Genomic DNA, 55,973 nt, shown 5'->3' with positions numbered 1-55,973 from the left:
ACTTCCTGATTGCTGACACGCCAGTCGATATAGGCACCCTTCGGGAAACGCTTCTGAAGCCTGAAGCTGGTGGCTTCTGCACTTTCGAGGGATGGGTGCGGCAGACGAACGACGGAAGGCTCGTTTCCGCTATCGAGTATGAGGCGTTTGCCCCTTTGGCCACATCTGAAGGACCGACCATTCTCGACGAGGCGCAAGCGCATTTCAACATTACGGCAACTTGCGCGATGCACAGGACCGGCTATCTGCTTGTCGGTGATCTCGCCGTATGGATCGGTGTTGCCGCTCCCCATCGTAATGCCGTCTTCAAGGCTTGTCGTTACATCATTGATGAGATCAAGCGCCGCGTGCCGGTCTGGAAACGCGAGCATTATGTCGATGGGCAGGTTGAATGGGTGGCGTATCATCAGGCGGTTGACGGGACAGGTCAGCAGGGTCCGTCCGATGGCGCGGGGAAGTGGGACTCGTGACTCCCTTGTTTCATATACGGAGAGTGACGAGCCTCGATCGTTCTGCAGAAAAGGCCGACCTGAATATTGCCGATGAGGTGCCGGTCAAACTCATTTTCAGCGGAATTTTTCCATACGGCGTGATGATGCTGACGCCAGATCATCTGACGGATTTCGCATTTGGCTACTGTCTAACAGAACGTATTATCGAGAGGGCCGAACAGATACGATCGGTCGTGGTGTCGGATGGCGAGGATGGTCCGATGCTTGATGTCACGATTTCGGGTGACTGCCTTTCGGAGTTGTTGCGGCGCAGGCCCCGTGCCCAGACTGGGCATTCGAGCTGCGGCATCTGTGGCAGTGACGATGTGCCGTCTGTGGATGTGACCGGTCAGACACCTTTTCCGCTCAATCCCACGATTTCGGCGGCTGCGATCCATCGTGCGCTTCATGATCTCGATCACTGGCAGGAACTGAACGCTGCGACACGCATGGTCCACGGAGCCGCCTGGGCGAACAGAGAGGGTGAGATTCTTCTGATCCGGGAAGATATCGGCCGCCACAATGCGCTCGACAAGCTGATCGGTGCCCGCATGCGTAACGACACACTTTCGGAAGATGGAATCTGTCTGCTGACCAGCCGCTATTCGTATGAAATGGCGCTCAAGACAGTGCGTGCGGGTATGACCACCGTGGTTGCTGTGTCGGCGCCGACAGATCGGGCTTTCCGGCTGGCGGAGAAGATGAACCAGACGCTAATCGCGATCGCACGGCATGACAGGCAGTTCGTCTTCTGTGGCGGGGCACGCCTGACAGGGCGATGACAGCATCAATGGGGAAATCTGTTGTGTCGGATTGGCGCGTGGTTGCCCCCAAGTGCTGGCGCGGCAAGATGAATGCTCGTCACCCTCCTGTCGCGTCATACCGAAGCCAGAACGCGTACATTGCAAAGCATCGTCGAGAACGTAGTCGTGTCCGAAAACGTGATGACACCAGTGGCACCGGACCTCGCGATCCATCATTGGAGAGGAGCATGATATGTTCTTGAAGCAACTACAGTATCTGCGTGAAATTGAACGCTATAAAAGCTTCTCGAAAGCAGCCAATGCATGTGGCGTGTCGCAGCCCGCTTTATCGCGCGCCATTCGTCAGCTTGAGGATGAGTTGGGCGTTGTCATCATCGACCGCAAGAAAAAGGTCTTCGGCGTCACGAATGAAGGCGCGCGCGTCCTTAAATGGGCACATGATATACTGAAAGGCATCAGCGAACTGCGCAATGAGGTCGCGGTCACGAGGCAGGCGATCGCCGGACACGTAAAGATCGGTGTCATCCCGACTGCTGTGCATATTGTCCCGCTCCTGCTGGAAGCCGTGCAGGCGCGATGTGGCGATTTTGCGAGTGAGGTAAATGTTCTTCCTAACAGAACACTCATCGACAAGCTGGTCAGCAAGGAACTCGATATCGGAATTATGTATTACGACCAGTGTCCTCAGGCGAAAGCCTTCGAGGTTCGCACCCTCTATACTGAACAACAGGTGCTAGCGGCATCCCACACATTTGAATTGCCTGAAGGAGAAGACATCAGTTGGGACGCCGCATCCAGATTGCCGCTTGCGCTTCTCACTAAGGAAATGCGCTGTCGTCAACTCGTGGATGTCGGATTTCGGACTGCCGGAGTTGAACCAACGATACGTCGGGAAACGAATTCACTGGAATTGATTCACGCTGAAGTTATGGAAGGAAAGGTCGCAACCATTCTGCCGATCCTGTCTTTTCCGCTGCGCGTGCCGCCACCGGGAAGGCTTAAGATGCTCAGGCTATCGGGCTTTTCTCCAGGCGCAGTCGGTATCGTGCGTCTGAGCGAACAGACTACCTCTGAATTTGCATCAGACGTTTGGGATATTGCCCTGAATACAAGCTTTCAGGACAATATAGACGCGTTGTGCAAGCCTAGCCCTGTTCCGCCTCCGGCCTAAGGAATTATGTAAGGATTGAATGGCCAAAAAGAGGCGAGTGTCGGCTGTCGGCTCTGTGTCCTTTTAGCCGACGGGCGGTTGTGGTAGGAAACGAGACGGTCGGCTTCTGGATTTGAATAATCAGAAGCAGACGTCTGCTCATCGGGAATGACTTATTCACCATCCTTGTTCAGTGGGCAGAACGAACAGTTCTGCAACGTTCATCCGAGAGGGTGCTTTCAGTGCAAACAGGATACTGTCAGCAATGTCTTCGCCTTCAAGAAATGTCATGGAAGCCGCTAGATCATCCATCTGTTTGCGGAAGGCGGCATCCGTAATCTGCTCGTACAGTTCCGACTTCACGGCACCGGGCTGGATGCAGGTCACGCGAATATTGTGCTTTGGTCCGACCTCCATCCTGAGCCCATCCGAGAACGCCGTGACAGCGGCCTTGGTGGCGCAGTAAACGGCCAGACCGGTAAAGACTTTCCGGCCCGCAATCGAGGACATGTTGAAGATATGGCCCGAATGCTGTGCGATCATCTGTGGAAGAACCGCCGCCGTTGCATTAAGGACACCTGATATATTCACGTCCACCATCTGCTTCCACTCGTCCACTTTCAGGCTGTCAATGCTGGACAAGGGCATCAGGCCCGCATTGTTAACCAGCATATCAATCCTGCCGAACCGGGTGATAAGGGTATCTGCGGCGGCTTTGCATGACGCTGGATCCGTCACGTCGGTTGGAAGGGCAACAGCTTTTCCACCTGCCTTGGTGATTTCCGTCACTAGTGCGTCGAGACGGTCCTTGCGCCGTGCCGCCAGACCAACAACAACGCCTTCTGTCGCAAGTTTGCGTCCTGTTGCAGCTCCAATTCCACTGGAGGCTCCGGTAACAAGAGCCACTTTGCCTTTGATACTCATGATCATCTCCGTGTATTACGTCTAAAAACGCTCGGAAAAACATGTAACAACTACGGAAGTTGGCTTCGCTCGCTCTCTTGCTAAAACCATTGTGATTTTGCGCTATTGTGAAGTGATCAGATAACCTCATGACAAGCCTGAAAGGTAAATTGGATGCTTCCCTCGCATCGTTCTTCGCTGCGTGCCGCCAGTTATGCCTTGGAAGGCCGTATTCCGGGTCGGAAAATCGGGCAAAGTCACGGGGAGGCATGGAAAGAGGCCGAGGCGCAGATATTCCGCCGACAGCAACAGGAAGATGAGGTGCTGGTCCCGGCCGTTGCTGAGCCTTTGCTGGTCTGGGTCATCTCGGGAGAAGCTCAGATCGAGGAATGCGAACTGACAGGTGAATGGACGAAAACTGAGGTCAGAAGAGGATCATTCTTCCTGACACAGACCGATGCGCCTTATCTCATGCGCTGGCAGGCTCGTCCGGAACGTTCCTTTGAAGTCATGCATCTCTATCTGGGGCTTGCTTTGGTGAACCGGGCCGCCCGATCTCTTGGACTTAATCCATCACGGCTCCGCATGCGTGACATTTCTGGTGTTCAGGATGCGTTTATATCCGGAGTTCTGACCGGTTTGACGGCTGAGATACAGACGATTCATTCGGCCAGTTCTTTATTCGTGAACGGGCTTCTGGAGAGTCTGACCGTCCACCTTCTGCGTCATTATGCAGAGACACATTCTGCTCTCACGCCCAGACTTGTACAGCTACCAGCGTGGAAACTCCGCAAAGCACTTGATCATATGGAGGTACATCTCGCCGAATCATTCGACTTGGATTTTCTGGCCGGTCTGTGTGGGATGAGCCGGTTTCATTTCAGCCGATCATTTCACAACACCATGGGGCAAAGCCCGTCACGCTGGTTTGTACGGCGGCGTGTCGAACAGGCAAAGGAACTTCTGTGCCAGAGCGACAAATCCATCATCGAGATCGCTCTGACCATTGGTTACGAAAGCCCGAGCCATTTTGCGCAGGTGTTTCGCAGGGAAGCCGGCGTCAGTCCACGCGATTACAGAAAGTTGTGACGTCATCTATCTGATTTCCGCAACTATTCGCGGTTAATCTCAATCACCATCTTTGTTCCGCTGGACCGAATGCGCATACTGATCGCCCCATGTCTTGAGCGCTTGAATGACCGGCTTCAACGTCTTTCCCAGATCGGTCAGAGCATATTCCACATGCGGCGGAACCTCGGGAAAAACAGTCCGTGAAATCAACCCATCTGCCTCCAATTCCCGAAGCTGATTGGTCAGCATCCGCTGCGTGACATTAGGCAGACGCTTGCGCAGTTCGCCGAACCGCAGCACGCCGTCCGCGAACAGGTGATACAGGATCAGCGCCTTCCACTTGCCCCCAAACAGTTCGAGCGTGGCTTCCACCGTGCAGCCGGGGCTGCAGGCCAGCGTGGTGTGACGGATGCGGGGCATGGTATCATTCCTGACACTAGTGGCGGTTTATGTGCGTTCTTGCGCACACCAGAGGGTGGGTCAATGTTTACATGCAGGCCGGACGGATGGCCTGCATTTGTGAACAAGGTTGATCATGTCTTCGTCTTCTTTATTTGAACCTGTGCGGCTGGGCGACCTGTCGCTGGAAAACCGAATCTTCCTGCCGCCACTGACACGCTGCCGCAGTACCCAGCCCGGGGACATCGCCAACGCGCTGATGGCCGAGTATTACGCGCAGCGCACGCAGGCGGGTTTTCTGATCACCGAAGGCACGCAGATCGAACCGCGTGGACAGGGCTACGCCTGGACGCCGGGCATCTACTCACCTGAACAGATCGCGGGCTGGAAACTTGTCACCGATGCGGTGCACGCAAAGCGGCGGCCCATCTTCGCGCAGTTGTGGCATGTGGGCCGCGTGTCCCATCGGGCATTGCAGCTCGGTCATGAGGCGCCGATCGCCCCGTCCGCTGTGGCGGCAACAGGGGTGAACGTATTTATCCCCATGGGACAGGGTACGGGAAAGCTGGTGCCACCCGATATGCCACGCGCACTGTCCATTCCAGAAATCCATGAACTGGTAGACCTATACGCACAGGCGGCGCGTAACGCACTGTCCGCCGGGTTCGATGGGGTGGAGATACACGCGGCCAATGGCTACCTGATCAACCAGTTTATCTCCGAACGCGCTAATTTCCGCACCGATGCCTATGGCGGCAGCCTGTCCAACCGCCTGCGCTTCCTGCGTGAGGTGGTCGAGGCCGTTTCCGCCGTCGTCACGCCCGACAGGATGGGCGTGCGGTTTTCGCCGCTGTTTGGTACGACCACGGAAGAGCGCGTCTATCTCGGCCTGCTGGAGGATAATCCGGCGGAAACCTACACGGCCGCCGTCCGTGTGCTGGCGGACGCGGGCATCGCCTATGTCTCGCTTGCCGAAGCCGACTGGGACAATGCGCCCGAAATGCCGGACACCTTCCGCGCGAGCGTGCGCGATATCTTTGGCGGCTGCATCCTGTGCGCGGGCCGTTACGACCTGCACAAAGCGCAGCATGTGCTGGCGCATGGCTGGGCGGACATGATCGGCTTTGGCCGAAAGTTCATCGTCAATCCTGATTTGCCCGTGCGGCTGGAACATAACTGGCCGCTCAATCCGCTGGATCCGGCGACGATGTATGGCGGCAGCGCGCATGGCTACACCGACTACCCTTTCCATAATCAATAAACAGGGAAACGGACCAATGAGTTTTTACCAGACTCTCAACCCGACCACGGAAACCGTGGAACGTACGTTCGAACTTCACACCGCCGCGCAGATGAAGGCGATTGTCGACCGCGCGGACCATGTGTGGAAGACCGACTGGAAAAAGCGCGATATCGCCGAGCGCAAGGTCATCATGTCAAAGGCCGCCGATCTGCTGCGCCGCGACCGTGTGGCCCATGCGCGCCTGATCGCGACCGAAATGGGCAAGGCGCTGCCTGATGCGCTGGAGGAAATCGACATCACCGCCGATATCCTGTCCTTCTACGCCGAGGGCGCGGCAGAATTCCTTGCCCCTACGCATCTGAAGGTCAAGGAAGGCCATGCAAAGATCATCAACCAGCCTCTGGGCGTGATCTACTGCATCGAGCCCTGGAACTTCCCCTATTACCAGCTCGCCCGCGTGGCTGGGCCGAACCTGATGGCGGGCAACGTGGTCATCGCCAAGCACGCGCCCAACGTGCCGCAATGCGCGCTGGCGTTTGAAAAGCTGTTCCACGATGCGGGCGCGCCTGTGGGCGTCTATACCAACATCTTCCTTGATAACGACCAGTCCGCTGAACTGATCAAGGATTTCCGCATCCGTGGCGTCGCCCTGACGGGCAGCGAACGTGCGGGCCAGACGGTCGCGGCCGAAGCGGGTGCGGCGCTGAAGAAGGATACGATGGAACTGGGTGGCAGCGACGCCTTCATCGTGCTGGATGATGCGGACCTTGAACTGGCGGTCAAATGGGCGACATGGGGCCGGTTCGCCAATAACGGGCAGGTCTGCACGGCGGCCAAGCGGATGATCGTGCATGAAAAGGTCTACGACGCCTTCCTCGCGGGGCTGAAGAAAGCGATCACGCAGTTCCGCATCGGCGACCCGCTGACTGAGGGCACCACCCATGGCCCGATGAGCAGCAAAAAGGCACTCGATACCGCACTTGCGCAGACTGACGAAGCCGTTAAGGCAGGGGCAACTCTGGTGGCTGGAGGCAAGCGGATGGACCGCAAGGGCTTCTTCATGGAGCCAACGATCCTGACCCATGTGTCAAAGGACAATCCGATCTTCTATCAGGAGATTTTCGGTCCCGTCGCGGTCGTGCACAAGGTCGCATCAGAACAGGAAGCTATCAAACTGGCCAATGATTCACCCTATGGCCTTGGCGGTTCTGTGTTCTCGGGTGATCTTGGTCGGGCTGAAAAAGTGGCGGAACAGGTCGAAACCGGTATGATGTTCATCAACACCGCGACGGCCGCAGCCCCCGAACTGCCCTTTGGCGGGATCAAGAACTCTGGCTTTGGCCGCGAACTGTCCTTCCTGGGTATTGAGGAGTTCATCAACCGCAAGCTGATCCGTGTTGCCTGAAGATTAGGCGAACGCTGCTTTCTGTCCCGGATAAAATCCTGTCCGGGGCAGAGCGGCCCTGCTCAAAAAGGCAAATGCCAGACATAAGGGTGAACGCGGCCCACCCGCTCGGGGTTGATCGGCGCTTCAGTGCTTTGGCGGAACAATGGCCAGTTGCTCCCGGACACTCGGACGCTCCTGCACCCTCGCGAACCAGGCTAAAAGCGCCTCGTATTCCAGCGGGATCGGCAATTTTACGGCTGTGGCGAATATAAAACCGCCGATGACTGCAATATCCGCCATCGAGAAAGTCTCACCAGCTATGAAGGACTGTTTCCTCAGCACGCCATCGAGGTAATGCATCCCACGCAGAGCCTTATCGCGCTGGCGAAGTCCCCACTCCCGGTTCTGGTAGAGTTCCACATCGGGACCGAGGCCAGGTGTGGCATGATGAAAATAGACGCTGATAGCGTCCAGAATCTCGATCTCGGCGCGTTTTGTCATCATCTGGATCATGCCTTTCTCAAGCGGCGTTCGACCGGTCAGTGTGGGTTCTCCGGCGAGCGCATCAAGATAGACCGTGATCGCCGTACATTCAGCGAGGCAAATTCCATCGTCCAGTTCGAGAACTGGCAACGTTCCGGAATAATTTTTGGCGAGGAAAGCAGATGTCTTGTGTTCGCCTTTCCACAAATTGACCGGCACGAATTCGACCTCGGACTGAAGATTCTTTTCTGCCAGAGCAATACGAACACGGGCTGGATAGGGCCCTGTGGGCCAGTCGTAAATTTTCATTGAAGCAGCCTTATTGGCATCGAAAGCGAAAATGTCAGGTGTGGTCCAGACACTCTCCCGGTTCCTTTCGGGACAGTGATTATCCGGTGGCGCTTCCCTACGACGTTGACTGAAACGTCTTCCGCCCTTCGGCATCCAATGCCGCGAAATCATCGTCGGAGAGGGTGATGCTGGCGGCCGCGACATTCTGCTCCAGATGGGCGACCTTCGAGGTCCCGGGGATTGGCAGCATCACCGGGCTGCGTTTCAGAACCCATGCCAGCGCGATCTGGCTGGGATGAGCATCATATTTCCCTGCCATAGCGTCCAGGATTGAGCCCGGCTTCGCGAGGTCGCCGGCGGCAAGCGGAAACCAGGGGATAAACCCGATGTTCTGCTCAGTGCAGTAATCGAGCACGTCCTCGCTGGTGCGATCGACGAGATTGTAGCGGTTCTGGACGGTTGCCACATCAAAGAACTTCGAGGCGGCCTTGATGTTTTCGACGGAGACCTCGCTCAATCCTGCATGACGGATCAGTTTCTGATCAATGAAGGATCTGACTGCATCGAACTGCTCATCCGCCGGGACTTTGGGGTCAATGCGGTGCAATTGCCACAGATCAATCTGTTCGACGCTGAGATTGCGCAGGCTCTTGTGCACCTGCTGAAGTAGATATTCCGGCCGCCCGACCGGCTTCCAGATGTCTGGCCCCGAACGGGTCAGACCAGCTTTCGTGGCAATCATGAGCCCATTGGGATAGGGATGCAGGGCTTCCTTGATCAGCCATTCCGAGACATCCGGCCCGTATGCGTCGGCCGTGTCGATGAAGTTGATGCCGAGTTCGGGAAGACGTCGCAGCGTACGGATGACTTCGTCATGATCGGTGGGCGGCCCCCATATCCCTTTGCCTGTGATGCGCATCGCTCCGAAACCGAGCCGATAAATGGTAAGATCGCGGCCAATCGTGAAAGTACCGGAGTTCGCAGCATTTTCGAATGAATGGGTCATGGCTCCCGTTCCTTTTCATCAGGATGGTTGGAGATCAATCATTCCGTCAGGCCGCGAAGCCGCCATCGATGTTGTATGCAGCGCCAGTGATGATGCCAGCCTCTGGTCCGGCAAGATACGCCACCAGTCCCGCAATCTCTGCGCCTGTGGCATGGCGTTTGATCGCCATGAAGTCGTGCATCACGTCCTTCAGCGGCCCATCGGCGGGGTTCATGTCGGTATCGGTGGGACCGGGCTGGACGACATTGACGGTGATGTTGCGCGCCCCGAAATCACGCGCCAGTCCCTTGACCATGCCTTTCAGTGCCGCCTTGCTGGCGCTGTAGGCTGCAAGGCCACTCATCGGCATCCGGTCTGCATTGGCCGAGCCGATGAAGATGATGCGGCCCCCGTCGGGCATGGTCCGCGCGGCAGCAACCGCCGCGTGATAAGGCGCGAGAGTATTGATGTGGAAAAGCCGGTCGATGTTGTCCGGCGGCATGTCCAACGGGTCACCCGCGCCGAGAATTCCGGAATTGACGACCAGCACGTCCAGAGGGCCGAGTGAGGCGATCAGCGCAATGAGAGCATCCCGGTCGCCACTGTCGGCGCGCAGGGCCTTGCTTCCGGTCTCGGCCGCCAATGCCTGGGCGTCGTCAGGCGAGGATAAATACGTGAAAACGACTTTCGCGCCATCCGTTGTGAAGCGACGCACGATGGCGCCTCCAATCCCGCGACTGCCGCCAAGCACGAGAACGGATTTACCATGAAAGTTGGTCATGATCGTGTTTCCCTCAACGCCAGAATTTCCGCCAGTCTGTCAAACGCTGGCTGGTAGATGTGTGTCGGCATCCGGGCCTCCATGCTGGCTGCGTGTTCGGCAGCCGCCTCAAACTGGCCGCGCCAGCGGATAAACGTGCGATCGCCATCCGTTATGGGCAGAAGCGTGATGGTCGAGCGGTAGTTCCGGAGCGGCAGAGCCGATTCAATGATCGAGAACGTCACCGCATGATCCACGTCGGACAGCGCCAGAAGCTGTTCGCGGATGATACCGACATCGCCCATTTCAACACGGCGGATCGCGCCGACACGGTCGCCGGGGTAATTGCCTTCGATCACGCAGCTTTTCACGCCTGGCAACCAGCGACCAAGGGAGCCAAAATCACGGATCAGTCCCCAGACAGACGAAGCGGGAGCATTGATGACGCTGCTGGCCATAACGTGTATCATAGGGGCTCTCCCAGTTGTGACTGTCTGGCTTTCATAGCGACTGGCCGCCCGTGACTTCGATGCGCTGGCCGTTCACCCAGTGCATGTCGTCAGACAGAAGGCCATGCACCGCCGCACCGATGTCGTCGGGTTGACCGACGCGCCCCAGGGGCGTGATCTCTGCGAGGCTCTTGTTGATCGTGGCATCGTCACGGACCAGACCACCGCCGAAATCCGATGCGACCGCGCCGGGGGCGACCGCATTGACGGTAATGCTCCGCGCGCCCAGTTCCTTCGCCATATAGAGCGAAATAACTTCGGTTGCAGCTTTCATGGCGGAGTAGGGACCATGATCCGGCAGGTAGAAGCGTGTTGCAGCGGAGGTAATGTTGAGAATGCGCCCACCGTTCCGGATCAGAGGCAGAAGGGCTACCGTCAGCAGGTACGGGCCCTTGAAGTGGATGTTGTACTGATTGTCGAGCTGTTCGGACGTCGCGGCATCGAAACGGGTGTGGATGATGTTGCCGGCGTTCTGGACAACATAATTCAGTCCCCGCTGCGCGAACTCGTTTATGAGAAGGGTTTTGACCTGCTCTGCAAAATCCCTGAACGACGCATGGTTCGCGATGTCCAGCTGCAGCATGCGCAGCTTTGCATCCTTCTGGCTGAGGGCGATTTCAGCAGCCTTCGCCTCGCCTTCATTAGCGTGATAGGTGCCGATCACGTTGATGCCGGTGGCCGTCAGATGCTTCGCGATACTGTAGCCGATGCCGCGATTGGCGCCCGTGACGAGGGCGATTTTTGATGTGCTCATGATCGGATTCCTTGACGAGGCATGGCGTCGTGTTCCGAAAACACCATTTCCATATCGACCGATCCATAATGGGAGCATGGAGCGGGGTCAAGAATTTGTGGACCGGCTGATATGGAATTCTTCTACCGAGGCCGGCTGACCTTGCCTCTGCCAGCCCGTTAGCGTTTTTTGGGCCTTTTTGCTGTTTTCGGCTTCACCGCGTTGATATCCCACAATGTGAGAAGAGACGTGACGGCCGCATCTAGAGTGTCGGAAGTCATCCCGTCCCGGGCTTCACATGTTATACCGTGGAAAAAAGTCGTGAGAATATCGGGTAGGACATCTGCCGCCGGAGATGCTTTCAATTCGCCATTGGCAATGGCGCGCTCTACGCAGGCTCTGATGCCAGTACGCGTGCGCTGTCGTTCTGCCGCGAGAAGAGCCTGGACAGATTCGTTTTCGGGGGAGCAGTTGCTGGCGCCGGATACGACCAGACATCCGGTCGGATGTGCGCGGGTACACTGCATCCGCGCCGAACCGCGCAGCGTCCGTTCGATGGCTTCACGCGGCGACAGGCTCTCGTCCCATAAAGGGGCCATGACCTGCCCGTAGGTCGCCAGATAATGCTGCACGACTTCGCGGAACAGGGCTTCCTTCGAGCCGAATGCGGCATAGAAACTCGCAGGCGAAATATCGCCCATGCTGGCCTTGAGCTGGGTCAGTGAGGTCGGTTCATAGCCCTGCGCCCAGAAGAGCGCCGTGGCGGCGTCAATCGCCTTGTCGCGGTCAAACTCACGGGGACGCCCTGTCCGCGCCATGGCATCGTTCCTTCCGAAAGACTTCGATATTAATCGATCCAGAAGTAATTGCCAAGGCTGTCGCCTCTCTATATGTGTATCAACCGGTCCATATATGAGCGCCCCATGATCCCGACCATCACATTGCCTACGAAAAAAACCGATGAGCGCTTGCCGGTCGCTGGCCTGCTCGCGCTGGCTATGACTGGTTTCATCTGCATCATGACAGAAACTCTTCCGGCCGGTCTGCTACCGGAGATCGGGACCGGCCTGCATATTTCCCCAGCTCTCGCCGGGCAGATGGTGACGGTCTATGCCGTAGGCTCTCTGAGTGCGGCGATTCCGTTGACCCTTGCCACGCAGCGATGGCGGCGCAGGAGAGTCCTGCTACTGGCGATCATCGGCTTCGTAGTGTTCAATTCCATCACTGCGTTTTCCACGCATTACGGTACGATCCTCGTGGCCCGGTACGGAGCAGGCGTGGCGGCGGGTCTCGCCTGGGCGTTGCTGGCCGGTTATGCGCGCCGGATGGTGACGCGCGCCCAGCAGGGGCGTGCTCTGGCGATTGCCATGGTGGGCACGCCGATCGCGCTCTCGCTGGGGGTTCCCGCCGGGACATGGCTGGGCGCCATCGTCGGATGGCGTCTGGCTTTCTGGATCATGTCGGGCCTGACCGTGCTGCTGATCGCGTGGGTTTTGGCGAAAGTCCCTGATTTTCCGGGTGCCGCGCATCACGAGCGTCTGCCGTTGCGGCATGTTCTGGACATGCCGGGCGTGCGGTCTGTTCTGGGCGTCGTGATGACCTGGATGCTCGCGCACAATGTTCTCTACACCTACATCGTGCCGTTCGTGACGCCAGCCGGGTTGGCGGGACAGGCGGATCGCATTCTGCTACTTTTCGGGGTCGCCGCGCTTGCCGGTATCTGGCTGACCAGCCGCACGGTCGACCATGCCCTGCGCCTGTCCGTCCTGCTCAGTCTCGCCATATTCGTCGTCGTGGCAGGGGCTTTCGCTCTTGGATCAGCGTCGCCTGCGGTGATCGTGATCGGCGTCACGATATGGGGGCTGACATTCGGCGGTGCCGCCACATTGCTCCAGACTGCGCTTGCTGATGCGGCCGGCGATGGCATGGACGTTGCGTTGTCAATGAATGTCGTCGCTTGGAATAGTGCCATAGCCGGTGGCGGCCTTCTGGGCGGTGTGTTGCTTGCAACTTGGGGCACTATGTCGTTCCCCTGGACTGTAATGGTGCTCGCTACCGCTGGCTTCCTAATTGCATGGCAAGCCCGGTCTCACGGATTTCGACCTGGCCATCGGCTCGGGCATGGGGGCGAGAGCTAAGAATTCAATGGGGACGGGTTGTGGAGTTACCCCGCGGTTTTGGTAAGGGTAACCTGTTTATGCCAACGATGGTTTGTGTCAGAGGGTTTTCACTCATTACTCGATTATGTTCGACATGAAGGCATCAGCAGCCTGTCCGTTCGTATACCGCTGAGTAGGCAGTCGGATAGGTGGGGGTAAGAGGCTAATGTCTGCTTCCCGACTTAGATATTTGGAAACGGACAGTCTCCATCAAGCCTGGTACATTTACTACTCAGCGTTGAGCGGTCCGTCGCCGTTATAGCTACTCGATAGTTAGGGTAGGATTCATTCTTTGAGATAGAAGATGAAGCTTGCTGCGATGTGGATTGCAGACATGAATGTATGACCGCAGCGGTCGTATCTGGTCGCAACACGTCGCCAGTCTTTCAGCTTTGCGAACATGTTTTCGATCAGATGGCGCTTTTTATACAGATGTCAGTTGTAAGGCGGCTTTGATTTTCGGTTCTTTTTTCGGCGGAATACAGGCAGTGATATTGCGTTTTGCAAGCGATAACCTGATCCGATTGCTGTCATAGCCCCGGTCTCCGATGACTTCTTCTGTCTCATCGGGAAAGTATGCCAGCAGAACGTCTGCTCCTTTGAAGTCACTGACCTGACCCGCTGTCAGATGCAGCCGGACTACGCGGCCCTCGCCGTCACACACGGCATGGATTTTGAGTTCAGTCCGCCTTTTGTCCGTCCGATATGGCGGGGAAAAGCCCCTTTTTAAGAGCAGAAACGCTACCGTTCTGTGTGCTTTGAGGTGCGTTGCGTCGATCATCAGATGTTTTGAACAGCCAGTCTGCTCCGTCAGGACGACGAAGATCCGGTCAAAGACACCAGGCGACTCCATCGTGTGAAGCGGTTGTATAAAGTCTTGTGCGGACCATACTCTTTCGGGGCATCTTTTCCACTGCAGGCCGTTGAGGATCATGTAAACAATCCCGCTCAGAACACGACGGTCATCCACACGTGGAACCCTATGTGCCAGTGGGGAAAACGGCCTGAGCCTAATGCGGTAGATTTACTGCATCGTTGGCGCAATGAGATAAATATGAGACTAAGTGGACGCAGAAAAAAGTCTGTCAAAACGATCTGTTAGACCTGCATTGTTCTCAAATTGCGTATTCCACAATTTGAGAGGAAATCCTATTCTGGAAACCATCAATTTCTTTTTAAAACAAACGATTAGTCCGCATCAAGAGCGGCTTTTTGGCGTTCTCCCACGCTAACTGGAATTATATGGATCAAATCAGATCGTGCCCGGTAGGTTTCGATTGGAGAGATTCCCTATACACATATCGAGAAATGCCGAAACCCGTAGTGGCAGACGTTGGCCGGTTACGGTGAAAAGCCCATAGACTAACGGTGCGCATTCATCATCCAAACCCAGATAAGCCAGCGGTTTACCATCAAGGGCGTTCTGATTACGCGGTCTGGCATTGCCCAGTCCAAACCCCACTCCTCGCGCGGCCAGACTGCGGATGACATCCATGCTCGGGTAATGTCCTGCGATGCGCGGGGCAATACCGGCGGAAGAAAAGAGTTGAAGAAAATAATCGCGTGAGAAGGGAAGGTCGAGCAGTAGAAAAGGTTCGTCCGCAAGGTCTTCCAATCGAACACGCCCTGTTGTCGCCAGAGGATGATCGACCGAAGTGAACACGTAAGGCGGTAAAGCTGAGAGTGGCTGAAAACTGATCGCCTGTGGCATCGGCATGTTGTAGCCGATCATGACCGAGACTTCTCCGTCACGAAGTTTCTCTGTCAGTTCCTCGTGATGTCCGGCAATGACACGTAGTCGTGCCTCGGGGTGGGTGGCCGAAAAACTCTGAATTAGATCGGGCGCCAACAAGGGAAAGAGCGTGGTCATGCAGCCAACGGCAACTTCTCCCTGAACACGTCCCAGCATACCGTTGAGTGATCCGCCAAGTTCCTGTGCATGGAGGAGAAGCGTGCGGGCTTCCTGTAACACCATGCGACCTTCCGGGGTGAGGGAGAGTCCCTGCGCGTGATGGCGGATGAAAAGCGAGATGCCGAACACGTTTTCCAGATGGGCAATCGCAGCCGAGATCGCGGGTTGGGAGATGGGAATCTGGCGTGACGCTTGCACGATGGACCCGCTCTCAGCTGTGGCGACGAAATATTCGATCTGTCGCAGGGAGAACTTCACTCTGGGCAACTCCTCGTGGATGGCGGAGAGGGTCCGCTGTCTGGGAGATAGTGCCGTATCAGGCGTCATGGTGAAATGGATATTTCACAACCGGAATGTTGGCTTATGCCTCGACCATCGGATTTTGATCTGTATCTGGGTTCACCAAAAAATCTTGAAAGAACAGTCAACGGCTTTACCGAGCTTTCTTCGCGCTTCCTCGTAGCCACGTCAGCTATGAGCCAACATATCTACAATTCGCTCTACGAAACGCACGCCTGTATTCAACTCTTCCGGCAAAATGAATTCATCCGCCTTATGGGCACGGTCGATGGAACCGGGGCCGCAGACCACGACGGGCATATCCAGATAATCGTGGAACAGGCCGCCTTCCGTGCCAAAACCGATACGTGAGGGCTCATTGTCGCCTGTAATCCGCATGATTTCATGTAGGAAGGGAGATTGGTCGGGCGTATGCAGACCGGGATAGGTGTTGAGGGTTTCGATTTCGATGCGGGCATGAGAGTGCTGCGCGCAAAGATGATCCGCTTCCTGTTGCAGTCGATCCAATACGGGTTGGGGGCTGACGCCCGGCAAAAGACGCATCTCGAACTGGACTTCGCACAGATCCGGCACAATGTTCAGCGCCACGCCGCCCCGGATCAGCCCGACCTGCAAGGTGCTGAACGGCACTTCATAACTTTCGTCGTGAGCGCCTGTATCTTTCAATTCTTCCTGTAAAGTCTCAATAACTTTCACCATATCCGCGGCCAGTCCGATGGCATTGCAGCCACGCGAAGGATTGGCCGAATGGGCGGCCAGACCATGACAGGTGATACGCGCGGCCAGCTTGCCCTTGTGCCCAGAAACGGCGTGCAGGCCGGTCGGTTCTCCAATGATGCAGCCTCGAGCCTGAAACCCGTTGGCGGCCAGATCGCGCAGCAGCGAGTGCACACCCACACATCCGATTTCCTCGTCATGGGAAATGGCCAGATGCAAGGGAGCGCGAAGAGATGATCGGCTAGCATGGCGGGCCGCCATCAACATGCAGGCAAGAAACCCCTTCATGTCGCTGCTGCCGCGTCCGTACAGTTTCCCATCGCGTTCAGTCAGGACAAAGGGATCGGTCGTCCAAGGTTGTCCTTCCACCGGTACCACGTCGCTGTGGGCCGACAGCACAATGCCATCCGGTGTGTCCGGGCCGATGCTGGCAAAGAGATTGAATCGGCCGGCTTCTTTGCCCGGTACGCGGTGACATCGTGCGCCGAGGGAGCGAAGAAATGTTTCGATCCAGTCGATCAGTTCCGCATTTTCCGTGCGGCAGAGCGTGCGGAACGCAATCAACCGTTCCAGAATCTCACGAACGGAGAGATCGTGAAAGCCTGCGGTCATGTTGCCTCCGCGAGGATCATGTCGGAGGCCTTGTCCCCGATCATCATTGTCGGCGCATTGGTGTTGCCGCTGATGAGAGTAGGCATGATGGACGTATCGGCCACACGCAGTCCTTTCAGTCCGTGCACTTTCAGTTCCGGTGTGACCACGCTGGCCGTATCCGATCCCATGCGGCAGGTGCCGGAAGGATGGAACACGGTGCTGGCGGAGGCGCGGAGATAGTCCATGAGCTGGGCATCCGTCTGGAGGTCCGCTGCAGGAGCCATCTCCTTGCCACGGATGGCGTCGAACGGAGAGGCGCGCAGGATGCGGCGTGCAAGCTTCACGCCTTCCAGAAGCACGAGTGCATCCCGCTCGTCAGAAAGGAAATTGAAATCGATTTCGGGGTTGCGACTGCCGTCGCGAGTCAGACGGATGCTGCCCCGGCTTTGAGGACGCAGCACGCAGGTATGAAGCGCAAACCCGTGGCCCCACTCGAACAGGCGGCCCCGATGGCTGCGATAGCCCGGTACGAAGTGGAACTGCACATCCGGCACGCCTTCGGCGTAACGGGTTGAGGCGAAACCGCCAGCCTCCACGTAATTGGTGGTCAGCCAGCCTTTGCCTCGGAGCAGGAATTGCAAGGGTGCAGGCAGGACAGAGCCGAGTGAGGAGCGCGAGAACCCGAGCGTCGTGGGTGAGTCCGAGCGGACAGTCACCAATCCGTCGATATGGTCTTGCAGATTGCGGCCCACTTCCGGCAGATCCGCAACAACGGGCACGCCGGATTGCAGGAGTTCTTTCGCGTTGCCGATACCCGATGACATCAGAAGATGCGGAGAACCGATGGCGCCAGCTGAAAGGATCGTCTCGCGATGCGCACGCAGAACGTGGAATTGTCCGTTCTGCTCCACGGTGACGCCCTGCACCTCCCGGCTATCGGTCACAAGCGAGACCACGCGGCATCCCGTCAGCACATGCAGGTTCGGGCGTGATCGCACGGGGGCGACAAAGGCGCGGTAGGCGCTGAGGCGTTTGCCGTCCTTCTGCGTCACGTCATAGACGCCCACGCCGTCCAGCCGCGCTCCGTTGAAGTCGGTGTTTTCCTTCAGTCCCACTTCTTCGGCGGCTTTGATGAACAGCCGCGACACGTTCAGCGGGTCACGCGGTTGATCCACCACCAGTTCGCCACCCGTGCCATGAAAATGTGGGTCTTGATGCAGGCGGTTGTCTTCCTCGCGCATGAAATATTTCAGAACGGAGTCATAGCCCCAGCCGGTGCAGCCCATCGCCTCCCAGCCGTCATAATCCGAACGCGCGCCACGGATGTAGATCATGCTGTTCATGGAGGAAGAGCCGCCAAGCATCCGGCCGCGGGGCACATGAATGTGACGGTTATCGAGATGCGTCTGCGGCGTGGAGTAATACTGGTAGGTGTATTTTCGGCTTTTATAGAGCGAGATGGTGCCGGCCGGCACATGGATGCGAGGCGTATTGTCGGGACCGCCGGCTTCCAGCAGCGCCACGCGCAGATTGCTGCGCGCGCTCAGGCGGTTTGCGAGCACACAGCCCGCCGCACCACCCCCCACGATGATGAAGTCGAACTCGGTGGGAAAATCGTTCTGGGCACTCATCAGTCTGCGCTCCCCATGACGGGCTGAGTGTGACGTTCGTTGCGCATCATCCAGACGTAGAACACCGTCACGAAGATCAGTCCCACGATCCATGAGATGTCGGCACCGCCCAGCATGGTGGCGACAGGTCCGGTGTAGAGACCATTCGAGACGAAGGGGATCTGGATGAGAATACCGAAGACATAGGCGATCAGTGCGGGCCAGCAGTAGCGGCCATAGATGCCGCCATCGGCGCGAAAGAAGGAGGCAACGTCATATTCGCCGTGCCGGATCAGATAGAAATCGGCAAGGTTGATCGCAGTCCACGGTACCATCACGTAGAGCAGAAGAAGGATGAAGTTCGTGTATTCTTCCATGAAGTTCGCTTCCGCACCAAGCGCGATCAGAAGCGAAAGCCCGGCCAGCACGATGGCTGTGCCTGCCCGCCCGACATGCGTGGCCTTCCACGAAGGAATGATGGTCTGCACAACCGTGATGGCCGAAAGTGCGCCGCAATAGAGGTTCATCGCGTTGGTGGAGGCGATGCCCAGAGACAGCACGGGGATGATGAACAGGGCCAGCGGGCCGACCTGCGTCGTCAGTGTCGCCACCACGTCGCCCCCTCCCGCAATCACACCCAGTAATGCGCCAAGGATCATGGGAAAGAGCGAGCCGAGCACACAGCCCCAATAGCTGGCCATGAAGGCTTGGCGGTTGCCTGTGCCCGGTGGCAGATAGCGCGAATAATCCGAGACATAGGGGGCATAGGCGATCTGCCAGAGTGCCGCGGTTGAGAGGCCGCCGAGGAAGCCCGAGATGGTGAACGTGCCATGTGACAGCGTCTCGGAAGACACACCGTTCACGCACAGGATCCACACGAAGCACAGCGCCAGTGCGATACCTGAAACGACGGTCATCAGCTTTGTATAGGCATGGATCAGGTCATGGCCGTAGATCGTGGCGATCAGACTGACGAGCCCCAGCAGAATGACGCAGGCTTTTTCGGGCAGGAAGGTCGCGACCGTGTGCAGCGACTGGCCGCCCAGCACGAGGTTGGAGGCGAAGAAGCCCACATACATCACCACCACCAGGCAGATGACGGCCATCGCCCCCATGGAGCCGAACTGTCCACGGGTCTGCACCATCTGTGGCACGCCCAGTTGCGGCCCCTGTGCTGCGTGCAGCGCCATGAACAGACCGCCGATCATGTTGCCCAGCACGGCCGAGAGCATGGCGGGCCAGAACGGCAGGCCGAACACGGTGGTGGCCAGCGCGCCGGTGATGATGGTCAACATCATGATGTTGGAGCCGAACCACACGGTGAACAGGTCACGCGCCCGCCCGTGCCGCTGGTCGAGTGGGATCTGATAGATGGTGTGGGCCTCGGGGCCTTTGGCCGTCACAGCGTCGGTCATGGGGCGGTTCCTTCCTCTGGCGTCAGACGGCGGGAGCGTGCCGTAGAGGTTTTTGTGTCGGAATCGTAATAATATGGACTGAGGAAACCCCGCCTGTGCCAGAGGCTGGCGGGGCTGTGGTCAGATCACTCGCGTTCGGCGATGACATCGACCTCAATCAGCCATTCCGGACGGGCAAGGGCCACGATCACAAGACCGGTAAACACTGGGAAGACACCCTTGAGGCGGCGTCCCAGCACGCGATAGGTGGCCTCACGGTGACGGATATCCGTGAGATAGACCGTGACCTTGCAGATATCGGTGAGCTTGCCGCCTGCTTCTGTCAGAAGAAGCTCGATATTGTCCATCACCTTCTCGGCCTGCGCGATCGGATCGCCCACGCCCACATTCTCACGTGTGTCGAGATCCTGCGGCACCTGTCCGCGCAGATAGATTGTGTTGCGCGTGATGACGGCCTGACAGAGATCGTTGTCGAGCGACTGCTCGGGGTAGGTGTCCTTCGTGTTGAAGGGACGGAGGCGGGTGTGGGCCATGATCTGTGTCTCCCTGTGTGGGCTGGTGCGGTCCGGTGGTTCTGTGCACCGGAGCGGATTGGTCCTGCGCGAACGGGGACGGGGTGGAGCTTATGGAAACGTGGAGCGGCTTCCGGTCTCCATCCCGCATGATCCTGTTGCGAGTGTGGAACGAATTAGGCTTTCAGAAAAAGAAATTATTTCTGACGTTCTGCTTCGGTAATTCTGATGGCCTTGTGAAACCGGACGGTCTTCAGCGATAGCCAAAAGTCAGGCCGGTCACGCGGCCCTCCTCACTTCTCTCCATGCGATGGGCGATAGGCCATGTAGCTGCGCTGCTTGGCGATGTGGTCCGCGACATATTTCGCGTCATGCCACACACCCCAGATGAAGGAGGAACCCCGGCGCGTCTGCCAAGGCAGACCAAGGAAATACACGCCCGGTTCGGAAGAGACACCACGCTGATGGCGTGGACGACCGTTTTCGTCCAATGCTTCCACTTTCAGCCAGTTGTAATCCACACCGAAACCTGTGGCCCAGATGATGGTGCTGATGCCCGCTTTTTTCAGATCGAGTTCAAGTAGTGGATGCTTCACACACTCGGGATTGGGAAGGAAATCGCGGGCAGACGGCTCTTCGGGAAGATCCAGGCCGTTACGGGTGACATAGGCATCCGCTTCCCCGAGAAGAGAGAGATAGTTGGCGTCACCCTTGGCGATGTTTTCGGCGAGATCCGGGGCGAAGGTCAGCTTGCCGTCCTCGTAGGTTTCGGTGCGCCCAAGAAGGGTCATGCCGTCTGCGGCAAGGCGACGGAAATCGACGGTGTGTCCGCCATTGGCACCACTGACGGCGATGGTCGTGTGTTCCACGCCCGGTGTGGCTTCCGCATCCCATTTGTTGAGAACGCCAAGCCACCATACGAAGTCACGCCCACGATAGCTGCGGGGCGGACGGTCGTGGGGGCCGACCGAGAGATAGACTTTCCGGCCATTGCGCATCAGTTCTTCAGCAATCTGTGCGCCAGAGGAACCCGCACCGATGACAAGGACTGAGCCCTCTGGAAGCTGCTCCGGATTGCGGTAACTGGCTGAGTGGATCTGGGTGAAATCCGCTTTGTCCGGCACGACGGAGGGAATGACCGGGATCTGGAAAGGACCGGTGGCAGCCACGACACATTCGGCTTCGATCGGTCCTTCGGAGGTTTCGATCTGAAAGCCGGTCTGTCCCTGTTTGCGGCGCACATCCTTGACCTCAACACCACACCGGATGGGGGCTTCGATCTTTTGTGCGTAGGCAGCGAGATAATCGGCGACCCTCTCCTTGGGCACGAAATCGTCCGGACCGTCTTTGGGAAAAGTCAGGCCAGGAAAACGGTCATGCCATGCCGGTCCATTCGCGACGAGGGAATCCCAGCGGCAACTGCGCCAGCGTTCTGCCACCCTGTTGCGTTCCAGCACGATATGCGGAATGCCGTAACTGTGCAGGTGTTCGCTCATGGCGATCCCGGCCTGTCCGGCTCCCACCACGAGGACTTCGGTTTTCTCGACAGGCATGGCTGTCTCCTTTTTCATGGCCGCAGCCGAACGCGATTAAATGATTCTTTATCGAAACGATTTGGCGTGAGAGCCACTCATTCCGAGTGACGTGTTTTCAGGTGGAGCCGAGTCTATTCGTCGCCGGGAACGCCGTAAGACGGAGCAGCTTCGGGATTGAGGCAGCGGGTGACGTAGTCGTGCATCTGCGGCTTCCAGACGGACCACAATGTCGCCAGTCGCGTGATGGGATCGTCTTCCCAATCCACCCGCAGATCGGCCAGCGGCCACGCTTCGCGATCGACCACCAACATTCCGGCAGAGCGCACGGGACCGGCTTCTCCTCCTGCTGCGACACCGGCCTGCATGGCCATCACCACCCGTTGACCGAGTTCCATGTCCGGGCCCGACTGTTCGAAACTGCGCACAATGGTTTCGGGCACATCCGCAGAGGCGAGCAGGTTGCCAGCGGACACGACGTTGACGCCCTGGAAGTCCGCGTTGGTGCCAAGAGATTTCTCACCCGACCACAGGGCTGTCCGGCCTTCACGGTCGATCAGGGTCATCTGGCGATAAGATGGAAACGTGCAGGTGCGGACGATGATGTCTCGCGCCTCTGGAGCGGACGCGCCGGCTTCCATAAGGTCGAGCGCCCAAGGGCCAAGACGCGGGTCGGTCACATTCTGCGTGGTGACGGCCCCCACGCCTGCCCGTGCGAACGCGCAACGGGCCGCCACGGCTGGTGAGGAGGAGGAAACGGCGACCGCAAACTGGCCACTGCGAGAACAACGCGCAACGAGGGAAAAGGTCATGGCTTCGATGTCTCTCCGCAGGAAAACCCTTTCAGTCAGGAAAGGAATTCTGACTGTCTGAAGAGGCTAACATCGTTGTTCTGATACCGTAATATGGACTTTCTGGGGTTTTGGTTCTGTTTTCCTGATGATGAATGTGGCTATGGATCAGAGAAACCGGCACCGCAGAGTAAGATCGGATTCTTGCGACAGCAGGAGAGCACCGATCCTTTGGTCTCACGATTGGTTTGCAAAGGTCGCGCCCTTTGGCGAGATAAAGACAACGTTCTTGTCTTACTGCCGTCAGTTCGTTGATCGATGGTTATTTGTGATTTCATCGATAAACACATTTATCAGACGGTTGTTTTTATCTATATTTCTAAAAGCGACATAGTGTTGGGATGAAAACGTGTAGATGTTGTGCTTTATCGCGCGCATCTGCTTGGTTTTCACGTAAGGGCGGGCGGATTGTTCCGGCAGGAACCCGATGAAACGCCCGGAGAGGATCATCATCAGTTGCGCTTCCATGTGCACGATGCTGCCGCTGGCGCGCGGATGGCGTATGCGCTGAAGATCTTCGAGTTTCCGATAGGATCTGACCGAAAACCGGGCCTGATCGATCATGTCTTTTGAAATATCCGCATCCTTCATGGTGAAGAAAGGATGCTGGTTGCCGCAGTAAAGTCCGTGTGGTTCCTCGCAAAGCTCCACATAGTGCACGCCGGGCGCATGTCGGGCGAAGGGGCCGATCACGACGTCGCGTGTTCCCTCCGCCACCTGAAGCTCCAGATCCTGAGGCACGCCCAGCCGGAGATCGATATAGATATTGGGGATCTGATCGACGACGCGCGCCAGAACATGTTGGAGCGCCATCTGCGGACTATTGATGATCCCGCCAATCGTCCCGATACGAAGCCGTCCGCCAAGTTCGGTTGGAGCCTGACTGATCCGTGACTGAAAAGCGTCGATGCTTTCAAAAAGATCCTGAATGGCCTCGACCGTCTCTTCTCCAAGAGGCGTCAGACGAAAGCCTTTGCGGCCCCGAAGACACAGCGCTCCACCCAGCCGTTGTTCCAGTGCGGCCAAGTGAGTGCTCAACGTGGACTGGCTGAGGTTCAAAACGATTTGTGCTGCGGCAAAGCTGCCTGTTTCCGCGAGCGTCGCAAACACACGCAGAAGCCGCAGATCGATGTTGTCGAACCGGCGCATCCGCGTCGCGCCCGGCACAGCCTGTTTTTTCTGGCTCATCATGGGCGCGACTGTAGATTAAGTGCGTCTAGGAGTCATGACTCCTGAAATATAGGATGCGTCCGATAAAATTAAGCAGCAGTTGCGCAGCAAGGATCGGGGTTATTTTGGCGGGATCGTAATCGGGTGCGACTTCCACCAGATCAATCCCGGCCACACGTCCTCGCGCGGCGAGGGCGGCGAGCAGTTCCAGTATTTCATAATACAGGAAGCCACCGTGGCTCGGTGTGCCGGTTCCGGGAGCGATGGAGGGATCGAAGGCGTCGATGTCGATGGAAAGATAATAGTTTACACCGGCAGGGATACGCTCAAGCAGGGCGTCCAGCCCCAGTTTGCGGACCTGTCGCACGCTGAGGATGTCGGAGCCGAATTCCCGCGCGTCCGCATAACCCTCGCGGGCCGTTGAAGAGACGTTGCGGATGCCGATCTGTGTCATGCCGGTGATGTAGGGTTGCTCGGCAGCGCGACGCATCGGGTTGCCATGACCGTGGCGGACTCCTTGCCGCTCATCCACGAAATCGAGATGGGCGTCGATCTGGATAAGATGCATGGGCGGCTGGTCATCGAACGCCCGGATGCAGGGAATGTTGATCGAATGATCGCCTCCCAGCACGACGGGGAGCGCACCGGCGGCGAGAATGGCGCGCACGCCGGCTTCGATGTTGGCGTGACTCCGTTCCGTATCGGTGTGCACGATGTCGGCGTCACCGATATCGACAATGCGCCCTCCGGTTCCATCGAGATAGACCCGGTCATCTTCGTGATCGTAAGCTCCCGCATGGCCGAAGGCGAAGAGCGTGGATGCTTCGCGGATGCTGCGGGGGCCAAAGCGCGTGCCGCTCCGCCACTGTGTGCCGCAGTCGAAAGGCGCCCCCATGATGGCGACGTCCGCATCGATAGCTGACCAATCTGTCTGGATCGGATATTTCCCAAAGCTGCAGATACCGACAAAAGGTAGGTCGAGGCGTCCGCTGTCGTAGCTGTTTTTCATGCTTTTTCTCCTGCCGCGATGGCGCAAAGCAATTCGAACATCATGGTGGCGCCCGCAAGCGACGTGATTCCGCCCACATCGAACGGTGGTGACACCTCCACGACATCCGCACCGATAATGTCGAGTCCGTTGAGACCCCGGATCATTTTCTGGGTCTCGCGTGTCAGGAAGCCCCCCGCTTCAGGCGTGCCCGTGCCGGGCGCCACGGACGGATCGAGGCAATCGATATCGAACGATACATAGACAGGCCCATCGCCCACACGCTCACGAATGGCGCGCACGATGCCGTCCGGGCCCAGATCCATGGCTTCGTCCATGAGGATGAGCCGGAACCCGGCTTCGCGGGCGAAATCGTAATCTGTGGGGGAATACAGCGAACCGCGCAGGCCGATTTGGAGAGTTCGGTTCCCGTCGATCAGACCTTCTTCCACAGCGCGACGAAACGGCGTGCCGTGCGTGTAGCGGTTCTTGCCGAAATAGGCGTCCCCCGTGTCGGTGTGGCTGTCGAAATGGATCAGCCCGACGGGGCGATCCGCCGCAAGACCCCGCAGGATGGGCAGGCTGACCAGATGATCGCCGCCCGCTGTGATGGGGATCGCACCTGCGGCGGCAATCGCCGCGTAATGCGCGGTGATCATATCGAGGCATTCCGTCACATTGAACGGATTGACCGGGCAGTCCCCGATATCGGCGACATTCAAGACCTCATAAGGCGCGATACCATTCGCGTTCACCTGTCGCATCAGTGAGGAGGCATTGCGCAGTTCGCGTGGGCCATGACGCGCACCGGAACGGTTGGTCGTGCCTCCGTCATACGGAATGCCGGTGAAGACGACGTCGTATCCTTCAGGTCCGTTGGCCAGAGGCAGCCGCATGAAGGTCGGCACGCCCGCGAAGCGGGGCACCTGACTGGCGTCGATGACATGAGTTTCACCGTGATGGGTCATAGTCCGAACTCCTTGCGAATGGCGTCCGCTAGCAGGCGTGTGTGGTCGTCCATCAGCCACTGGCCTTTTTCGGCGGTTGATCCCTGCGCCTTGGCCAGTACACCTGATGGGGGCACGAAATCCGCACGCAGCGGCCAGCGGTCATAGGGGGGGAACGTGGCGGGGCCGTCATCGGGGGTCTTGCTCATATCGACCAGATCGGCCCGCACGAGCAGCATCAGCGAGGTTTCCAGCAGGCTTGCGTGTTCGAGTTCCGTGCCGGGGAAACCTTCGGGGAACAGGCGATCGAGCGTCGCGCGTTCAACGAAGTCCCAGTATTCGAGACGCATGGCGGTCAGGCCTTCGATCCCGTCGCGCCGGATGTCGCGCATGGCCAGATCGAGACCTTCGACGGCAGGCCACGCATTTTCGAAATGACCATTGACCAGAACGATCCGCCGGATACCGTGATGCGCCAGCCGACACACGATGTCGCGGATGACCAACGTAAGTGTGTGGGCATCCAGCCCGATGGTGCCGGGGAAATGCTCTCCCCCGCCCGAGCGGGGTTGTGATTTGTAGCCATAGGGCAGCGTCGGCGCGACCAGCCCGCCCACCTTTTCGGCCACGCGCTCGGCGACGGCCGTGGGAAGGATCTGATCGACATTCAGCGGCAGATGTGGGCCGTGCTGCTCCGTGGCGCCGATCGGCAGAAACACCACGGGATTTTCAGCAACACGGGCTGCGAATTCAGGCCAGCTGAGTTCGGCAAGTTTGACGGTTCTGGACATGATGGACTGAAGCCTCCGAATGGAAAGCGGGTCAGTGCATGGCGGCGCCGCCATCCACGTTGAGGCACTGGCCGGTGATGAAGGATGCGTCTGCAGACGCGAGGAAGAGGGCGGCCCGCGCAATTTCGTCAGGCTGTCCGATGCGCCGCAGCGGATTGGAAAGATCCTGCGCCTGCGTGGTGGCATCCTGCTGTGCGAAGTTCAGCAGCGGCGTATCGACCGGCCCCGGTGCGATGGCGTTCACCCGGATGCGTGGTGCCAGTTCGCGCGCCCATGAGCGCGTCATGGACAGCAGCGCGCCCTTGGTGGCGCAATAGGCCGAGGCTCCCGCGCGCCCCAGATAGGCCAGTTCGGACGCGATGTTGAGAATGCAGCCTCCCTCGCTCATGAAGGGCAGGGCGTTTTGCGTCACGAGAAACGGCGCGCGCAGATTGACCGCCAATGTAAGATCGAGCGCTTCGCAGGTCAGATCGTGGAGTGTTTCCTCGATCATCACACCTGCGCAGTTGACCACCACGTCAATGCGTTGTTTCAGACGATGGGCGGCTTCCTTGACGCCGTTTCGTATCGCCTGGGCATCGGCCAGATCGACCTTAAGACCCTCCAGACCTGTGGCGGGAGCATTGCGGTCCAGTCCGATCACGGTGGCGCCGGATTCCTGCCAAGCCCGTGCGATGGCAAGGCCGATGCCGGAAGAGGCGCCTGTCACAAGAACATGCGGGCATGAGGAGTGTGCGTTCATCGAGACCTACAGAGGATGCTCGCCACGATCGATCTGGATCGTCTGGCCGGTGATGCTGGCAGCGAGAGGAGAGGCAAGGAACAGATAGGTGTCGGCCACATCGGTGGCTTCCATGAGACCGGGCAATGCCTGCGCGTCCATGATGGTGCTCAGGCAGTTGGCTTCGCTCTCGCCCGTGCGCGCGGCCATTGTCGCCAGAGACCGCATGGCGGCTTCCGTGCGGACCCAGCCGGGGGCCACGGCATTGACGCGGATGCCCTGCGCCCCGAGTTCCAGCGCCCAGGTTTTCGTCAGGCCGATAATGGCATGTTTGGAGGCGACATAGGCCCCGAACAGCGGTTCCGCCACACGTCCCCAGATCGACGCCGTGTTGATGATGGCGGCCCCTGTCGGCATGAGTGGGCGCACCAGCCGTGTGACGTGGTAGGTGCCGACGACGTTGGTGTGGATGATCCGCTCGAACAGGGTGATGGTTTCGTTGTCCTGATTGTCCAGCGGTGTCAGTCGTTCCAGTCCGGCGTTGTTGATCAGGACATCAACCGGCCCATGCTCGTGCAGACATGCCGCCACAGCCGATGGATTGCCGATATCGGCCACCACACCACGGGCGTTGAGAGAGACGGCGACATCGAGGATCGCGTCATCATCGGCAAGGAGGGTCAGAGAAGCGCCAGACCTAGCGAACGCCTGCGCCACACCAAGACCGATCCCTCGGCTTGCGCCGGTGATGAAGACGGATTTCTTTGAGAAATCCATCATGACACTAAAGACTTGTTTATCTCGCGTCCTCGGAGGAGGTGCAGGATCTCGGTGCGGAGATGGAAAAACTGTTCGCTGTCCCGCACATCTTCGTTTCTCTCGGGACCGATCAGGGTGGTGACGTCCACATCCGCGATGACACGCGCCGGACGCGGTCCGAACACGATAATCCGATCGGCAAGGAATACAGCTTCCTCGACATCGTGCGTGACGAAGATCGTGGTTTTTCCAGAGTTCTTCTGGATTTTTCGAAGCTCGAATTGCAGGTCTTCGCGCAGGTTGGCATCCAGCGCGCCGAAGGGTTCGTCCATCAGCAGCACGTCCGGGTCGGCGGCGAGGGTGCGGGCGATGGCCACGCGCTGCCGCATGCCGCCAGAGATACGCGAAGGATAGCTTGTGGCAAAATCGCTCAGTCCGACCAGTTTGAGGAAATGTTCCGCGCGTTCCTTTTTCTGAGTAGCCGAAAGGTCTCTGCGGAAACGCATGCCGAATTCGATGTTCTTGCGAACCGTCAGCCACGGAAAGGAGGAATAGGACTGAAACACCATGCCGCGTCGGATGTCCGGCTCCCCCACAGGTGTCCCTTGCAAAAGGATCTCACCCGAACTTGGGGTATCGAGGCCACCGATCATGCGCATGAGCGTGGTCTTGCCGCACCCCGATGGGCCGAGGAACACCGTGAACTGACCGGCGGGAATGGCAAGATTGAACGGCTGCTGCACGACCGGCACGTCCCCGAAGTATTTCGTGACATTCTGGAACCGCAGATAGGAGGAAGGCTGTTCCATGTTCACTGATACCTGAAGAGCTTGCGGTGCAGCAGGCGCAGGCACTGGTCGGTCACAAGACCGATCAGACCGATCATGATGACGCCCGCCATGACCTGATCCGTTTTCATGAAGCGTCGTGCAGTCCAGATGACGAAACCAAGCCCGCTGTCGGAAGCCACGATTTCCGCAATGATGACATAGGTCCAGCACCAACCGAGGCTGATGCGCATGCTGTCCATGAGCTGCGGCAGCATGGCCGGAAGGGCTACGGGCAGGAGCGTCTCGCGCGGGCGCGCGCCCAACGTATAGGCCGTTTCGAAATATTCGTTGGGGATACGCTTCATGTCGGCCGCGATCATGAGAACGAGCTGAAAGAACGTGCCTAGCCACAACAGGAAAATCTTGGTCGTTTCCCCCACGCCGAACCAGATGATGGCCAATGGCACCAGCGCTGGCACGGGCAGATAGCGGATGAAGTCGATCATCGGTTCCAGCGTGGCCCCGATGATGCGGTATCCGCTCATCAGGATGCCCAGCGGCACGGCCAGAAGCGCCGAGAGGAGAAAGGCCAGCCAGACGCGCCGGACGGAAACCACCGTGTTGGGCAGCATTGCGCCGTCCGTGCACATGTGGACAAAGGTCTGCGCGACCTTAAGAGGTGTGGGCAGGAAGACGGGTGCCACCACACGCAGCGACGCCAGCAACTGCCATCCTCCGAGAAAAGCCGCCGCTCCCAGCAATGCGGCCAGCAGGACGGCGCTGTGTGGAATTGGCTCCCGGAAGCGGAACAGGCTGCGAGGGCCTTTCCGGGAGGTGGGAGAGGCGGTTGCGGTCATGGAGCGGGGATCGCAGCAATCAGGCTGCTGTCGATGGAATGGGCCGGGTCGAGACGAACGGATGCGGCTCCGTTCTCAAGGTTGAGGTTCATGAGAGTGGCGAATATCTCCGTAATCTTCCCGGGTTTTTCGGGCGTGCCCATATAAGCCTTGGACTGAGCCAGATCCGTGTATTCAAGGCTGCCCACGACACTTTTCTTGAAGTCATCGGGGGAAAGATCGAAATGCGGAGCAGCCACTTTCGCGAAGTTTTCCGGGTTGGACTTGTAATAGGCCACGGCTTTGTAAAGACAGGTCAGGAAGCGTTTGTATTTATCGGGATTGGCCTTCAGATCGTCGTTGCGCGCCACGAGGACGTCCACGATGTAATCGGGATAATCCGCCGATGAGACCAGTTCCTTCGGATTGCGGTCGGACGAGACGGTCAGAATCTGCTGAAGAAACGGCTGATAGGTCACGACTGCCGCAATGCTTGGGTCTGCAAACACTGCCACGCTGTCGGAGGTCAGGATTTCCTTCATCTTGAGATCGGCCAGCGTCATGCCGTGCTTGTGCAGTTCCATCTGGAGCAGCAGGCGGCCTGGAATGTTGCTCTCTGATGCAACGGTCTTGCCCTTGAGTTCGCCCACGTCGTGGATGGAGCCGTCCACGATCACGCCATCGCCGCCAAGGCTGCGGTCGATGGAGCCGATGATGATGCCCGGTGTGGTCTCGTCACGCGGCCGGCCCTGATATTCGTTGAGAGCGCGCATCTCCATCTCGATGGAACCGTGCGCCATGGCGGCCATGACATCGGACCGTTCATCGGAGAATTTCAGATCGACGGACAGATGGGCATCCTTGAAATAACCGAGATCCTGAGCGACCACGACGGGCGCGAACCCCGTCCAGACCGGTGCCATGATACGGATCGTGTCGTCGGCATATGCGGCCGTCGTCGCGCAGCCAAGACTGAGTGCAACCGCGAGCACCTTGAGTGACTTCATTACGCACCCCCACCTCATAACGTTACCGAAACATATTAGAGGCGCGATTGCTTTGTGTGTATCAAAATGTTCCGAACATTATATCGATAAATCTGGGTGTATCGCCCGCGATATAGAGCGGCGGAAACGCCTGAACATCGTCGCTCAAGATATGGGGTTTTTAGAGCCACCTTGAGTGCGGCTTTGAGTCGCTTCCACGAAGCGACCCAGACTGCTTCTCACGATTTCTTTGCGGTCACTCTGTGGAACGCGGCTTTAATCTGGTTTCTCGCTCATCAGTTCGTCCCGATACCGATCCAGACTTGTGGCAAAGGCCGGGTCCATCACGGGTGGCTTCTGTTTGAGGGCTTCCAGCGCGTCGATAATGGTCTCCATCACGACCAGCCGGGCGTACCATTTGTGGTTGGAAGGGACGACAAACCAAGGGGCATAAGGACGTGATGTGTGGCCGACCGCCTCTTCATACGCGCACTGATACTTGTCCCAGAACTGACGCTCCTTCACGTCGGACGTGGAAAACTTCCAGCGCTTTTCCTTGTCGTCGAGCCGTGCCAGCAGCCGCTCGCGCTGTTCCTCACGTGAGATGTTGAGAAAGAACTTGAGGACCACCGTGCCCTGACGGGCGAGATAATGCTCGAAATGACGGATGTCCTCGAAGCGTCCCTGCCAGAAGGCATCCGTGTTGATTGCTCCCGGAAGGTGTTCGCGTTCCAGCATTTCCGGATGGACGCGCGTGATCAGGACATCTTCGTACTGGCTGCGGTTGAAGATGCCGATCCGTCCGGCGGAGGGGGCCACGATGTGGACGCGCCACAAAAACCCGTGCAGCAGTTCCTGCGGACCGGGCTGTTTGAACGAAGAGACGCTCACGCCCGCGGGATTTACACCCGACATGACGTGCTTAATCGTGCCATCCTTGCCGGCCGTGTCCATCCCCTGAAGTACGATGAGCATGGAGGTCGTGCCGTTGGCGTAGAGCAGTTCCTGAAGCTCGGACAGCCGTTTGCGCGACAGCTTGAGCAACGCCTTGCCCTGCGCCTTGTCCAGCCCCAGTCCGCCATCGTCTTCCGGGTCATGATCCGCGATGTGAAACGGCTTGGTGCCGTCCACACGGTAGCGGGCGGGAAGGGCTGCGAGGATATTGCGCGAGAGTTTGTGCGTGTCGTGTCCGGTCATGGGGGAAGCATCCCCCATATGGTGCGATCAGTCCATGTCGCGCCGGACGGCAAGGCCACCCGCGGCCTGACACACCGGCATCATCTCGATGCGGTTGATGTTCACATGCGCGGGCAGACCGATGATCCACGCCACCGTCTCGGCAACGTCCTCGGGCAGGAGAGGGTGTGTGCCACGATAGACGTCTTCGGCCTTTTCGTCGCTGCGCAGGCGCACATTGCTAAACTCGCTACCGCCGCAAAGTCCGGGCTCGATATTGGTGGCGCGCACATGGGTGCCGAGCAGGTCGGTGCGCAGGTTGCGCATGAACTGCGACACGAACGCCTTGGTGCCGCCATAGACGTTGCCGCCTGCATAGGGATAGGTGCCGGCTGTGCTGCCAATGGAGAGGATGTGGCCGTGGTCGCGCTCCACCATGCCGGGCAGAAGGGCGCGGGTGATCTCCACGACACCGGAGATGTTGGTGGCGATCATGCTTTCCCAGTCATTGATCTCGGCGTCCTGCGCGGGTCCGATCCCAAGGGCGAGTCCGGCGTTGTTCACCAGCACGTCCACGCGCCGCCACTCCTCGGGCAGACTGTGGGGAAGGGCGCGAAGTGCTTTACGGTCGGTCATATCAAGTGTGAGAGGGTGGAACTGCTCTCCCAACTCCGCGTGAAGTTCCTCCAGCCGCGCGGTACGCCGGCCCGTGCCGATCACGCGGTGACCGTCTTTGACCAGCCGCCGGGCAATCGCTGCGCCAAATCCTGCCGTAGCGCCCGTCACCAGAACCGTCTCGACCATGATGCGTCCTTTCCAGATTGATGCCGTCATTAGCGGCAGCGCGTGCCTGTGTTGTCAAACGGGAAGGGGCACACCATATCTGGAGCATGTCTCATGCATCCATTGACACGATTACGCCGAGCGACGGGACTGAAAGTCTGACGGGACACCTTCTCATCGCCATGCCATCTCTTGCCGAATCCGGGTTCGACCGGAGCGTTATTTATGTGTGTGCCCATTCGGCCGATGACGGCGCCATGGGCATTGTCGTCAACCGCCGGCTTTCACAGCCGCCGTTGGAAGACCTGTTCTCGCAACTCGATATTGCGCCTACACCGCCGCGTCGCCGGATCGGCATGTGCGCGGGTGGGCCGGTGGAAATGGGGCGCGGACTGGTGCTGCATTCCTCGGACTGGAATGGCGATGGCACGTTGGCCATCGACGGGGACGTGTCGCTGAGCGCCAGTCTGGATGTGCTGCGTGACATTGCTTCGGGCGAGGGACCGCGTGACGCCCTGCTGGCACTCGGGCATGCCGGATGGGCGGCGGGACAGCTTGAGGAAGAACTGACCCGTCATTCCGCGTGGCTGGTGGCGCCCGCCACGCGCGAGATCGTTTTCGGCACGGATCACGCGACCAAATGGCGCAAGGCTCTGGCCGCCATCAATATCGATCCGTTGCGGCTGGCGTCCTTTACAGGCAACGCCTGACCCGCTTTCGTGATCTCTGTGCGGCCACTGCAACCCTGCTGACCGGCGCGGGGTTGCAACCCGTTGCAAAGTCGAGATGTTCTCTCTCGGGGCGTTGCGCGCCGATCCAAGATAGAGAGTCGATCATGACGAATATACCTTTTCCTGAAACGAGCCGTTCTTCGCACGATGACGCGGTGGTGTGCGTCTGGTCACTTGAGGCGCAGCTTGGCGAGGGACCGGTATGGAGTGCCGCTGACGACGCTTTCTACTTCGTGGATATCCTCGGACACGCCCTGCATCGCTATCGCCCATCCGATGGGGAGCGACGGTCATGGACCGCGCCGCGACGCCCCTGTTTTCTCGTGCCGGCGCAGGACGGCGGTCTGATCTGCGGCATGGAGGACGGGCTTTATCTCTTCGATCCCAAAGAAGGCCGCAAGCATCTTATCATGCCGATTGAGGCGGATCGTCCGGGCACGCGGCTGAACGACGCGCATATCGACGGGATGGGGCGTCTGTGGTTCGGGACCATGGACGACGCGGAGAAAAATCCGATCGGCTCCCTCTACAGTCTCGATCGGACGCTTTCGCTGCGGCGGCATCACAACGGTTACACGATCAGCAACGGGCCGGTGGTCTCGCCGGATGGTCAGACGCTCTATCATTGCGATTCCGCTGAAGGCACGATCTATGCCTTCGATCTTGACGGGGATGGAGCGCTGCATAATCGCCGGGTCTTCGCCCGGATCGAGGCGGAAGGTCAGGCACCGGACGGACTGGCGATGGATGAGGCCGGGACCGTATGGGCTGGTGTGTGGGGTGGCGGACGGCTGGAGCGCTTCCGCGCGGATGGCACGCGACTTGACCCGGTCATGCTTCCCGCCCGCAATGTGACCAAAGCGGCCTTCGGGGGCTCGGATCGTCGCACCCTGTTCATCACGACGGCCTGCAAGGGGCTGTCGGAGGCCGAGATTGCCCGCCAGCCACTCAATGGGGGCGTGTTCTGCCTGCGGGTGGACACACCCGGCCTTGAGCAGGGTGTGATGATCCTGCCGGAGTTGACCCCCGACGTCGAAAATTGACCGGTTGATGTGGCTGCAGGGGGCGCTCACGCAAGTTTCGCGTGCAATCCCGGCCGCTGCGCTCTATTGACTGCGGACAACAGGGGTCCGCTGCAGGTTTGATAGGCTGTCAGTGGCGGATCTGCATGCAGGAAAAGAGTCAGGCCCGCCACACGATGGATATTCGTAACATCGCCATTATCGCGCACGTCGATCATGGCAAGACCACACTCGTCGATGAACTGCTCAAGCAGTCCGGCTCGTTCCATGAGCACCAGCAGGTGGCGGAACGCGCGATGGACAGCAACGATCTCGAGCGTGAGCGCGGCATCACCATTCTGGCCAAGTGCACCTCGGTCGTGTGGAAAAACACCCGCATCAACATCATCGATACACCGGGTCACGCCGACTTCGGTGGTGAGGTCGAGCGTATCCTGAGCATGGTGGACGGCGCGATCGTGCTGGTGGACGCCGCTGAGGGCGCGCTGCCGCAGACGAAGTTCGTCGTGGGCAAGGCTCTGGCGCGTGGCCTCAAGCCGATTGTGGTGGTGAACAAGATCGACCGTGGCGATGCCCGCCCGGACGAAGTTCACAACGAGATTTTCGACCTGTTCGCCTCACTCGGCGCGAATGACGAGCAGCTCGACTTCCCGATGCTCTACGCTTCGGGCCGTCAGGGCTGGGCGGACACGGAGCTGGACGGACCGCGCAAGGATCTCTCCCCGCTGTTCGATCTGGTGCTGCGTCATGTGCCGGCCCCGAATCTGGACAAGGACAAGCCGTTCGCGATGGTTGCGACCATCCTCGAGTCCGACAACTTCCTTGGCCGCGTGCTGACGGGGCGTGTCGAGCAGGGACGCGCGAAGGTTAATATGCCGGTCCGCGTCCTGCGTGAGGATGGCAGCGTGGTTGAGACGGGTCGTCTGACCAAGCTGCTGTGCTTCCGTGGTCTCGACCGTGTGCCGGTGGACGAGGTTGAAGCTGGCGACATCGTGGCTGTGGCCGGTCTGTCGGAGGCCACCATCCCTGACACCATCGCGTCTCCGGAAGTGACGGCACCGCTGCCGGCTATTCCGGTCGATCCGCCGACGCTGTCCATGACGTTCCGTATCAATGACGGCCCGCTGGGCGGCCGCGAGGGCAAGAAGGTCACGTCGCGTCAGATCCGTGACCGTCTGTTCAAGGAAACGGAAAGCAACATCGCCATTCGCGTGAGCGAAAGCCCCGAGAGCGAGGCGTTCGAAGTCGCGGGCCGTGGCGAGCTTCAGCTTGGCGTGCTGATCGAGACCATGCGTCGTGAAGGCTTTGAGCTGACCATCGGTCGTCCCCGTGTGCTGTTCCGCACGAACGAGGAGACGGGCGAGCGCGAAGAGCCGTACGAAGAGGTGCTGATCGATGTGGACGAGCCGTATTCGGGCGTCGTGGTCGAGAAGATGTCGCTCCGTAAGGGGCAGATGCAGGACATGCGGCCTTCGGGCGGTGACAAGGTGCGTCTGACCTTCATCATCCCGTCACGCGGCCTGATTGGTTATCATGGTGAGTTCCTGACCGACACGCGCGGCACGGGCATCATGAACCGTCTGTTCGCAGGCTATCAGCCCTATGCCGGTGTGATCGAGGGCCGTCGCAACGGTTCGCTGATCTCCTCGGAAGACGGTGTGACCACGCAGTATTCGCTGTTCTCGTTGCAGGATCGCGGCACGCTGTTCGTGAATGCAGGTGAGAAAGTCTATATCGGCATGATCATCGGCGAGCATTCGCGTGAGAATGATCTCGAAGTGAATGCGGTTCGTGAAAAGAAGCTCACCAACATCCGTGCCGCTGGCAAGGATGAGGCTCTGCTTCTGATCCCGCCGCGCAAGATGAGCCTTGAGCAGGCGATTGCCTACATTGAGGACGACGAACTGGTGGAAGTGACGCCGTCTGCCGTGCGTCTGCGTAAGCGCTACCTCGACCCGCACGAGCGCAAGAAGCACGCGCGTTCGCGCAAGGACGACTGAGCAGCGACAATTTCGCTTGCTGGACGGCCGGGGCTCGATCCCGGCCGTCTCGGGCAGGGTTTTCTCCTGCCCTTGGGAGGTCAGGTGCCTCCCTCTTTCGGGCCATGACCTGTGTGTCCGTGCAACGCCGCGCTTTCTGTCGCGTTGTTCACCTCCGTGTCCGAATATTCTGACTGGCGCTTGCGTATAAACTGGCTCCCGCATCTGGAGACGGATCGGGCCTGTTCGCACGTTACAGATTCGGCTCACGGAAAGGAAAAGGGACGCTCTGTTGAAGGAGACGTTTTTCTCAGCTCTCGCGAATCTTCTTCAGTGGTTCGTCTGGTTGCCGCCCACTTTTGCCTCACTTCTCATTCTCGCGATGGTGGGTGTTCTGGCCGCAGGTGTGACGGGGCTTGTCATCACGCGCGGGCTGGCGCGCGTTCCCGGTAAAAGACGCGGGTCGTTCATTCGCAGCAGCGCAACTACGCTGCGTCATCCCGCGCAGGTGATGGCGGCGGCGGTGATGACGATCATCGCCATTCCGGCGCTTGAACTGCCCATGTGGCTGGCTGGTGGTCTCGCGCATGCGTTTGCCGTGATGCTGGTGCTGGCCATGGGAGTTGGGCTGGTCAAGGCCGCGCGGCTGGCGTCGAGCATTTATATCGAGCACATCGATGCCTCCGCCGATGACCGCGAGGAGGACATCCTCGGGCGCAAGCATTTCACGCAGGTGCGGCTGCTTCAGCGCATGGCGGAAATCATCATCGGTGTGCTGACGATCGGCACGGCGCTGATGACGTTCGACCCTGTGCGGCAGTATGGGTTGAGCCTGCTGGCTTCGGCCGGTGCGGCCTCCATCATCGTCGGTTTTGCGGCGCGCTCCGTCATCACCAATCTGATTGCGGGCGCGCAGATCGCCATCACGCAACCCATCCGCATGGGGGACATGATTGCCTTTAACGGAGACTGGACGTGGGTGGAGGAAATCAACGCCACCTTCGTGGTGCTGAAAGCGTGGGACAAGCGTCGCCGGATCGTGCCGCTGTCCTACTTTCTCGACAATCCGTTCGAGAACTGGACCTATAATTCCGCCGAACTGACGGGCGCAGTCTATCTGCCGCTCGATTTCCTCGCTCCCATGCCGGCAATTCGCGCGAAGCTGGGAGAGATCGTGGAGAGTTGCCCGGAATGGAACGGCAAGGATTTCAGTGTGCAGGTGGCGGATGCCAATGACCGCACGATGATGGTCCGTGTGACGGCAGGCGCGCGCACGGCAATCCGGAGCTGGGATCTGCGCTGCGCGATCCGCGAGCAGATCATCGACTGGATTCGTGACAATTGCCCGGAAGCGTTTCCGCAGACACGCTTCTCGGCGCATGCGTCTGCACCGGACAATCCGCATCATCTGATGGCGCTGGGTGGTCCTGAAACAGCCGCCTGACACTCAATTCAGCGCGGCACCACGAAGCGGGCACGCGCGGCTTCGGCTTTTGCACGCAGGGCACAACCCTCGGCATGATCGTTCACCAGTCCCATCGCCTGCATGAAGGCGTGGATGGTTGTTGGTCCTACGAATTTCCAGCCACGTTTGCGGAGTTCTTTCGATAGAGTGCGTGACGCCTCTGTCTCGGTGAGCATCTGGGGGGAGGATGTGCGTGGTGGTTCGAAGCGCCACAGCCACGCCGCCAGCGAGCCTTCGCGCTCCAAAAGCTCGCTCATCCGTCGGGCATTGTTGATGATGGCTTCGATTTTGCCCCGATGACGGACGATGCCCGGATTAGCGAGCAGGCGCTGCACGTCATGCTCATCGTAGCGCGCGATCTTCTCGTGATCGAAGTTGTCGAACGCAGCCCTGAAGTTCTCGCGCTTTTCAAGAATGGTCCGCCAGCTTAGGCCGCATTGGAAGCTTTCCAGACACAGCTTCTCAAACAGTCTGCGATCTTCCGCGACGGGAAAGCCCCATTCATGGTCATGATAGGCCATGTAGGTAGGAGTGGCGGCGCACCATGCGCAGCGGGGGACGCCATCGGCATGTGTGTGAAGAGTCATGGTATTGGTCCGAAGAGCATGGGGCGGTTTGTGAATCTACGCAGGATGTAAAATTTTTACACGCACGTTTTTACAATATTGCACGGTCTTTTGCGGGTGCGAGATGGATGGCGTGACGCTTCAGTGCTGATAATGTCGCAAGATTCGCCATCCGGAAGAAGTGCCATGTCCTCGTCATTCTGCCTTACCCCCCAGACCTATCACGCGTTGACGGATGGCGTGCGCCGTGACCCCGAAGAGTTCTGGCTCAAGGAAGGGCATCGTCGTCTTGTCTGGAGCCGCGAGCCGACCCGGGCCATGGATCAGGAAAAGGGCTGGTTTGCTGATGGCACGCTGAACGCCAGCGTGAACTGTCTGGATCGCCACCTTCCCGAACACGGCGAAAAGACCGCCATCATCTGGCAGGGCGAGGAGGCGGATCATGTCATCCGCCTGACCTATCGCGAACTGCATGTCCGTGTCTGCGCGTTCGCCAATGTTCTGCGTGACAGCGGCGTGAAGCGTGGGGACCGTGTGGCCATCCACCTGCCCTGCGTGATCGAGGGCATTATCGCCATGCAGGCCTGCGCGCGTATCGGGGCCATGCATGTGGTGCTGTTCGGGGGGTTCTCTGCCGAGGCCATCGCGGACCGTCTGGCTGACAGCGGCGCCGTGGCGGTGGTCACGGCCAATGTGGGGCGTCGCGGTGCGAAGCGGATTCCCTACAAGACGACGATGGACGCGGCCCTGCGTCTGCGGGGCGATAAATCCATGGTCCGGCATGTACTGGTCGTCGGCGTCACGGAGGATGAGGTGCCGCTGGAGGCGGGCCGGGACGCGCTGCTGGAACCGCTGTTGCAGGCGGCATCCACGGACTGTGCCCCGGAGGCGATGAATGCCACCGATCCCCTGTTCTTGCTCTACACCTCCGGCAGCACCGGCAAGCCCAAGGGCATCGTGCATGGAACGGGTGGTTATCTGACGTGGGCGTCGTTCACGCATCAGTTGGTGTTCGATCACCAGCCGTCCGACATTTTCTGGTGCACCGCCGATATCGGCTGGGTTACCGGCCACAGCTATGTGGCGTATGGACCGCTGGCCAATGGCGCGACGATCCTGCTGTTCGAAGGCATGCCGTCTCACCCGACCCCGGGCCGTTGGTGGGAGGTTATTGCCAAGCATGGCGTGACCACCTTCTACACGTCTCCCACGGCCATCCGGGCACTGATGAGCGAAGGAGATGAAATCCCCGGTCGCTATGATCTGTCGAGTCTGCGTGTGCTGGGCTCGGTGGGCGAGCCGATCAATCACGAGGCGTGGACATGGTTCCACGAGGTGATTGGCGGCGGTCGCTGCCCGGTGGTGGACACATGGTGGCAGACGGAGACGGGTGGCGCGATGATCTCGCTTGTGCCCGGAGCTGTTGAGGCGCGTCCGGCCTCGGCCACACTGCCGCTGCCCGGTGTGAATCCGGTGTTGCTGGACGAGAAAGGACAACCGCTTGAAGGGGTGGCCGAAGGTATCCTGTGCATCGATGGCTCATGGCCCGGTTGCGCGCTGACGATCTGGAATGACGACGCATTGTTCCAGACGACTTATTTCAAGCCGTATCCGGGGCATTATTTCACGGGTGATGGGGCGCGCCGGGATGAGGATGGCTATTTCTGGATCACGGGGCGCGTGGACGACGTCATCAATGTCTCGGGCCATCGCATCGGTTCGGCGGAGATCGAGGACGCGATTTCGGAAATTCATGACATTTCCGAAAGTGCCGCCGTGGGTATTCCGCACGATCTCAAGGGGCAGGGGCTGATTGTCTATATCGTGCCGCATGAGGGGCTGGATAAAGCAGTAACAGCCGGTCTGAAGGATCAGGTCGTGCGCATCATCGGAACCAAGGTGGGACGTTACGCGGTGCCGGAGAAGGTGTTTGTCGTGCCGGATCTGCCCAAGACGCGCTCAGGCAAGAATGTGCGGCGTTTGATGCGCAAGATTGCCTGCGGAGAGACGGAAGGTTTTGGCGATCTGTCCACGTTGGCCAATCCCGCGATCGTGCCGGAGCTGATTCGTATCGTAGGTGAGGGATAGGCTGCGGCGATCTTGCGCGTCGTTTTGAGAAGGATGCGCAGACCCCTTGTCGCGGGCGAGCGAAAGGTAACGCTGTCCAAGATGGTGCGGAAAGCGGAGTGTCCTTTCGACTCAATAAAATGTGTGAGGACAGAGAGTTGCGCCCTCTCACCTGCCGGACGATCAGTGTTCGGCAGGTGAGAGGGTGTTTTCAGATTCTGCTGTCTGCGACGGCATTGTCATAAAACCATAAAATTTCCTGTGTCGTGTTTCGACACCGCGTGCCGTAAACCCCGGCATTAAGGTTAACGGAACATGGACTGACGATGTCCCAAGCCATCATGAATGCCGACGTAGAGGTTGCGCCCGTTTCCCGTCCTGACATGGACGGTGGCAACAAGCCCTTGCACGTCGTCATGTTTTTCACAGTGCTGATCGGTGCGCTCGGTTTTGCGGCGTTCAGCATCCTGCACGATATGCACGCCGTGGGCGAAGGGCCACTTGCCACGGGTACGTTCGTCCTTCTCGGTGTGGCCCTGATCATCGCGCTGGCCTTCGAGTTCGTGAACGGGTTCCATGACACGGCCAACGCCGTTGCCACGGTGATCTACACGCACAGCCTGCCGCCGCTTTTTGCGGTCATCTGGTCTGGCTTCTGGAACTTCCTCGGCGTTGCGACGTCGGCGGGGACGGTGGCCTACAGCATTGTTACGCTGCTGCCGGTGGAGCTTATCCTCGATGCTGGCAACACGGCCGGTTATGCGATGATCTTCGCGCTGCTGCTTGCCGCGATCATCTGGAACCTCGCCACTTGGGCGTTTGGCATTCCCAACAGCTCGTCGCACGCGCTGGTCGGTTCGATCATGGGTGTGGGTCTGGCCAACCAGTTCATGGCGCCTGCTGGCGCCACGACGCAGGGCGTCAACTGGGAGCAGGTCCGCAAGGTTTTCTCATCCCTTCTGTTCAGCCCGGTCTGTGGGTTCGTGATGGCGGCCCTGCTGCTTCTGACGCTCAAGCTGCTGGTGAAGAACCGGGCGCTCTATGACGCACCGAAGGGTCATGAGCCGCCGCCTTGGTGGATTCGTGGTCTGCTCATCACCACCTGCACGGGCGTGTCTTTCTCGCATGGTGGCAATGACGGTCAGAAGGGCATGGGTCTGATCATGCTCATTTTGATCGGTGCGGCGCCGACGGCGTACGCGCTGAATCGCGCGATGCCGGAAAGCGCGATGCCGGCCTTTATCCAGACGGCCGATCAGGCAAATCATATCTTCCTCGACCATGCGGGCGCTGTGCCGGTGGCGATGGATGTGGCGACGGCCAAGACCACGGTGGGTGCGGCGCTGCGCGCGCAGTCGGTGGCCTCTCCCGAGACGTTCTCCGCCCTTGCCGTGCTGAGCCACGATATTTCCGACTCAGTGCGGACCTATGGCTCCATGAAATCCGTTCCGGCGGCTGCCGTTCCGAACGTGCGCACCGAGATGTATCTCTCTGCCGATGCCATCCGTGTCATGGGAGCGGCCAATGGTTTCAGCGCGGATGAGAAGAAGACACTCAAGTCCTTTCAGTCCGATCTGTATGCCGGCACACGTTTCATTCCGCTGTGGGTGAAGGTCTCGGTCGCTATTGCGCTGGGTCTGGGCACGATGGTCGGCTGGAAGCGCATCGTCATCACGGTGGGTGAGAAGATCGGCAAGACCCATCTGACCTATGCCGAAGGCGCATCAGCCGAAGTCGTGGCCATGAGCACGATCGGCCTGGCGGAAGGTTATGGCTTGCCGGTGTCCACGACGCACATTCTCTCCAGCGGCGTGGCCGGTGCGATGGAAGCCAATGGCTCGGGCCTGCAGTGGTCCACGCTGCGGTCCATGGCGATGGCCTGGGTGACGACACTTCCGGCCGCTATGGCGATTTCGGGGTGCCTCTACGTTATTTTCCGTCAGGTGTTCTGATGGGCTAGGGGAAATACCTTTGGGTATTTCCCCCTTCTCTTTGTTTCCAGCTCCGTCTGTTGCTGTCATGACGACATGCGGCAGACGGGGCTTTTTTATGGAGATGTGCTCGTCAGATCGCCATGTCTGTCGATCGAATTTGTTTTGGTGGGTAAGCGGCGATACTGCTGGTCGTCTATCATAAAGACGTCAGCCTAAGCTGTTCTCCTCATGGGGAGTGTTCAGACGCATGAAGAACATGGTTCTTTTGTGTGTAAGATCGCGGGGTGTACGTTTGCGATCATAGGGAGGAATGGTTCATGTCCATACGTATTGGCGTTGCTGGCTGGTCGATTCCTTCTGCGCTTGCCACACAGTTTCCTTCAAGCGGCACGCATCTTGAACGCTATGGCACACGTTTTTCAGCCGTCGAGATCAACAGCAGTTTCTATCGGCCGCATCGACGCACGACATACGAACGCTGGGCGGCAAGCGTGCCGCCTGCATTTCGTTTCTCCGTCAAGCTGCCCAAGGCCATTACGCATGAGCGTCGTCTGGTCGATTGTCAGGCACTCATGGAGAGATTTGCAGAGGAGACGAGCGGTCTGGGTGACAAACGTGGCCCCATTCTGATTCAGCTTCCACCGAGCTTCGTCTATCCCGGCGATATTGCCGAACAATTCCTCAGTGATCTGAAATCCCTGACGACAGGAGGGCCCCTCGTTCTAGAGCCGAGGCATGTCAGTTGGTTCCAGCCGGAGGTTGATCGCATGTTGAAGAGACAACAGGTGTCACGGGTTGCGGCAGATCCGGCCAAACCGTTACAGGCCGCGCGGCCCGGAGGTTGGGAAGCTCTTGTCTATTTTCGATTGCACGGCTCTCCCCGTATTTATGAGTCACCTTATGGGGAACAGGCCATTCAGGCTCAGGCAAAAACCGTTGCCTCACTTAACGCTCGTGGCGTCGATATTTGGACGATCTATGACAACACCACATATGGTGCTGCCACGAAAAATGCTCTGGAATTTGAAGACGCCATACTCCGTCAAAGACAAAGTGGACAGTGAAATGGTCCGTGGCCGCTCGGTCTTTTGGTATCGAAAGATTGATTGACTGCGTTCACAAGAGCCGCAAGAACGCTACCTCTTCAGAATAAGCTACGTCGCTTCCTTATTCGTCTGACATGCCGGTGTCGAACGAGCCTGAGTTAGCGCCTTTTCCAGTCGGGCACGCGTGGCAGTTCCCATGCGCCCCATGCCACAGGCTTTACGCATCGCACTCAGAAGATCGCTCTCGCTGCGTCCGTTTCCATCGAGAGCGCGGGCGAGCGTGACGAGGGCCGCCAGCGGAACCGTTGCGGGGTCGAGGCTTTCCCCGGCGGCAGGCGCGGGAAAGGGGATATCTGTCTCGGGTGAAAAATGCGGTGGCCAGATGAAGATGCCGCAGTATTCCATGTTGCGGGTCAGTGTCGGCAGATGTCATGAGTCTCGTGTAGCAGTTCTTCTACGCTGCGGTGGACGGTAAAGGTTATCTCCGCGCGGATGGGGCTGTGTCGTGTTTATCCAATGCTGCCGCAACTCGATGGCCAGGATCGTCTTGGTTGGCTCACTATTCGACTGTGATGAACGGCTCTCCCCTCCATAAACGCTGGAGGCGAATGTGACGTCAGCGGTATCGTCCAAATTATGGGTCTATTTTTCATCTGCCGTTGCAGATGTGCCCCGAGGCCCGCATGCTCAGCATCTGTTGGATGCACGCTCACCGGCCGTTGGCAGAAGGGCATCATGAAGAATCTTGATCTGTTCCGGTCTTTCGCTGCTCTTGGAGAACTCTGCAACTTCTCTGACGCCGCTGCGCGACTGGGAATCACTCAGCCCACTCTGACCAAGCAGATTGCCCGGCTTGAGGACATGATGGGCACGCAGTTGTTTGAACGCTCCCGGCAAGGAACGGAACTCACCGCTTTCGGCTGCCAGTTTCTGGCTGAGGTGCAGCCGCTGGTGCGCGAAGCGAACCGTATATGGGAACGCGGATTGCGAATGGCCCATGGAGAAACCGGCCAACTCGCCATCGGCTTTACGTTTTCCGCTTTGGAAATCATGACGCACGCGTTGATCGCTTATCGTGATGCCTATCCAGAAGTTGAACTGACTTTCAATGATATTTCCTCACAATCCCAGTTGCCGATGGTGCGCGAACGGCAACTCGACATCGCGTTCGCTCGTTGGCCCGCGGCTCCTGATCTCGCCTCCTGTCTGATCTCGCGTGACCGGCTGGCTTTCGTCTTTCCTGTTGCGCTTGCAGGCCAGATCGCAACGATCGATAGCCCTGCCATAAAGGAACTGCCATTTATCCGACTGAAAAAATCTGTGGCACCGGGTTTCGAAGAGGCTGTGGAACGACTGTTTGCGTGGAAGGGCATTGATCCCGCCGTGACGCATTGGGTCAATGAGAGCCTTGTGCAGCTTCGGATGGTCTCCGCGGGATTGGGCGTGGCAGTGATGCATGAGTCAGCCCTTTCGGGTGTGATCGACACTCATGCGATCGTTGCTCAGGGGATCGAGGGACCGGCTCTCTCGTGGCAGGTGGGCATGTTCTGGCGCAAGGACGAGAAAAATCCCGTCGTTGGAAATTTCCTGCGTATCGCGCATGAAGTGATGCGAACCTCATCTGGGCCATGAGTGGATGCACCGAGAGCCGCTGCCCTTAAGCTGTATGTTCGTTTGGGAAGTGAGCGTCATTCCATAAGTTATCACCGAAAGAAACTCTTTGCGGTTCAAAGCCGGAGATTACGCTGCCTATGCTGCGTGAAAGAGAGGATATCACGTTGCTTTCACAGCGTGATGCCAGCAGAAGAGAGGCGGCTCATGACCAGACAGATGCATCTCGCAGCTTTCATGAACGCAGGGCCGATGGGCACCACGGGCTGGCGCCATCCTGATGCCGATCCCGGCTTTATGACGCCCGGCTATTACCGCAAAATCGCGCGTATTCTGGAGAGCGCGTGTTTCGATCTGGCCTTCATCCCCGATGCCTTGTCCATGCCCCGTTCACTGGGGAACTCATTCCGTCCGGCAGTAGAGTGGGGATCCGGCACGCCACGTCTGGACCCCATGACCGTGCTGGGAGTTATGGCCGGGGTGACTGAGCATCTGGGGCTCGCCGCCACGATTTCGACCGGCTATCACGAGCCTTACAATCTTGCCCGGACCCTTGGCACATTCGATTACATGACTGATGGGCGTGCGGGCTGGAACATTGTCACGTCCTTTCAGGATGCGGAGGCCCAGAATTTCGGGCAGCCTCGCCTTCCGCCGCGTGACGAGCGTTATGCGCGCGCTGAAGAGGTGCTGGAAGCCACGACCCAGCTATGGGACAGTTGGGATGACAATGTGATCTTTCAGAATAAGGAAAGTGGACATTTCGGTGATCCTGATCGGGTGCGGTCGGTGGATTACACCGGACAGTATGTCAGCACGCAGGGACCGTTGTCGGTGCCTCGCCCTCCACAGGGGTATCCACTTCTGATTCAAGCTGGAGCGTCGCCTCGGGGGCGCGATTTTGCGGCCCGCTGGGCCGATGTCATCTTCTCCAGTGCGGAATCCCTCAAAAGCGCGGCAGCTTTCTATGCGGATATCAAGAACCGTGCGCGGGCACATGGGCGCGATCCTGAGCAGATCCGTATCCTCACCGCGGCCACGGTTGTTGTGGGCAGGACAGATGAGGACGCCATGGCGCGGCATGTGGCCTTTGCCGATCTGGTGCATCCCCTCGCCGGGCTGTCGCGACTTGCGTATCATGTCAATGTGGATCTCACGAAATACGATCTTGATGGACCTCTGCCCACACTCGATGAGGTGGGTGTGCAGGGGCATTACGAAGAAGTCGTGGAATTTGCCCGACGTGAAAACCTCTCGGTCAGAGAGATCGGCCGCTGGTACGGGGCACGCACGGAAGGCAACATGATCGGCTCTCCTGCAAGCATTGCCGACAATATGGAATTGTGGATGAAGGAGGGGGCTTCGGACGGCTTCATGGTGCAGGCCACACATCTGCCTGCGGCTTTTGAGGATTTTGCCAGCTTTGTTGTGCCGGAGTTACAGCGGCGAGGTCTTCACCGCACGGAGTATACCGGCCGCACGGCGCGTGAGACGCTGGGGCTTGCACGTCCTGCCCGCGATGAGTGGAAAAATCGTGTTGCTCCCGGGCGTAAAGGGAACGTGGGATGACGCTTCCCGATGGTCCGCTGATCGCGGCACCTTGGCTTGTCGCGCATCGTGCTGAGGTGATCGTGCTTGATGCCTCTGTCGGTAGGATAGGTCGTCCGGGAGGCGCCACGGATTTTGTTTCCGGTCGGGATGTGTTCACACAAGCGCATATCCCCGGTGCCCATCTGGCTGATTTATTCGGAGCGTTTTCCGACCCGGATGCTCCTTTTGCGTTTACACGTCCGCATATTGCAGCGCTTGAACAGGAAGCGCGTCGGCTCGGCATCCGTAACGACAGCGACGTGGTGGTCTATGATCGCCTTGGGGGCGCTTACGCGGCGCGTATCTGGGTTCTTTTTCGTGCCTGTGGATTTGATAGAGTGCGCGTGCTCAATGGCGGTCTGACGGCATGGGTCCATGCAGGCGGTATTGTGGAAACCGGGCCTGAGGTCTCGGCTTCTCCCGGTAATTTCACAGCTCGTCCCGTACCTTCGATTTTTGTCTCGACCGAGGAGGTGATGGAACTGGTCGCCTCCGGTGACGCGTCCCGTTCGCCTCTGGTCTGCGGTTTGCGAAAGGTGCAGTTCACGGCGGAAGGCAGCGATGATCCACGTCTTGGTCACATCCCGGGCAGCCTGAATCTACCGTATGCGGATCTGCTCGACAGCATGGGACGACTGGATTTTGCCCGGCTCAACGACGCTTTGAAGGAGCTGCAACTCGGACCGGAATTGGGCCGTCAGATAACGCCGGTGCTGTATTGCGGCGGCGGCATCAATGCTGCGGGTTTGGCTCTGGCCCTTGCCGCGACAGGGCGACCTTCTTTCCGGATCTATGATGATTCGATGAATGGCTGGACGGCTGATCCGTCGCGTCCCGTGCACCGTGGGCAGGAGAGGTAATGTGACCGATCTGCCTCTGATGAGTGCCGCCGAACTGACGCAGGCTTATGGGGCTGGCACACTCTCCCCGGTTGAAGTGGCTGAAGCGGCGCTGGCCGTGGTGGCGGGGCCGGCAGCAAGTCTCAATGCCGTGGCAAGCTCCGATGCCGATATGACCCGCGAGAGCGCGCGGGCAAGTGCCCGCCGTTGGGAGGCGGCACGGCCATTGGGACCGCTGGACGGTGTGCCCATAAGCTTCAAGGACAGTTTCCATATCAAGGGGCTGCCGCGTTGGCATGGTACGGCCTGTCATGAAGGTGTCGTCTCTGGGGCCGATGCGCTGCCGGTCATCCGCGCCCGAGAAGCGGGAATGATCGTAACTTGCAAGACCACGATGCCGGATTTCGCGATGATCATGTCCGGGATCAGCTCCGAACACGGTGTGATCCGCAATGCATGGGATCCGCGTACAAGTCCGGGTGGGTCTTCGTCCGGGGCCGGACCCAGCGTGGTGCTGGGAGCCGCGGCCATTGCCCTTGGCACCGACATGGTCGGCTCTGTTCGCATTCCCGCAGCTCTGTCGGGGCTGGCGTCCGTTAAGCCCACGCAGGGGCGCATTGCCTACGACCCTCCCGGGGCTTACCGCAGTGCCGGCCCGATGGCGCGGACGGTGGGAGATGTCACGCTGGCGTTGGCCGCTCTTGGCCAGTTTGCGTATGAGGATTTCTATTCGCTGGATGGTTGTTTCGTGCCGGCTCCTCCTCCAAAAGACCTCAAGGGGCAACGGATTGCGGTCTGGAAACGGGCGGGTTGGGGGGACGCGACCGATGCCGAAACTCTGATGGCCGTTGACTGGGCTGCGGAGCTGTTGAGCGCTCGTGGTGCCGAACTGATCGAGATCGAGGATCTGGATGTCGGTGCTGACGATTACATGGCGATTCACTGGAACATGCTGCATGTCGGTGCTCCCGATTACTTCGGGTTGCCCGCTGCGGCGCGAGGTCGGATCGCTCCTCCCATAGGAGCGCTGTATGACGGCCTGCTCTCTCAGTCTGCCATTCACGCCGCCAGCGTGACGCGCCGTGTCAACATGGCGGCGATCCGGGTGGCCCGACAGTTGGCCTCTTTCGATCACATACTGTCACCGGCCGTGCCGGTTCGTGCTTTTTCCGCTGAACTCTGTTGTCCCGACCCACACTGGGGTGCGGCCAGTCATCAGGCCTTTGCCTGCTGGTTCAACCAGATCGGTTGGCCGGCCGCCACCGTGCCGGTCCACCAGCCTGAAGATGGTGGCGTGCCCGTTTCCGTCCAGATCGCGGGCCGACGTTTCGACGATGCGCGGGTTCTGGGGATCGCAACCTTGCTTGAGACTGCGCGCGGGTTCGCCATCTGCTGGCCGCAGATCCAGACATGAATGCGTTGGGTTGCAGCGGTTGGCGCAATCGTCATCACGTCTTTGATGGAACAGCAGGAGGGTGAAATGAGCCGTCAAACTGTCTCGACCGGCAGTTCCTATGAGGAACTTATGGGATATGCCCGCGCGGTTAGCCAGAACGGGTATGTGTTCGTGTCAGGCTGTTCGGGCCTGGCACAGGAAGGGGGCGCGCATGGCGACGCCACGGCCCAGTTCGCTCGTGCCGTGGAGAAAGTCGCAAAAGTTCTGGCGCAGGCGGGGGCGAGCCTTGCCGATGTGGTCCGTAGCCGCGTTTATCTGACGGATCCGCAGGACTGGCAGGCGCTCATCCGCGCGCATGGCGTGGCCTTTGCCGCAATACGTCCGGCCTGCACGATGGTGCGGGTTGCGGGTCTTATCGATCCGGCCATGAAAGTCGAGCTGGAAGTTACGGCCATGAAAGAGGCCTGAACCGGACACGCATCTTTTTATGGTTACTTGATCTCACAGATACCTGAGCATCGCCACCGCTGGAGATACGCATGAAGGAACTGTCCTGGAAAGATCCTGATATCCGTCACGAACTGGCGCGTCTCAAGGCGCTTAAACCCTTCTGCTACGGGCTTACCAATTACGTCGCGGCCAATCTTTCGGCGAATGTTCTGCTGGCCGTAGGGGCGGGGCCGGCCATTGGCACGGCGATGGACTGGCCAGCCGTGTTCGGTCGTCACGCCCATGCGGTCTGGATCAATGCCGCCAGCCTGATGAGTTGTGGCCCGGAAGATATCCGTCTGGCCGCCCGTTCGGCACACGAGGCCGGAGTGCCGTGGGTTCTGGATCCGGTTGCGGTGGGAGCCGGGGCACCAGCCTATGATGCGGTTGTGAAAAGTCTTCTGGAATTCAGGCCGACTGCCATTCGTGGCAATGCATCCGAACTGATCGCTCTGGCTGGCGGTCAAGGGGGAGGACAAGGTGTCGAAACGACGATGACGTCCGATCAGGCCGTGCCTTTTCTGGAAAATGTCGCGGCCAGCATCGGCACAGTTGCGGCTGTCAGCGGTCCTGTGGACTACATCACGGATGGCCGCGTGACGTATGCGGTGGGCGGTGGCGATGTGCGGCTGACACAGGTGACGGGAGCGGGCTGTTCACTGGGTGCGCTGATGGCGGCGATGCTGGCTGGCGCACAGGACCGGATGATGGCCGTCGCGGCGGCTCATGCTGTCTATGCCGAAGCCGCCGAACGCGCGCAGCCAGCGGTGGGCACGGGCAGTTTCGCGGTGGCCTTTCTCGATCAGCTTTCGCTGCTGAATCCCTTGGAAGAGTGATGTGACCATCCGGTTGTTACCGGGTGCATAGGAGAATTGAAGCATGAAGATCACCATGCTCTGCGGCAATCCTTCCGCTGGTGGCCGCACGACGACTCTCGGCATGGAAGTGGCGCGCGCACTGGCGTCTTTACTTGGAGCGCAGGAGCCCAGTGCTCCGATCGAGCTGGCTGAGCACACGCAGGGTCTTTTCAGTTGGGGGCACGAAGAATTGGCTGCCATCGTCAGGGAGGTGGCGGAGAGCGATTTCATCGTCATCGCCACACCGACTTACAAGGCGAGTTTCACAGGGCTGCTGAAAAGTTTCCTCGATCAGTATGGCGCGGGTTCCCTGCGTAACAGGGTGGTGCTTCCTGTCTTTACGGGAGGTTCGGCCGCCCACAGTCTGGCGCCGGATTACACATTGCGGCCGCTGCTTGCGGAACTCGGTGCCAGCGTGCCGGGATCAAGCCTCTATGTGATGACGTCAGAACTGGAACGTCAGTCCGAGATTGTTGCCGATTACATCGAAGTCAACCGCTATGTCCTGCTCGGTGCCGCTCATGGAGTCTCTTTGGCGCGACAAGGAGTGGAGGGATGAGCGGTCTTGTTGCGACGGCCATAGACCCCACCCATCTGCGCGAGGTGGTCGGAGCCTATGTCTCGGGTCTCACCATTGTTACGTCTCGGCTCCCGGGCGGTGAACTCGTGGGCATGACCTGTCAGAGCTTCCATTCGCTTTCGCTCGATCCACCGCTTGTGGCTTTCTTTGCGGGGAACCATTCGAAAAGCTATGCCGCTCTACGCTCGGCAGGTAGGTATGTGATCAATGTTCTCGCAGCCGACCAGAAGGCTCTGGCCTTGCAGTTTGCCCGTTCGAGTGGAGACAAATGGACCGGCGTGAAGTTTCACGATGATGCTGCCGGCCTGCCGCGTCTTGACGGGGCCATCGCGCATATTTCCTGCTCTCAGGCGGCGGAATATCCCGGTGGGGATCATATGATCGCAGTAGGGCAGGTGAGGGAACTGGCACACGATCCAGCAAAACGGCCTTTGCTTTTCTTTCGTTCCGATTTTCACAGGCTGCATGTGGCGGAGGAATGAGGTCGGCACTCAGATTGAATCCCCCTCGCGTGGCTGGTAAGCACGGCGGACCAACCAGAGAAGGCCGGAGATTGTCATGAGCGCCAGAAAACTGCTGATTCTTCCGGGTGACGGCATCGGACCCGAGGTCATGCGCGAAGTGGCGCGCGTTACGGCGTGGCTGGGGCGCAAGCGTGGTATTACGTTTGAGGTCTCGGAGGATCTGGTGGGGGGTGCGTCGCTCGCGGAATATGGCGTGCCGCTGCGCGATGAAGTGATCGAGAAGGCGCGGGAGGCGGATGCTGTCCTGTTCGGCTCGGTGGGTGATCCGAAATGGAACCATGTCGGCTTCGACAAGCGGCCGGAACTGGCCATCCTCAAGCTGCGTCAGGAACTGGGTCTGTTCGCCAATCTGCGGCCGGCCAAAGTGTTCGATGCGCTGGTGGATGCCTCCACGCTCAAACCCGAGGTTGTGAAAGGCCTCGACATCATGATCGTGCGCGAGAGCACGGGCGGCATCTATTTCGGTGATCCGCGCGGCATTGAGACTCTGCCGAATGGTGAAAAGCGGGGCATTAACACCGAAGTCTACACCACGCACGAAATCGAGCGTGTGGGACGTGTGGCGTTCGAACTGGCGCGCAAGCGGAAGAACAGTGTGTACTCCGTTGAGAAGTGCAATGTCATGGAGAGCGGGCTTCTGTGGAAGGAAGTCATCACCGATCTGCATGCGCGTGAATATTCCGATGTGACGCTCTCACACATGCTGGCCGATAACTGCGCCATGCAGTTGGTGCGCAACCCGCGCCAGTTCGATGTGATCGTGACGGGCAATCTGTTTGGCGACATCCTTTCGGATCTGGCCTCCATGTTGACAGGCAGCCTCGGCATGCTGCCGTCCGCTACGCTGGGTGCGCGCGGCGCGAATGGAAAGATGCCGGCTCTTTATGAGCCGATTCATGGCAGTGCGCCGGATATTGCAGGCAAGGGCATTGCCAATCCCATCGCGCAGATCCTCTCGTTTGCGATGCTGCTGCGCTATTCCTTCGATCTGCAGGCTGAGGCCGACATGATCGAGACGGCGGTCTCCAACGTGTTGGCCAGCGGGCTGCGGACGGCGGACATCATGAGCGAAGGCAAGGCACGTGTGGGCACGGACGTGATGGGCGAGGCCATCGTGCGTGAACTGGACAAGATGGCGGGATAAGCTCGTTTTTCACGGGCATCCGAATGGCAGCCATGCCCGGGCTGCTTTCTTTCTGTCCTCCCACTGACGGTAGAACCACGCTCATCCGCAGCAGCGCATGAGGCAAGGCAATGACGAGCACGTGGGGGGACTTTCAGGCGATCATCCAGCTTTCGGCTGGCTTGAACGTCGCGATTCTCAGCTTCGTGGATATCAGCATTCCGGCCATCAAGGAGCGTCGGCGCGTTTTCACCAAAGCGCGGCAGGAACTGGATATCTATCGCAAGAATCCCCACAAGGTGACGGAAGAGGAAAAGATCGCTCATGCGGGTGAGGTCGGTGTGATTGACCGGCAGCTTTTCGATTTGTGGCGCGAGACTTCCGAGTTCGAGACGGTGGAGGATTCCATGATGAAGACCACCGGTGTCTTCGGGCTGGCGGGCGCGGTTCTGAGCATCAGCCTGCTATGGTATTCCGGCCTGCATTACGATGAGAGCATGTCCACGGTGGGAGAGGTGCTGACAGGTGGGTCTTTTCTGTCGTTGCTGGCCGCGTTCGGCATGAACTTCTTCACGGCTTTTCGGGCCACCCACTATACCCAGCGTTGTAATGAACTTCGGGCGCAGATGCGCAAGCGCCTGTAAAGAGACTGCCCCCGCCTTGTGGCGGAGGCAGAGATGTCTTCAGACGATGGGCTGACGGATTTCCTTCTGGCCGCTGCGTCTGAGCAGCAGGAGGGCGAGCAGATAGGTGGCCAGCCCCCCACAGGACAGCACGGCGCCCCCAATGCCTAGTGCGCTGTAACCGAACTGATGTGCGAGCAGCATGCTGCCGAGCGAAGCACCCAGCGCATTGGCGATGTTGAAGGCGGAGTGGTTGAGGGAAGCCGCGAGAGTCTGGGCGTCTCCTGCAAAGTCCATCAGGCGCGTCTGCAAGGCTGGTCCCAGTCCATTGACGAAAGAGGGCACCAGAAAGACGATCACCGCCAGCGCGATGGGCTGCTCCAGAACGCAGGCGAAGGTCAGCATGACGATGGCACTTCCCCCAAGGGCGAGGATCGCTGCGAGATCGAGCTTGCGATCCACGATCCACGCGCCGGCATTGGCTCCGGCCAGCATCCCGCATCCCCATATGACCATGTAGAGCATCACGGCCCATTCGGGCACATGCGTGACATGCTGCAAAATGCTTGTGAGATAAGTGTAGATTGCGAACATGCCGCCAAAGCCGATGGCGGCGGTGAGAAGGGTGAGCAGCACCTGCGTGTTGCCCATGGCGGTCACTTCGCGCAGGGGCGAGTTCCTGCGGTTGGGCTGGTCTGCCGGGATATAGCGCCACACACCGAAGAAGGTGAGCAGTCCGAAAAGACCGATAATCAGATAGGCGATGCGCCAGCCGAAATGGTTGGCTGCAAACGTGGAAAATGGCGCACCGATGAGCGTGGAGATGGCGATGCCTGACAGCACACGTCCGACGGCCCAGCCGCGGCGTGAGCGTTCCACCATGGTCGCGGCGACAAGGGCCGAGATGCCGAAGAGCGCTCCATGTGGCAGCCCGGTAATGAAGCGCGCGACTTCGATCAGACCCGGTGTGGGCATGCAGATGCTCAGGATATTGCCGAAGACGAACAGCAGCAGCATCGAAAGCAGCAATTCCTTGCGCGACAGGCGCGCGCCAAGAATGGTGATGAGCGGCGCACCGATCACCACGCCCAGCGCGTAGGCCGTGATGGCGTAGCCTGCATCGGCATCGCTCAGACCAAGGGATGCCGCAAACTCCGGAAGCATTCCCATGATGGCGAATTCACCGGTACCCACGACGAAGGCGCCGAATGTCAGCACCCCGATGGCAGCCGTGCGGCCGTGAGGGGGCGGGATGAGAGGAGCCACCGCAGGGGGGAGAGCGTCTGGCGGCAAAGTTTCTGGGGACATGGAGGAGATCTCGGAAAAGGGATCAAATACCGGCAAGGGCGCGCGCAGCAACACGCGCTATGGCGATGTCATCCGGGGTGGAAGCGCCGGATACGCCGATGCTGCCCAACACCGTGCCATCGGTGTTTCTGAGCAGGATGCCGCCGCCGAAGCTGGTTAGGCCATCGTTGGTGTTTTCAAGAGTGTAGGCCTCCCCATCGGGCCGGCCGAGAACTGCGAAATCGGCGCTGTCCATGTGGAACAGGATCGCTGTGCGCGCCTTTTTGCGGCTGACATCGATCACGCCGAGAGGCACGCCCTCCATGCGGGCGAAGGCCATGGGCCATGCGGCGGCGTCGAGAATGGTGACGCAGACCTGTACCTCAATTCGTTTCGCTTCGGCCAGAGCCGCGTCCAGCATGGACAGGGCAGAGGAAAGTTTCATAGTCCCGACCTTTATTGAAAGGAGCGGCAGATTAGCGGCGACGTTGGAGAAGGATACGGTAAAAATAGGCCGTAACGGTACAAGTTCACTTTGTTCAGTAGTGTTGAACCCGGACACGCTCCAGATGGCGCATCATGACCCACGCCAGTCGGACGAGACGGTGACGGGGAAGGAGATCGGCGGGGCCGGTGAGGCACAGGCTGGCGCGGACTTCCCCATTCTCCCGCCACGGGACGGCGACGCCATTCTGGCCGGGACGATAGGATTCGAGATCAAGGGCGTAGCCGTGGATACGCACGGCTTCGATCTGATTCAGAATGTCCGTATGCAGCGCGCCCGTGCGGGTGCTGAGCACGCGGCGGCCAAGTCCCGGCACGAAGGCGAGGAAGACGAGACCTACGGCTGAGCCTTCGAGCGGTTCGCGACGGAGCGGGCGCGGACGTGTTTCGCCAGTGGGTTCCACGATATCGAGATAGGTGGCTTCATCCCCACTCGGGACGGCGAGCCATGCCGTGGCGCCACTCTCCCTTGCCAGTGTTTCCAGCGTGGGACGTAAAAGGCTGCGGAGTGCGCTATCGTCTCCGACAATGCGCGCCAGATTGAGGATGCGTCCTCCGAGATGATAGCGCACGTCTCCCGGCCGTCGCTGGACATAGCCCAGTTGGGTCAGGGTCTGGAGGATGTTGTGCGCGGTTGTCTTGCCAAGTCCTGAGACGGTAGCGATCTGTTGCAGCCGCGCGCCACCACCTTCCTGCGCGATGATTTCCAATATGGCGGCTGAGCGCTCGATGGACTGGATCAGTTTGGGCGGCTTCGACATTCGGTGACATGTTCCATAAGGCGTGACGCCCCTCAGTGTTCAACAATGTTGAACACATGCTTGAGTGTGAGTGAAGCTTCAGCCGAAACTGCCCCACCTATCATGAAAAACCGAGTTTCCGCAGGAACAGGTTCTTTCCATGGAGTGCGATATTTTGGAAATGGGGCGATTGGCACTTGCCTGTCTGCAATGCGGCATAGGGCGGCGCGCTGGATCGGTTCGGATACATTCGGTCAATCCGTGGTTGTCACGGAAGACTATGGGCAAGAAATTGGCCGGCG

Annotated in this window: 56 protein-coding genes (1 of these 56 running past the window's edge); 24 read left to right on the top strand and 32 right to left on the bottom strand. The window is 59.1% G+C overall.

Features of this window, described 5'->3' with window-relative positions; all coding sequences use genetic code 11:
- From KUA11_RS13755 to KUA11_RS13745, 3 genes are all read left to right on the top strand, one after another.
- Positions 1 to 470: the 3' portion of a molybdenum cofactor biosynthesis protein MoaE gene (locus tag KUA11_RS13755; RefSeq protein ID WP_217411267.1), read on the top strand. It extends 7 nt beyond the left edge of the window; 470 of the gene's 477 nt are visible here — the last part of the coding sequence; its start codon lies beyond the left edge, outside the window; its stop codon occupies positions 468 to 470.
- On the top strand, positions 467 to 1,273 hold the full coding sequence (fdhD, locus tag KUA11_RS13750) for a formate dehydrogenase accessory sulfurtransferase FdhD (protein WP_217411265.1): 807 nt from the start codon (positions 467 to 469) through the stop codon (positions 1,271 to 1,273). Before KUA11_RS13755 ends, fdhD begins: the two co-directional genes overlap by 4 nt.
- 214 nt (positions 1,274 to 1,487) lie before the next feature.
- Positions 1,488 to 2,426, top strand: coding sequence for a LysR family transcriptional regulator (locus KUA11_RS13745; protein WP_217411263.1), 939 nt, complete (start codon positions 1,488 to 1,490; stop codon positions 2,424 to 2,426).
- A 156-nt stretch (positions 2,427 to 2,582) separates the two neighbouring features.
- Here the strand turns inward: KUA11_RS13745 and KUA11_RS13740 are convergent, their stop codons facing one another.
- Positions 2,583 to 3,329 (bottom strand): SDR family oxidoreductase, encoded by a 747-nt coding sequence (locus tag KUA11_RS13740; RefSeq protein WP_217411261.1) that lies wholly within the window; start codon positions 3,327 to 3,329, stop codon positions 2,583 to 2,585.
- Between the two features lie 153 nt (positions 3,330 to 3,482).
- Here KUA11_RS13740 and KUA11_RS13735 point away from each other — a divergent pair, with 153 nt between their 5' ends.
- Positions 3,483 to 4,397, top strand: coding sequence for a helix-turn-helix domain-containing protein (locus KUA11_RS13735; protein WP_217411259.1), 915 nt, complete (start codon positions 3,483 to 3,485; stop codon positions 4,395 to 4,397).
- Between the two features lie 39 nt (positions 4,398 to 4,436).
- On the opposite strand, the gene KUA11_RS13730 is transcribed toward KUA11_RS13735, so the two are convergent.
- A complete protein-coding gene (locus KUA11_RS13730; protein ID WP_217411257.1) occupies positions 4,437 to 4,799 on the bottom strand; it encodes a winged helix-turn-helix transcriptional regulator in 363 nt (120 codons plus the stop codon).
- Positions 4,800 to 4,914: 115 nt separating this feature from the next.
- Between KUA11_RS13730 and KUA11_RS13725 the strand changes: the two genes are divergently transcribed.
- Both KUA11_RS13725 and KUA11_RS13720 read left to right on the top strand, forming a co-directional pair.
- A complete protein-coding gene (locus KUA11_RS13725) occupies positions 4,915 to 6,039 on the top strand; it encodes an alkene reductase (protein ID WP_217411255.1) in 1,125 nt (374 codons plus the stop codon).
- A 16-nt stretch (positions 6,040 to 6,055) separates the two neighbouring features.
- A complete protein-coding gene (locus KUA11_RS13720) occupies positions 6,056 to 7,426 on the top strand; it encodes an NAD-dependent succinate-semialdehyde dehydrogenase (protein WP_217411253.1) in 1,371 nt (456 codons plus the stop codon).
- Positions 7,427 to 7,552: 126 nt separating this feature from the next.
- Here KUA11_RS13720 and KUA11_RS13715 read toward each other — a convergent pair whose 3' ends face one another.
- The 6 genes from KUA11_RS13715 to KUA11_RS13690 all read right to left on the bottom strand — a co-directional run bounded on the left by KUA11_RS13715 (position 7,553) and on the right by KUA11_RS13690 (position 11,987).
- Complete coding sequence (locus KUA11_RS13715) at positions 7,553 to 8,200, bottom strand: glutathione S-transferase (RefSeq protein ID WP_217411251.1); 648 nt, start codon at positions 8,198 to 8,200, stop codon at positions 7,553 to 7,555.
- A 97-nt stretch (positions 8,201 to 8,297) separates the two neighbouring features.
- The gene (locus tag KUA11_RS13710; RefSeq protein WP_217411249.1) at positions 8,298 to 9,188 is read right to left on the bottom strand and encodes an aldo/keto reductase; all 891 of its coding nucleotides are present in this window, start codon (positions 9,186 to 9,188) and stop codon (positions 8,298 to 8,300) included.
- A gap of 46 nt (positions 9,189 to 9,234) precedes the next feature.
- On the bottom strand, positions 9,235 to 9,948 hold the full coding sequence (gene bdcA / locus KUA11_RS13705) for an SDR family oxidoreductase (protein WP_217411247.1): 714 nt from the start codon (positions 9,946 to 9,948) through the stop codon (positions 9,235 to 9,237).
- Positions 9,945 to 10,397 (bottom strand): SRPBCC family protein, encoded by a 453-nt coding sequence (locus KUA11_RS13700; RefSeq protein ID WP_217411245.1) that lies wholly within the window; start codon positions 10,395 to 10,397, stop codon positions 9,945 to 9,947. Before KUA11_RS13700 ends, bdcA begins: the two co-directional genes overlap by 4 nt.
- A gap of 31 nt (positions 10,398 to 10,428) precedes the next feature.
- Positions 10,429 to 11,190: an SDR family NAD(P)-dependent oxidoreductase gene (locus KUA11_RS13695; RefSeq protein ID WP_217411243.1), complete on the bottom strand. Its 762-nt coding sequence runs from the start codon at positions 11,188 to 11,190 to the stop codon at positions 10,429 to 10,431.
- Positions 11,191 to 11,348: 158 nt separating this feature from the next.
- A complete protein-coding gene (locus KUA11_RS13690) occupies positions 11,349 to 11,987 on the bottom strand; it encodes a TetR/AcrR family transcriptional regulator (protein WP_217411241.1) in 639 nt (212 codons plus the stop codon).
- Positions 11,988 to 12,092: 105 nt separating this feature from the next.
- Here KUA11_RS13690 and KUA11_RS13685 point away from each other — a divergent pair, with 105 nt between their 5' ends.
- Positions 12,093 to 13,307 (top strand): MFS transporter, encoded by a 1,215-nt coding sequence (locus KUA11_RS13685; RefSeq protein ID WP_217411239.1) that lies wholly within the window; start codon positions 12,093 to 12,095, stop codon positions 13,305 to 13,307.
- Between the two features lie 445 nt (positions 13,308 to 13,752).
- Here the strand turns inward: KUA11_RS13685 and KUA11_RS13680 are convergent, their stop codons facing one another.
- From KUA11_RS13680 to KUA11_RS13590, 19 genes are all read right to left on the bottom strand, one after another.
- The gene (locus KUA11_RS13680; protein ID WP_254454941.1) at positions 13,753 to 14,262 is read right to left on the bottom strand and encodes a transposase; all 510 of its coding nucleotides are present in this window, start codon (positions 14,260 to 14,262) and stop codon (positions 13,753 to 13,755) included.
- A gap of 318 nt (positions 14,263 to 14,580) precedes the next feature.
- Positions 14,581 to 15,498, bottom strand: coding sequence for a LysR family transcriptional regulator (locus tag KUA11_RS13675; protein ID WP_217411237.1), 918 nt, complete (start codon positions 15,496 to 15,498; stop codon positions 14,581 to 14,583).
- A gap of 210 nt (positions 15,499 to 15,708) precedes the next feature.
- Entirely contained in the window at positions 15,709 to 16,869 is a 1,161-nt protein-coding gene (argE, locus tag KUA11_RS13670; protein WP_217411235.1) for an acetylornithine deacetylase, read from the bottom strand.
- Complete coding sequence (locus KUA11_RS13665; RefSeq protein WP_217411233.1) at positions 16,866 to 18,482, bottom strand: GMC family oxidoreductase; 1,617 nt, start codon at positions 18,480 to 18,482, stop codon at positions 16,866 to 16,868. The genes argE and KUA11_RS13665 overlap by 4 nt, the downstream gene beginning before the upstream one ends.
- Entirely contained in the window at positions 18,482 to 19,876 is a 1,395-nt protein-coding gene (locus KUA11_RS13660) for a purine-cytosine permease family protein (RefSeq protein WP_217411231.1), read from the bottom strand. Before KUA11_RS13660 ends, KUA11_RS13665 begins: the two co-directional genes overlap by 1 nt.
- 125 nt (positions 19,877 to 20,001) lie before the next feature.
- Positions 20,002 to 20,409 carry a RidA family protein gene (locus KUA11_RS13655; RefSeq protein ID WP_217411229.1) on the bottom strand — a complete coding sequence of 136 codons (408 nt, stop codon included), beginning with the start codon at positions 20,407 to 20,409 and terminating at the stop codon, positions 20,002 to 20,004.
- A 272-nt stretch (positions 20,410 to 20,681) separates the two neighbouring features.
- Positions 20,682 to 21,941, bottom strand: a complete 1,260-nt coding sequence (locus KUA11_RS13650; RefSeq protein WP_217411227.1) for a flavin-containing monooxygenase — start codon at positions 21,939 to 21,941, stop codon at positions 20,682 to 20,684.
- A gap of 113 nt (positions 21,942 to 22,054) precedes the next feature.
- Positions 22,055 to 22,732, bottom strand: coding sequence for a DUF1028 domain-containing protein (locus KUA11_RS13645; protein ID WP_217411225.1), 678 nt, complete (start codon positions 22,730 to 22,732; stop codon positions 22,055 to 22,057).
- A gap of 282 nt (positions 22,733 to 23,014) precedes the next feature.
- On the bottom strand, positions 23,015 to 23,962 hold the full coding sequence (locus KUA11_RS13640) for a LysR family transcriptional regulator (RefSeq protein ID WP_254454940.1): 948 nt from the start codon (positions 23,960 to 23,962) through the stop codon (positions 23,015 to 23,017).
- Positions 23,963 to 23,987: 25 nt separating this feature from the next.
- A complete protein-coding gene (gene speB, locus KUA11_RS13635; RefSeq protein WP_217411223.1) occupies positions 23,988 to 24,950 on the bottom strand; it encodes an agmatinase in 963 nt (320 codons plus the stop codon).
- On the bottom strand, positions 24,947 to 25,897 hold the full coding sequence (gene speB, locus KUA11_RS13630) for an agmatinase (protein WP_217411221.1): 951 nt from the start codon (positions 25,895 to 25,897) through the stop codon (positions 24,947 to 24,949). Before speB (KUA11_RS13630) ends, speB (KUA11_RS13635) begins: the two co-directional genes overlap by 4 nt.
- Entirely contained in the window at positions 25,894 to 26,667 is a 774-nt protein-coding gene (locus tag KUA11_RS13625; RefSeq protein ID WP_217411219.1) for a creatininase, read from the bottom strand. Before KUA11_RS13625 ends, speB (KUA11_RS13630) begins: the two co-directional genes overlap by 4 nt.
- 31 nt (positions 26,668 to 26,698) lie before the next feature.
- Positions 26,699 to 27,409 (bottom strand): SDR family NAD(P)-dependent oxidoreductase, encoded by a 711-nt coding sequence (locus tag KUA11_RS13620; protein WP_217411217.1) that lies wholly within the window; start codon positions 27,407 to 27,409, stop codon positions 26,699 to 26,701.
- A gap of 6 nt (positions 27,410 to 27,415) precedes the next feature.
- Complete coding sequence (locus tag KUA11_RS13615) at positions 27,416 to 28,168, bottom strand: SDR family NAD(P)-dependent oxidoreductase (RefSeq protein WP_217411215.1); 753 nt, start codon at positions 28,166 to 28,168, stop codon at positions 27,416 to 27,418.
- The gene (locus KUA11_RS13610) at positions 28,165 to 28,956 is read right to left on the bottom strand and encodes an ABC transporter ATP-binding protein (protein WP_217411213.1); all 792 of its coding nucleotides are present in this window, start codon (positions 28,954 to 28,956) and stop codon (positions 28,165 to 28,167) included. The genes KUA11_RS13615 and KUA11_RS13610 overlap by 4 nt, the downstream gene beginning before the upstream one ends.
- A gap of 2 nt (positions 28,957 to 28,958) precedes the next feature.
- The gene (locus KUA11_RS13605) at positions 28,959 to 29,774 is read right to left on the bottom strand and encodes an ABC transporter permease (RefSeq protein WP_217411211.1); all 816 of its coding nucleotides are present in this window, start codon (positions 29,772 to 29,774) and stop codon (positions 28,959 to 28,961) included.
- Complete coding sequence (locus tag KUA11_RS13600) at positions 29,771 to 30,760, bottom strand: ABC transporter substrate-binding protein (protein ID WP_217411209.1); 990 nt, start codon at positions 30,758 to 30,760, stop codon at positions 29,771 to 29,773. The genes KUA11_RS13605 and KUA11_RS13600 overlap by 4 nt, the downstream gene beginning before the upstream one ends.
- Before the next feature lie 255 nt (positions 30,761 to 31,015).
- Positions 31,016 to 31,936: a polyphosphate kinase 2 family protein gene (locus tag KUA11_RS13595; protein ID WP_217411207.1), complete on the bottom strand. Its 921-nt coding sequence runs from the start codon at positions 31,934 to 31,936 to the stop codon at positions 31,016 to 31,018.
- Between the two features lie 27 nt (positions 31,937 to 31,963).
- Positions 31,964 to 32,719 carry an SDR family NAD(P)-dependent oxidoreductase gene (locus KUA11_RS13590; RefSeq protein WP_217411205.1) on the bottom strand — a complete coding sequence of 252 codons (756 nt, stop codon included), beginning with the start codon at positions 32,717 to 32,719 and terminating at the stop codon, positions 31,964 to 31,966.
- Positions 32,720 to 32,805: 86 nt separating this feature from the next.
- On the opposite strand from KUA11_RS13590, the gene KUA11_RS13585 reads away from it, so the two are divergent.
- The 4 genes from KUA11_RS13585 (at position 32,806) to KUA11_RS13570 (ending at position 37,874) form a co-directional block, all read left to right on the top strand.
- The gene (locus KUA11_RS13585; RefSeq protein WP_217411203.1) at positions 32,806 to 33,408 is read left to right on the top strand and encodes a YqgE/AlgH family protein; all 603 of its coding nucleotides are present in this window, start codon (positions 32,806 to 32,808) and stop codon (positions 33,406 to 33,408) included.
- Between the two features lie 125 nt (positions 33,409 to 33,533).
- Complete coding sequence (locus tag KUA11_RS13580; RefSeq protein ID WP_217411201.1) at positions 33,534 to 34,472, top strand: SMP-30/gluconolactonase/LRE family protein; 939 nt, start codon at positions 33,534 to 33,536, stop codon at positions 34,470 to 34,472.
- Between the two features lie 155 nt (positions 34,473 to 34,627).
- Positions 34,628 to 36,451, top strand: a complete 1,824-nt coding sequence (typA, locus tag KUA11_RS13575) for a translational GTPase TypA (RefSeq protein WP_166312697.1) — start codon at positions 34,628 to 34,630, stop codon at positions 36,449 to 36,451.
- 271 nt (positions 36,452 to 36,722) lie between these two features.
- Complete coding sequence (locus KUA11_RS13570) at positions 36,723 to 37,874, top strand: mechanosensitive ion channel family protein (RefSeq protein ID WP_217411199.1); 1,152 nt, start codon at positions 36,723 to 36,725, stop codon at positions 37,872 to 37,874.
- A gap of 8 nt (positions 37,875 to 37,882) precedes the next feature.
- Here KUA11_RS13570 and KUA11_RS13565 read toward each other — a convergent pair whose 3' ends face one another.
- Complete coding sequence (locus KUA11_RS13565; protein WP_217411197.1) at positions 37,883 to 38,482, bottom strand: DNA-3-methyladenine glycosylase I; 600 nt, start codon at positions 38,480 to 38,482, stop codon at positions 37,883 to 37,885.
- 165 nt (positions 38,483 to 38,647) lie between these two features.
- Between KUA11_RS13565 and acs the strand changes: the two genes are divergently transcribed.
- The 3 genes from acs (at position 38,648) to KUA11_RS13550 (ending at position 43,526) form a co-directional block, all read left to right on the top strand.
- Positions 38,648 to 40,549 (top strand): acetate--CoA ligase, encoded by a 1,902-nt coding sequence (gene acs, locus KUA11_RS13560; RefSeq protein ID WP_217411195.1) that lies wholly within the window; start codon positions 38,648 to 38,650, stop codon positions 40,547 to 40,549.
- A gap of 305 nt (positions 40,550 to 40,854) precedes the next feature.
- Positions 40,855 to 42,480 carry an inorganic phosphate transporter gene (locus KUA11_RS13555; protein ID WP_217411193.1) on the top strand — a complete coding sequence of 542 codons (1,626 nt, stop codon included), beginning with the start codon at positions 40,855 to 40,857 and terminating at the stop codon, positions 42,478 to 42,480.
- Between the two features lie 299 nt (positions 42,481 to 42,779).
- Complete coding sequence (locus KUA11_RS13550; RefSeq protein ID WP_217411191.1) at positions 42,780 to 43,526, top strand: DUF72 domain-containing protein; 747 nt, start codon at positions 42,780 to 42,782, stop codon at positions 43,524 to 43,526.
- A gap of 90 nt (positions 43,527 to 43,616) precedes the next feature.
- Here KUA11_RS13550 and KUA11_RS13545 read toward each other — a convergent pair whose 3' ends face one another.
- On the bottom strand, positions 43,617 to 43,913 hold the full coding sequence (locus KUA11_RS13545; protein WP_217411189.1) for a hypothetical protein: 297 nt from the start codon (positions 43,911 to 43,913) through the stop codon (positions 43,617 to 43,619).
- A gap of 330 nt (positions 43,914 to 44,243) precedes the next feature.
- Here KUA11_RS13545 and KUA11_RS13540 point away from each other — a divergent pair, with 330 nt between their 5' ends.
- The 10 genes from KUA11_RS13540 to KUA11_RS13495 all read left to right on the top strand — a co-directional run bounded on the left by KUA11_RS13540 (position 44,244) and on the right by KUA11_RS13495 (position 53,161).
- The gene (locus tag KUA11_RS13540) at positions 44,244 to 45,140 is read left to right on the top strand and encodes a LysR family transcriptional regulator (protein WP_217411187.1); all 897 of its coding nucleotides are present in this window, start codon (positions 44,244 to 44,246) and stop codon (positions 45,138 to 45,140) included.
- 186 nt (positions 45,141 to 45,326) lie between these two features.
- Entirely contained in the window at positions 45,327 to 46,688 is a 1,362-nt protein-coding gene (locus KUA11_RS13535) for an LLM class flavin-dependent oxidoreductase (protein WP_217411185.1), read from the top strand.
- Positions 46,685 to 47,569 (top strand): sulfurtransferase, encoded by an 885-nt coding sequence (locus KUA11_RS13530; RefSeq protein ID WP_217411183.1) that lies wholly within the window; start codon positions 46,685 to 46,687, stop codon positions 47,567 to 47,569. Before KUA11_RS13535 ends, KUA11_RS13530 begins: the two co-directional genes overlap by 4 nt.
- Before the next feature lies 1 nt (position 47,570).
- Entirely contained in the window at positions 47,571 to 48,962 is a 1,392-nt protein-coding gene (locus KUA11_RS13525; protein WP_217411181.1) for an amidase family protein, read from the top strand.
- 66 nt (positions 48,963 to 49,028) lie between these two features.
- Positions 49,029 to 49,412 carry a RidA family protein gene (locus KUA11_RS13520; RefSeq protein ID WP_217411179.1) on the top strand — a complete coding sequence of 128 codons (384 nt, stop codon included), beginning with the start codon at positions 49,029 to 49,031 and terminating at the stop codon, positions 49,410 to 49,412.
- Between the two features lie 71 nt (positions 49,413 to 49,483).
- Positions 49,484 to 50,269 (top strand): hydroxyethylthiazole kinase, encoded by a 786-nt coding sequence (gene thiM, locus KUA11_RS13515; RefSeq protein WP_217411177.1) that lies wholly within the window; start codon positions 49,484 to 49,486, stop codon positions 50,267 to 50,269.
- Between the two features lie 43 nt (positions 50,270 to 50,312).
- Entirely contained in the window at positions 50,313 to 50,849 is a 537-nt protein-coding gene (locus KUA11_RS13510; RefSeq protein ID WP_217411175.1) for an NADPH-dependent FMN reductase, read from the top strand.
- Positions 50,846 to 51,352, top strand: a complete 507-nt coding sequence (locus tag KUA11_RS13505) for a flavin reductase family protein (protein ID WP_217411173.1) — start codon at positions 50,846 to 50,848, stop codon at positions 51,350 to 51,352. Before KUA11_RS13510 ends, KUA11_RS13505 begins: the two co-directional genes overlap by 4 nt.
- 76 nt (positions 51,353 to 51,428) lie before the next feature.
- Positions 51,429 to 52,538, top strand: coding sequence for a 3-isopropylmalate dehydrogenase (gene leuB, locus KUA11_RS13500; protein ID WP_217411171.1), 1,110 nt, complete (start codon positions 51,429 to 51,431; stop codon positions 52,536 to 52,538).
- Positions 52,539 to 52,648: 110 nt separating this feature from the next.
- A complete protein-coding gene (locus tag KUA11_RS13495; protein WP_217411169.1) occupies positions 52,649 to 53,161 on the top strand; it encodes a hypothetical protein in 513 nt (170 codons plus the stop codon).
- 39 nt (positions 53,162 to 53,200) lie between these two features.
- Here KUA11_RS13495 and KUA11_RS13490 read toward each other — a convergent pair whose 3' ends face one another.
- The 3 genes from KUA11_RS13490 to KUA11_RS13480 all read right to left on the bottom strand — a co-directional run bounded on the left by KUA11_RS13490 (position 53,201) and on the right by KUA11_RS13480 (position 55,692).
- Entirely contained in the window at positions 53,201 to 54,448 is a 1,248-nt protein-coding gene (locus KUA11_RS13490; RefSeq protein ID WP_217411167.1) for an MFS transporter, read from the bottom strand.
- A gap of 22 nt (positions 54,449 to 54,470) precedes the next feature.
- On the bottom strand, positions 54,471 to 54,872 hold the full coding sequence (locus KUA11_RS13485; protein WP_217411165.1) for a GlcG/HbpS family heme-binding protein: 402 nt from the start codon (positions 54,870 to 54,872) through the stop codon (positions 54,471 to 54,473).
- A 94-nt stretch (positions 54,873 to 54,966) separates the two neighbouring features.
- Positions 54,967 to 55,692: an IclR family transcriptional regulator gene (locus KUA11_RS13480; protein WP_217411163.1), complete on the bottom strand. Its 726-nt coding sequence runs from the start codon at positions 55,690 to 55,692 to the stop codon at positions 54,967 to 54,969.
- Positions 55,693 to 55,973 lie beyond the last annotated feature (281 nt).

Source organism: Acetobacter estunensis, assembly GCF_019083805.1.
GTDB classification, from domain to species: Bacteria; Pseudomonadota; Alphaproteobacteria; order Acetobacterales; family Acetobacteraceae; genus Acetobacter; species Acetobacter estunensis_A.
This window is presented reverse-complemented; position numbering and strand designations above follow the sequence as displayed.

What these genes read in the sequence shown, in the direction of transcription:
- KUA11_RS13745 (WP_217411263.1), top strand. Translation starts at nt 1,488, where the DNA reads ATGTTCTTGAAGCAACTACAGTATCTGCGTGAAATTGAACGCTATAAA.
- KUA11_RS13740 (WP_217411261.1), bottom strand. Translation starts at nt 3,329, where the DNA reads ATGAGTATCAAAGGCAAAGTGGCTCTTGTTACCGGAGCCTCCAGTGGA.
- KUA11_RS13735 (WP_217411259.1), top strand. Translation starts at nt 3,483, where the DNA reads ATGCTTCCCTCGCATCGTTCTTCGCTGCGTGCCGCCAGTTATGCCTTG.
- KUA11_RS13730 (WP_217411257.1), bottom strand. Translation starts at nt 4,799, where the DNA reads ATGCCCCGCATCCGTCACACCACGCTGGCCTGCAGCCCCGGCTGCACG.
- KUA11_RS13725 (WP_217411255.1), top strand. Translation starts at nt 4,915, where the DNA reads ATGTCTTCGTCTTCTTTATTTGAACCTGTGCGGCTGGGCGACCTGTCG.
- KUA11_RS13720 (WP_217411253.1), top strand. Translation starts at nt 6,056, where the DNA reads ATGAGTTTTTACCAGACTCTCAACCCGACCACGGAAACCGTGGAACGT.
- KUA11_RS13715 (WP_217411251.1), bottom strand. Translation starts at nt 8,200, where the DNA reads ATGAAAATTTACGACTGGCCCACAGGGCCCTATCCAGCCCGTGTTCGT.
- KUA11_RS13710 (WP_217411249.1), bottom strand. Translation starts at nt 9,188, where the DNA reads ATGACCCATTCATTCGAAAATGCTGCGAACTCCGGTACTTTCACGATT.
- bdcA (WP_217411247.1), bottom strand. Translation starts at nt 9,948, where the DNA reads ATGACCAACTTTCATGGTAAATCCGTTCTCGTGCTTGGCGGCAGTCGC.
- KUA11_RS13700 (WP_217411245.1), bottom strand. Translation starts at nt 10,397, where the DNA reads ATGATACACGTTATGGCCAGCAGCGTCATCAATGCTCCCGCTTCGTCT.
- KUA11_RS13695 (WP_217411243.1), bottom strand. Translation starts at nt 11,190, where the DNA reads ATGAGCACATCAAAAATCGCCCTCGTCACGGGCGCCAATCGCGGCATC.
- KUA11_RS13690 (WP_217411241.1), bottom strand. Translation starts at nt 11,987, where the DNA reads ATGGCGCGGACAGGGCGTCCCCGTGAGTTTGACCGCGACAAGGCGATT.
- KUA11_RS13685 (WP_217411239.1), top strand. Translation starts at nt 12,093, where the DNA reads ATGATCCCGACCATCACATTGCCTACGAAAAAAACCGATGAGCGCTTG.
- KUA11_RS13680 (WP_254454941.1), bottom strand. Translation starts at nt 14,262, where the DNA reads ATGATCCTCAACGGCCTGCAGTGGAAAAGATGCCCCGAAAGAGTATGG.
- argE (WP_217411235.1), bottom strand. Translation starts at nt 16,869, where the DNA reads ATGACCGCAGGCTTTCACGATCTCTCCGTTCGTGAGATTCTGGAACGG.
- KUA11_RS13665 (WP_217411233.1), bottom strand. Translation starts at nt 18,482, where the DNA reads ATGAGTGCCCAGAACGATTTTCCCACCGAGTTCGACTTCATCATCGTG.
- KUA11_RS13660 (WP_217411231.1), bottom strand. Translation starts at nt 19,876, where the DNA reads ATGACCGACGCTGTGACGGCCAAAGGCCCCGAGGCCCACACCATCTAT.
- KUA11_RS13655 (WP_217411229.1), bottom strand. Translation starts at nt 20,409, where the DNA reads ATGGCCCACACCCGCCTCCGTCCCTTCAACACGAAGGACACCTACCCC.
- KUA11_RS13650 (WP_217411227.1), bottom strand. Translation starts at nt 21,941, where the DNA reads ATGCCTGTCGAGAAAACCGAAGTCCTCGTGGTGGGAGCCGGACAGGCC.
- KUA11_RS13645 (WP_217411225.1), bottom strand. Translation starts at nt 22,732, where the DNA reads ATGACCTTTTCCCTCGTTGCGCGTTGTTCTCGCAGTGGCCAGTTTGCG.
- KUA11_RS13640 (WP_254454940.1), bottom strand. Translation starts at nt 23,962, where the DNA reads ATGATGAGCCAGAAAAAACAGGCTGTGCCGGGCGCGACGCGGATGCGC.
- speB (WP_217411223.1), bottom strand. Translation starts at nt 24,950, where the DNA reads ATGAAAAACAGCTACGACAGCGGACGCCTCGACCTACCTTTTGTCGGT.
- speB (WP_217411221.1), bottom strand. Translation starts at nt 25,897, where the DNA reads ATGACCCATCACGGTGAAACTCATGTCATCGACGCCAGTCAGGTGCCC.
- KUA11_RS13625 (WP_217411219.1), bottom strand. Translation starts at nt 26,667, where the DNA reads ATGTCCAGAACCGTCAAACTTGCCGAACTCAGCTGGCCTGAATTCGCA.
- KUA11_RS13620 (WP_217411217.1), bottom strand. Translation starts at nt 27,409, where the DNA reads ATGAACGCACACTCCTCATGCCCGCATGTTCTTGTGACAGGCGCCTCT.
- KUA11_RS13615 (WP_217411215.1), bottom strand. Translation starts at nt 28,168, where the DNA reads ATGATGGATTTCTCAAAGAAATCCGTCTTCATCACCGGCGCAAGCCGA.
- KUA11_RS13610 (WP_217411213.1), bottom strand. Translation starts at nt 28,956, where the DNA reads ATGGAACAGCCTTCCTCCTATCTGCGGTTCCAGAATGTCACGAAATAC.
- KUA11_RS13605 (WP_217411211.1), bottom strand. Translation starts at nt 29,774, where the DNA reads ATGACCGCAACCGCCTCTCCCACCTCCCGGAAAGGCCCTCGCAGCCTG.
- KUA11_RS13600 (WP_217411209.1), bottom strand. Translation starts at nt 30,760, where the DNA reads ATGAAGTCACTCAAGGTGCTCGCGGTTGCACTCAGTCTTGGCTGCGCG.
- KUA11_RS13595 (WP_217411207.1), bottom strand. Translation starts at nt 31,936, where the DNA reads ATGACCGGACACGACACGCACAAACTCTCGCGCAATATCCTCGCAGCC.
- KUA11_RS13590 (WP_217411205.1), bottom strand. Translation starts at nt 32,719, where the DNA reads ATGGTCGAGACGGTTCTGGTGACGGGCGCTACGGCAGGATTTGGCGCA.
- KUA11_RS13585 (WP_217411203.1), top strand. Translation starts at nt 32,806, where the DNA reads ATGTCTCATGCATCCATTGACACGATTACGCCGAGCGACGGGACTGAA.
- KUA11_RS13580 (WP_217411201.1), top strand. Translation starts at nt 33,534, where the DNA reads ATGACGAATATACCTTTTCCTGAAACGAGCCGTTCTTCGCACGATGAC.
- typA (WP_166312697.1), top strand. Translation starts at nt 34,628, where the DNA reads ATGGATATTCGTAACATCGCCATTATCGCGCACGTCGATCATGGCAAG.
- KUA11_RS13565 (WP_217411197.1), bottom strand. Translation starts at nt 38,482, where the DNA reads ATGACTCTTCACACACATGCCGATGGCGTCCCCCGCTGCGCATGGTGC.
- acs (WP_217411195.1), top strand. Translation starts at nt 38,648, where the DNA reads ATGTCCTCGTCATTCTGCCTTACCCCCCAGACCTATCACGCGTTGACG.
- KUA11_RS13555 (WP_217411193.1), top strand. Translation starts at nt 40,855, where the DNA reads ATGTCCCAAGCCATCATGAATGCCGACGTAGAGGTTGCGCCCGTTTCC.
- KUA11_RS13550 (WP_217411191.1), top strand. Translation starts at nt 42,780, where the DNA reads ATGTCCATACGTATTGGCGTTGCTGGCTGGTCGATTCCTTCTGCGCTT.
- KUA11_RS13545 (WP_217411189.1), bottom strand. Translation starts at nt 43,913, where the DNA reads ATGGAATACTGCGGCATCTTCATCTGGCCACCGCATTTTTCACCCGAG.
- KUA11_RS13540 (WP_217411187.1), top strand. Translation starts at nt 44,244, where the DNA reads ATGAAGAATCTTGATCTGTTCCGGTCTTTCGCTGCTCTTGGAGAACTC.
- KUA11_RS13535 (WP_217411185.1), top strand. Translation starts at nt 45,327, where the DNA reads ATGACCAGACAGATGCATCTCGCAGCTTTCATGAACGCAGGGCCGATG.
- KUA11_RS13530 (WP_217411183.1), top strand. Translation starts at nt 46,685, where the DNA reads ATGACGCTTCCCGATGGTCCGCTGATCGCGGCACCTTGGCTTGTCGCG.
- KUA11_RS13520 (WP_217411179.1), top strand. Translation starts at nt 49,029, where the DNA reads ATGAGCCGTCAAACTGTCTCGACCGGCAGTTCCTATGAGGAACTTATG.
- thiM (WP_217411177.1), top strand. Translation starts at nt 49,484, where the DNA reads ATGAAGGAACTGTCCTGGAAAGATCCTGATATCCGTCACGAACTGGCG.
- KUA11_RS13510 (WP_217411175.1), top strand. Translation starts at nt 50,313, where the DNA reads ATGAAGATCACCATGCTCTGCGGCAATCCTTCCGCTGGTGGCCGCACG.
- KUA11_RS13505 (WP_217411173.1), top strand. Translation starts at nt 50,846, where the DNA reads ATGAGCGGTCTTGTTGCGACGGCCATAGACCCCACCCATCTGCGCGAG.
- leuB (WP_217411171.1), top strand. Translation starts at nt 51,429, where the DNA reads ATGAGCGCCAGAAAACTGCTGATTCTTCCGGGTGACGGCATCGGACCC.
- KUA11_RS13495 (WP_217411169.1), top strand. Translation starts at nt 52,649, where the DNA reads ATGACGAGCACGTGGGGGGACTTTCAGGCGATCATCCAGCTTTCGGCT.
- KUA11_RS13490 (WP_217411167.1), bottom strand. Translation starts at nt 54,448, where the DNA reads ATGTCCCCAGAAACTTTGCCGCCAGACGCTCTCCCCCCTGCGGTGGCT.
- KUA11_RS13485 (WP_217411165.1), bottom strand. Translation starts at nt 54,872, where the DNA reads ATGAAACTTTCCTCTGCCCTGTCCATGCTGGACGCGGCTCTGGCCGAA.
- KUA11_RS13480 (WP_217411163.1), bottom strand. Translation starts at nt 55,692, where the DNA reads ATGTCGAAGCCGCCCAAACTGATCCAGTCCATCGAGCGCTCAGCCGCC.